48 protein-coding genes (2 of these 48 cut by a window edge) are annotated in these 56843 nt (G+C 72.5%); 17 read left to right on the top strand and 31 right to left on the bottom strand.

The window, feature by feature from the left end:
* Window positions 1–1583, top strand: the 3' portion of a protein-coding gene (locus tag ACIGJO_RS02075) for an ATP-binding protein (protein WP_399950675.1). Its footprint begins 448 nt before the window's first position; 1583 of the gene's 2031 nt are visible here — the last part of the coding sequence; its start codon lies beyond the left edge, outside the window; the stop codon is at window positions 1581–1583.
* 132 nt (window positions 1584–1715) lie between these two features.
* The gene (locus ACIGJO_RS02070) at window positions 1716–2066 is read left to right on the top strand and encodes a 5-carboxymethyl-2-hydroxymuconate Delta-isomerase (RefSeq protein ID WP_399950672.1); all 351 of its coding nucleotides are present in this window, start codon (window positions 1716–1718) and stop codon (window positions 2064–2066) included.
* Window positions 2067–2109: 43 nt separating this feature from the next.
* Here the strand turns inward: ACIGJO_RS02070 and ACIGJO_RS02065 are convergent, their stop codons facing one another.
* The 3 genes from ACIGJO_RS02065 to ACIGJO_RS02055 form a co-directional block, all read right to left on the bottom strand.
* Complete coding sequence (locus ACIGJO_RS02065) at window positions 2110–2832, bottom strand: TetR/AcrR family transcriptional regulator (RefSeq protein ID WP_399950669.1); 723 nt, start codon at window positions 2830–2832, stop codon at window positions 2110–2112.
* Window positions 2833–2927: 95 nt separating this feature from the next.
* Complete coding sequence (locus ACIGJO_RS02060) at window positions 2928–4004, bottom strand: PDR/VanB family oxidoreductase (protein WP_399950666.1); 1077 nt, start codon at window positions 4002–4004, stop codon at window positions 2928–2930.
* Between the two features lie 3 nt (window positions 4005–4007).
* Window positions 4008–4913 (bottom strand): metal-dependent hydrolase, encoded by a 906-nt coding sequence (locus ACIGJO_RS02055; RefSeq protein ID WP_399950663.1) that lies wholly within the window; start codon window positions 4911–4913, stop codon window positions 4008–4010.
* A 171-nt stretch (window positions 4914–5084) separates the two neighbouring features.
* Here ACIGJO_RS02055 and ACIGJO_RS02050 point away from each other — a divergent pair, with 171 nt between their 5' ends.
* Window positions 5085–5834 carry a class I SAM-dependent methyltransferase gene (locus ACIGJO_RS02050; RefSeq protein WP_399950660.1) on the top strand — a complete coding sequence of 250 codons (750 nt, stop codon included), beginning with the start codon at window positions 5085–5087 and terminating at the stop codon, window positions 5832–5834.
* 43 nt (window positions 5835–5877) lie between these two features.
* On the opposite strand, the gene ACIGJO_RS02045 is transcribed toward ACIGJO_RS02050, so the two are convergent.
* Both ACIGJO_RS02045 and ACIGJO_RS02040 read right to left on the bottom strand, forming a co-directional pair.
* Window positions 5878–6531 (bottom strand): LuxR C-terminal-related transcriptional regulator, encoded by a 654-nt coding sequence (locus ACIGJO_RS02045; protein WP_399950657.1) that lies wholly within the window; start codon window positions 6529–6531, stop codon window positions 5878–5880.
* Window positions 6516–7784 (bottom strand): sensor histidine kinase, encoded by a 1269-nt coding sequence (locus ACIGJO_RS02040; protein WP_399950654.1) that lies wholly within the window; start codon window positions 7782–7784, stop codon window positions 6516–6518. The genes ACIGJO_RS02045 and ACIGJO_RS02040 overlap by 16 nt, the downstream gene beginning before the upstream one ends.
* A 231-nt stretch (window positions 7785–8015) precedes the next feature.
* Here ACIGJO_RS02040 and ACIGJO_RS02035 point away from each other — a divergent pair, with 231 nt between their 5' ends.
* Complete coding sequence (locus ACIGJO_RS02035; RefSeq protein ID WP_399950651.1) at window positions 8016–10160, top strand: MMPL family transporter; 2145 nt, start codon at window positions 8016–8018, stop codon at window positions 10158–10160.
* 187 nt (window positions 10161–10347) lie between these two features.
* Here the strand turns inward: ACIGJO_RS02035 and ACIGJO_RS02030 are convergent, their stop codons facing one another.
* The 5 genes from ACIGJO_RS02030 to ACIGJO_RS02010 form a co-directional block, all read right to left on the bottom strand.
* Window positions 10348–11010 (bottom strand): winged helix-turn-helix domain-containing protein, encoded by a 663-nt coding sequence (locus ACIGJO_RS02030; protein WP_399950648.1) that lies wholly within the window; start codon window positions 11008–11010, stop codon window positions 10348–10350.
* 329 nt (window positions 11011–11339) lie between these two features.
* On the bottom strand, window positions 11340–12248 hold the full coding sequence (locus tag ACIGJO_RS02025) for a DUF6891 domain-containing protein (RefSeq protein WP_399950645.1): 909 nt from the start codon (window positions 12246–12248) through the stop codon (window positions 11340–11342).
* A 56-nt stretch (window positions 12249–12304) separates the two neighbouring features.
* The gene (gene glnII, locus ACIGJO_RS02020) at window positions 12305–13339 is read right to left on the bottom strand and encodes a glutamine synthetase (protein ID WP_399950642.1); all 1035 of its coding nucleotides are present in this window, start codon (window positions 13337–13339) and stop codon (window positions 12305–12307) included.
* A gap of 126 nt (window positions 13340–13465) precedes the next feature.
* Window positions 13466–14584: an ARPP-2 domain-containing protein gene (locus ACIGJO_RS02015; RefSeq protein WP_399950639.1), complete on the bottom strand. Its 1119-nt coding sequence runs from the start codon at window positions 14582–14584 to the stop codon at window positions 13466–13468.
* A complete protein-coding gene (locus ACIGJO_RS02010; protein WP_399950636.1) occupies window positions 14581–16116 on the bottom strand; it encodes a hypothetical protein in 1536 nt (511 codons plus the stop codon). Before ACIGJO_RS02010 ends, ACIGJO_RS02015 begins: the two co-directional genes overlap by 4 nt.
* A gap of 199 nt (window positions 16117–16315) precedes the next feature.
* Between ACIGJO_RS02010 and ACIGJO_RS02005 the strand changes: the two genes are divergently transcribed.
* Window positions 16316–17242: a Gfo/Idh/MocA family protein gene (locus ACIGJO_RS02005; protein WP_399950633.1), complete on the top strand. Its 927-nt coding sequence runs from the start codon at window positions 16316–16318 to the stop codon at window positions 17240–17242.
* Window positions 17243–17264: 22 nt separating this feature from the next.
* Here ACIGJO_RS02005 and ACIGJO_RS02000 read toward each other — a convergent pair whose 3' ends face one another.
* A complete protein-coding gene (locus ACIGJO_RS02000) occupies window positions 17265–18740 on the bottom strand; it encodes a PLP-dependent aminotransferase family protein (RefSeq protein ID WP_399950630.1) in 1476 nt (491 codons plus the stop codon).
* 47 nt (window positions 18741–18787) lie between these two features.
* Between ACIGJO_RS02000 and ACIGJO_RS01995 the strand changes: the two genes are divergently transcribed.
* A complete protein-coding gene (locus ACIGJO_RS01995; protein WP_399950627.1) occupies window positions 18788–19285 on the top strand; it encodes a carboxymuconolactone decarboxylase family protein in 498 nt (165 codons plus the stop codon).
* A 166-nt stretch (window positions 19286–19451) separates the two neighbouring features.
* Here ACIGJO_RS01995 and ACIGJO_RS01990 read toward each other — a convergent pair whose 3' ends face one another.
* Window positions 19452–19811, bottom strand: coding sequence for an arsenate reductase family protein (locus ACIGJO_RS01990; RefSeq protein ID WP_399950624.1), 360 nt, complete (start codon window positions 19809–19811; stop codon window positions 19452–19454).
* Between the two features lie 119 nt (window positions 19812–19930).
* Here ACIGJO_RS01990 and ACIGJO_RS01985 point away from each other — a divergent pair, with 119 nt between their 5' ends.
* Both ACIGJO_RS01985 and ACIGJO_RS01980 read left to right on the top strand, forming a co-directional pair.
* Window positions 19931–20236, top strand: coding sequence for a hypothetical protein (locus tag ACIGJO_RS01985; protein WP_266930078.1), 306 nt, complete (start codon window positions 19931–19933; stop codon window positions 20234–20236).
* A 123-nt stretch (window positions 20237–20359) separates the two neighbouring features.
* Window positions 20360–20854, top strand: coding sequence for a hypothetical protein (locus ACIGJO_RS01980; RefSeq protein WP_399950621.1), 495 nt, complete (start codon window positions 20360–20362; stop codon window positions 20852–20854).
* A gap of 88 nt (window positions 20855–20942) precedes the next feature.
* Here ACIGJO_RS01980 and ACIGJO_RS01975 read toward each other — a convergent pair whose 3' ends face one another.
* The 3 genes from ACIGJO_RS01975 to ACIGJO_RS01965 all read right to left on the bottom strand — a co-directional run bounded on the left by ACIGJO_RS01975 (window position 20943) and on the right by ACIGJO_RS01965 (window position 22431).
* A complete protein-coding gene (locus ACIGJO_RS01975; protein WP_399950618.1) occupies window positions 20943–21239 on the bottom strand; it encodes a helix-turn-helix domain-containing protein in 297 nt (98 codons plus the stop codon).
* Window positions 21236–21997, bottom strand: coding sequence for a hypothetical protein (locus ACIGJO_RS01970; protein WP_399950615.1), 762 nt, complete (start codon window positions 21995–21997; stop codon window positions 21236–21238). The genes ACIGJO_RS01975 and ACIGJO_RS01970 overlap by 4 nt, the downstream gene beginning before the upstream one ends.
* A 281-nt stretch (window positions 21998–22278) precedes the next feature.
* Window positions 22279–22431 (bottom strand): hypothetical protein, encoded by a 153-nt coding sequence (locus tag ACIGJO_RS01965; protein ID WP_399950612.1) that lies wholly within the window; start codon window positions 22429–22431, stop codon window positions 22279–22281.
* A 553-nt stretch (window positions 22432–22984) separates the two neighbouring features.
* Here ACIGJO_RS01965 and ACIGJO_RS01960 point away from each other — a divergent pair.
* On the top strand, window positions 22985–25477 hold the full coding sequence (locus ACIGJO_RS01960; RefSeq protein WP_399950609.1) for an ATP-binding protein: 2493 nt from the start codon (window positions 22985–22987) through the stop codon (window positions 25475–25477).
* 30 nt (window positions 25478–25507) lie between these two features.
* Here the strand turns inward: ACIGJO_RS01960 and ACIGJO_RS01955 are convergent, their stop codons facing one another.
* The gene (locus ACIGJO_RS01955) at window positions 25508–26425 is read right to left on the bottom strand and encodes a serine/threonine protein kinase (RefSeq protein WP_399950606.1); all 918 of its coding nucleotides are present in this window, start codon (window positions 26423–26425) and stop codon (window positions 25508–25510) included.
* Window positions 26426–26490: 65 nt separating this feature from the next.
* Between ACIGJO_RS01955 and ACIGJO_RS01950 the strand changes: the two genes are divergently transcribed.
* From ACIGJO_RS01950 to ACIGJO_RS01935, 4 genes are read left to right on the top strand one after another with little or no spacing between them, the layout of a single operon-like run.
* The gene (locus ACIGJO_RS01950) at window positions 26491–28092 is read left to right on the top strand and encodes a PD-(D/E)XK nuclease family protein (protein ID WP_399950605.1); all 1602 of its coding nucleotides are present in this window, start codon (window positions 26491–26493) and stop codon (window positions 28090–28092) included.
* Window positions 28089–29228 carry a hypothetical protein gene (locus ACIGJO_RS01945; RefSeq protein WP_399950602.1) on the top strand — a complete coding sequence of 380 codons (1140 nt, stop codon included), beginning with the start codon at window positions 28089–28091 and terminating at the stop codon, window positions 29226–29228. The genes ACIGJO_RS01950 and ACIGJO_RS01945 overlap by 4 nt, the downstream gene beginning before the upstream one ends.
* Window positions 29221–32754: a hypothetical protein gene (locus tag ACIGJO_RS01940; RefSeq protein WP_399950599.1), complete on the top strand. Its 3534-nt coding sequence runs from the start codon at window positions 29221–29223 to the stop codon at window positions 32752–32754. The genes ACIGJO_RS01945 and ACIGJO_RS01940 overlap by 8 nt, the downstream gene beginning before the upstream one ends.
* The gene (locus ACIGJO_RS01935; RefSeq protein ID WP_399950596.1) at window positions 32742–35492 is read left to right on the top strand and encodes a pPIWI_RE module domain-containing protein; all 2751 of its coding nucleotides are present in this window, start codon (window positions 32742–32744) and stop codon (window positions 35490–35492) included. The genes ACIGJO_RS01940 and ACIGJO_RS01935 overlap by 13 nt, the downstream gene beginning before the upstream one ends.
* A gap of 97 nt (window positions 35493–35589) precedes the next feature.
* On the opposite strand, the gene glnA is transcribed toward ACIGJO_RS01935, so the two are convergent.
* Window positions 35590–36999: a type I glutamate--ammonia ligase gene (gene glnA / locus ACIGJO_RS01930; protein WP_399950593.1), complete on the bottom strand. Its 1410-nt coding sequence runs from the start codon at window positions 36997–36999 to the stop codon at window positions 35590–35592.
* Between the two features lie 223 nt (window positions 37000–37222).
* Between glnA and ACIGJO_RS01925 the strand changes: the two genes are divergently transcribed.
* A complete protein-coding gene (locus tag ACIGJO_RS01925) occupies window positions 37223–37690 on the top strand; it encodes an RDD family protein (RefSeq protein WP_399950590.1) in 468 nt (155 codons plus the stop codon).
* Between the two features lie 110 nt (window positions 37691–37800).
* On the opposite strand, the gene ACIGJO_RS01920 is transcribed toward ACIGJO_RS01925, so the two are convergent.
* The 4 genes from ACIGJO_RS01920 to lipB all read right to left on the bottom strand — a co-directional run bounded on the left by ACIGJO_RS01920 (window position 37801) and on the right by lipB (window position 40914).
* The gene (locus tag ACIGJO_RS01920; RefSeq protein ID WP_266930060.1) at window positions 37801–38508 is read right to left on the bottom strand and encodes a DUF4191 domain-containing protein; all 708 of its coding nucleotides are present in this window, start codon (window positions 38506–38508) and stop codon (window positions 37801–37803) included.
* Window positions 38509–38518: 10 nt separating this feature from the next.
* Window positions 38519–38728: a hypothetical protein gene (locus ACIGJO_RS01915; RefSeq protein WP_399950586.1), complete on the bottom strand. Its 210-nt coding sequence runs from the start codon at window positions 38726–38728 to the stop codon at window positions 38519–38521.
* A gap of 273 nt (window positions 38729–39001) precedes the next feature.
* Window positions 39002–39982 (bottom strand): lipoyl synthase, encoded by a 981-nt coding sequence (lipA, locus tag ACIGJO_RS01910; protein ID WP_399950583.1) that lies wholly within the window; start codon window positions 39980–39982, stop codon window positions 39002–39004.
* Between the two features lie 122 nt (window positions 39983–40104).
* The gene (gene lipB, locus ACIGJO_RS01905) at window positions 40105–40914 is read right to left on the bottom strand and encodes a lipoyl(octanoyl) transferase LipB (RefSeq protein WP_399950580.1); all 810 of its coding nucleotides are present in this window, start codon (window positions 40912–40914) and stop codon (window positions 40105–40107) included.
* A 268-nt stretch (window positions 40915–41182) separates the two neighbouring features.
* On the opposite strand from lipB, the gene ACIGJO_RS01900 reads away from it, so the two are divergent.
* Complete coding sequence (locus tag ACIGJO_RS01900; protein WP_399950577.1) at window positions 41183–42826, top strand: regulator; 1644 nt, start codon at window positions 41183–41185, stop codon at window positions 42824–42826.
* 24 nt (window positions 42827–42850) lie between these two features.
* Here the strand turns inward: ACIGJO_RS01900 and ACIGJO_RS01895 are convergent, their stop codons facing one another.
* Both ACIGJO_RS01895 and ACIGJO_RS01890 read right to left on the bottom strand, forming a co-directional pair.
* Complete coding sequence (locus tag ACIGJO_RS01895; RefSeq protein WP_399950574.1) at window positions 42851–44206, bottom strand: NAD(P)/FAD-dependent oxidoreductase; 1356 nt, start codon at window positions 44204–44206, stop codon at window positions 42851–42853.
* Window positions 44207–44384: 178 nt separating this feature from the next.
* Window positions 44385–45284: a TIGR01777 family oxidoreductase gene (locus tag ACIGJO_RS01890; protein ID WP_399950571.1), complete on the bottom strand. Its 900-nt coding sequence runs from the start codon at window positions 45282–45284 to the stop codon at window positions 44385–44387.
* Between the two features lie 93 nt (window positions 45285–45377).
* On the opposite strand from ACIGJO_RS01890, the gene ACIGJO_RS01885 reads away from it, so the two are divergent.
* Window positions 45378–45899, top strand: a complete 522-nt coding sequence (locus tag ACIGJO_RS01885; RefSeq protein ID WP_399951672.1) for a GNAT family N-acetyltransferase — start codon at window positions 45378–45380, stop codon at window positions 45897–45899.
* A gap of 63 nt (window positions 45900–45962) precedes the next feature.
* Here the strand turns inward: ACIGJO_RS01885 and ACIGJO_RS01880 are convergent, their stop codons facing one another.
* Window positions 45963–46592 (bottom strand): TetR/AcrR family transcriptional regulator, encoded by a 630-nt coding sequence (locus ACIGJO_RS01880; RefSeq protein ID WP_399950568.1) that lies wholly within the window; start codon window positions 46590–46592, stop codon window positions 45963–45965.
* Between the two features lie 185 nt (window positions 46593–46777).
* On the opposite strand from ACIGJO_RS01880, the gene ACIGJO_RS01875 reads away from it, so the two are divergent.
* A complete protein-coding gene (locus ACIGJO_RS01875) occupies window positions 46778–47548 on the top strand; it encodes an SDR family NAD(P)-dependent oxidoreductase (RefSeq protein WP_399950565.1) in 771 nt (256 codons plus the stop codon).
* A 39-nt stretch (window positions 47549–47587) separates the two neighbouring features.
* Here the strand turns inward: ACIGJO_RS01875 and ACIGJO_RS01870 are convergent, their stop codons facing one another.
* From ACIGJO_RS01870 to ACIGJO_RS01840, 7 genes are all read right to left on the bottom strand, one after another.
* Window positions 47588–48109 (bottom strand): DUF4240 domain-containing protein, encoded by a 522-nt coding sequence (locus tag ACIGJO_RS01870; protein ID WP_399950562.1) that lies wholly within the window; start codon window positions 48107–48109, stop codon window positions 47588–47590.
* A gap of 62 nt (window positions 48110–48171) precedes the next feature.
* Entirely contained in the window at window positions 48172–49146 is a 975-nt protein-coding gene (locus tag ACIGJO_RS01865) for a helix-turn-helix transcriptional regulator (RefSeq protein ID WP_399950559.1), read from the bottom strand.
* Between the two features lie 106 nt (window positions 49147–49252).
* On the bottom strand, window positions 49253–51922 hold the full coding sequence (gene aceE, locus ACIGJO_RS01860; protein ID WP_399950556.1) for a pyruvate dehydrogenase (acetyl-transferring), homodimeric type: 2670 nt from the start codon (window positions 51920–51922) through the stop codon (window positions 49253–49255).
* A gap of 259 nt (window positions 51923–52181) precedes the next feature.
* Window positions 52182–52805: a GntR family transcriptional regulator gene (locus ACIGJO_RS01855; RefSeq protein WP_266930044.1), complete on the bottom strand. Its 624-nt coding sequence runs from the start codon at window positions 52803–52805 to the stop codon at window positions 52182–52184.
* A 226-nt stretch (window positions 52806–53031) separates the two neighbouring features.
* A complete protein-coding gene (gene sucB / locus ACIGJO_RS01850; RefSeq protein WP_399950552.1) occupies window positions 53032–54855 on the bottom strand; it encodes a 2-oxoglutarate dehydrogenase, E2 component, dihydrolipoamide succinyltransferase in 1824 nt (607 codons plus the stop codon).
* A 61-nt stretch (window positions 54856–54916) separates the two neighbouring features.
* Complete coding sequence (lpdA, locus tag ACIGJO_RS01845) at window positions 54917–56305, bottom strand: dihydrolipoyl dehydrogenase (RefSeq protein WP_399950549.1); 1389 nt, start codon at window positions 56303–56305, stop codon at window positions 54917–54919.
* Window positions 56306–56630: 325 nt separating this feature from the next.
* On the bottom strand, window positions 56631–56843 hold the 3' portion of the coding sequence (locus ACIGJO_RS01840) for a leucyl aminopeptidase (protein ID WP_399950546.1). Its footprint extends 1329 nt past the window's final position; only the last 213 of its 1542 coding nucleotides appear in the window; its start codon lies beyond the right edge, outside the window; the stop codon is at window positions 56631–56633.

Below are 56843 nucleotides of genomic sequence, written 5' to 3'. Positions count from 1 at the left end.
ACGTGCTGGAGGTTCCGCCGCTGCCGGTCGACGGAGCCCCCGACGCGTTACGCCTCTTCCGGGACCGGGCGCGCACCGCCGACCCGGGAGCCACGCTGGAGGCACCGGGCGAGGCGGCGGCCGCCGCCGAGATCTGCCGCCGGCTCGAAGGCATCCCGCTCGCCATCGAACTGGCCGCCGCGGGCCTGCGGGCGCACACCGTCGAACAGATCGCCCAGCGGCTCGGCTCCCGCCTGGACACCCTCAACGACGACTCGTTCTCGCCGCGCCGCCACCGCGCCCTGCGCACCACCATCGGCTGGAGCCACGAACTCTGCACCCCGCTGGAACGCCTCCTGTGGGCACGTCTGACCCCCCTGCGCACGGACTTCGACGAGAACATCGCCCGCGAGGTCTGCGCGGCGGGCCCGCTCACCCCGGACGGCGTCGGGGAGGCGCTGCGGGGGCTGGTCGCCAAGTCCGTCGTGAAGCGGGAGGGGGACCGGCACCGGATGCTCGACACCCTGCGCGAGTACGGCCGGATGTGGCTCGCCGAACTCGGCGAGGAACGGGCCGCCGCCGACCGGCACGCCGCCTGCTTCCTCGCTCTCGCCCGCAGCGCCCACGCCGGCTGGACCGGCCGAGAGCAGGTCTCCTGGTACCACAGGATCGCCGACGCCCACCGGGACCTGTGTGCCGCGCTCGACCATCTGCTGGCCCACGACGTCCCGGCGGCCCAGGAGATGACGGGCCGGGTCGGCTTCTTCTGGACCTGCTGCGGGCATCTGTCCGAGGCCCGCGGTTACGCCCGGCGGGCCCTGGAGGCGGCTCCGGCGGGCGGACCCGACCGGACGAGGCTCCAGTGGGTGCACGGGGTCGCGGCCCTGCTCCAGGGCGACTTCGTGACCGCCGAGCGGCTCGGCGCCCTCTGCGCCGCCGTGGCCGTGGCGGAGGGCGACGACGAGGGTGTCCTGAGCGCCGGTTATCTGTCCGGCCTCACCCATCTCATGACCGGGCGGCCCGGGGCGGCCCTCGACGCGGTCGGGGAGGTGCTCCGGGACACCTCCGCGTCCCCCGTGGAATCGGCCTACCGGCTGCGCTGCCACCTCGTCGCCCTGTTCGCCCTGACCGCGACGGGCAGGCTGGAGGAGGCCGGTGAGGCCGCCGCGTTCCTGCGGGCCGCCTGCGAGGCGCGCGAGGAGTACTGGACCCGGTCCTACGTCGACTACCAGCTCGCCCTGATCGCCCTGTTCCAGGACCGTCCGCGGGAGTCCGCCGCGCACGCCCGCTCGATGCTCGTGGGCAAACACCGGCTCCGCGACAGCTTCGGCATCGCCCTGGGGCTGGACATCCTCGCCGCCGCCATCGCCGCCCAGGGCGCGGGCGCCCGCGCGGCCAGGGTGTACGGCACCGGGCAGGCGTACTGGCGGATGGTCGGCCACCCGCAGCGCGGCACCCCGGAGCTCGGCCCGGTCCGCGAGGCCTGCGAACGGCAGGCGCGGGCCGCTGTCGGTGACGCCGCCTACCAGCGCGCCTTCGAGCGGGGGCAGGCGGACAACGCGGAGGTCGGGCTCGCGTCGGCCCTGCGGAGCGAGCCCGACTGACGGCCGGACGCCACTTGTGCGGGTCCGGCGATCGAGCGAGGGTGGGGGCGGGCGGCGGGGCCGGTACGCCGGACGGACCCGGCCCCCGCACGCCCCGTACCGCACTCACCACACCGCACTCAGGAGCACTTGATGCCGCAGATCACCGTCGACTACTCCGCCGGGCTCGACGACACCTTCGACCGGCGTGGCTTCGCCCTCGCCCTGCATCCGCTGATCGCGGAGACGGTCAGCACGAAAGTGCCCAACTGCAAGACCAGATTCCGCCGGGTCGAGGAGTCCGTGGTGGGCGACGCCCCCACCGGCGATGTGATCGTGCACATCGGCATCGCGATGCTGGCGGGCCGCAGCCCGGAGCTCAAGGGCCGACTGGCCGAGTCCGTGCTCGAACTGCTGCACCACTACGTGCGGCCCGCCGAGGGGCAGGACCTGCATGTCACGGCGGAGACGCGCGACCTGGACCCCTCGTACCGCAAGAGCTGACGCCCTAGGGCCGCGGGGGCTCCCGGGGACCGTCGGACGGTCCTCAGGGCTGTCGCTGCGGGGGGACGGGCGGCACGGCGGGCGCCAGGGCGGAGAGCCGCGTCAGCAGCTCCGCGAACGGGCTGTCCGCCGGCTCCTGGGAGAAGACCCGCAGCACGATGCCGGCCATCTCCCCGTCGTACGCGGCGCTGACGGAGGCCAGGGCCGCGAAGTCGTGCACCAGCTGTCTCTCCAGCTCCGCGCGCGGGACCCGCCGGCCGTCCAGCCAGATCAGCGCCGTCGACTCGGCCAGCGACACCCAGGACCGAACGACCAACTCCAGCCGGGCGGGCGGCACTTCCACCCCGAGATGGGTGATGATCTGCTCGTACGCGGCCTGCCGCACCCCGTCGATCATGGCGTTCGCCGTCGAGGAGCCGACCGCGGGCCCGCCGCGCATCAGGGCCCAGAAGCCCGGACCGTGCTCGTCGACGAAGTCGAAGAACCGTCCCATGACCCTCAACAGGCGTGCTCCCAGGGGGCCTTCGAGCGGTTCCAGGAAGCGGGCCGACAGCTCGTCCGCGGCCCGCCGCAGCGCCGCCTCGTACAGGCTCTGCTTGCCGGGGAAGTAGTGGTACACCAGCGGCCGCGAGATACCCGCGGCGGCGGCGATCTCGTCGATCGACACCTTGTCGGGGGAGCGGTGGCTGAAAAGCTCCAGTGCGACACCGATCAGCTGCTGTCTGCGCTCCTCGACGCCCATCCTGCGCCGTACCCCGGTCGTCATGCCAACAGCCTATCCGGGGCCGGTCGCAGAGATCGCGGGGGTCCCTCCGCGGCCTGGCGGGGAGGGACTTCGGGCACGGCCCCACGGGGCAGCCCCTACAGGTCCAGCACCAGCCGTTCACCGCGGCAGCGCGAGACGCAGATCAGCATCGAGTCCTCCCGCTCCCCGTCCGTGAGCAGTTCGTCGCGGTGGTCGATCTCGCCCTCCAGGACCGGCTGCCGGCAGGTGCCGCAGAAGCCCTGCTCGCAGGAGTACGGGACATGGGGCAGCTCCTCGCGCACGGCGGCCAGCACGGACTGTCCCGCCCCGACCTTCACCGTACGGCCCGAGCGGTGCAGCTCCACCTCGAAGGAGCCGGTGCCCGCCGCGCCGGACGCCGCCGGGGCGAAGCGCTCCAGGTGCAGGGTGCAGCCGTCCGGGAGCGCGGCGGCGACCGCGTCCATCAGGGGGCCGGGGCCGCAGCAGTGGACCGCCGTGCCGGGTGCCGAGTCGGCCAGGAACGCGGCGGCGTCCGGGTGGCCCGCCTCGTCCTGCGCGACGACGCTCACCCGGCCGCCGTCCGCGCCGAGCCGTTCGATCTCGGCCAGGAACGGCATCGAGGCCCGTGAACGGCCCCCGTACAGCAGCCGCCAGGGGGCACCGGAGGCGGCCACGGCACGCAGCATGGGCAGGATCGGGGTGATCCCGATGCCGCCCGCGACGAACACGTACGCGGGGGCGTCGGCGAGCGGGAAGCGGTTGCGGGGACCCCGGACCTCGACCTCCTCGCCCTCGTGGAGCCGGGTGTGCACCTCGCGGGACCCGCCCCGGCCGTCCTCGGCCAGCCGGGTCGCCACGGTGTACGCGCCGGGGTCGGCGGGGTCGCCGCAGAGGGAGTACTGCCGTACCAGTCCGGACGGCAGCAGCAGGTCCAGATGGGCGCCGGGCTCCCAGGACGGCAGCCCGGCACCCTCCAGCCGGAGCTGGACCACCCCGTCGGCGACCGGGGTGCGTTCGGTGATCAGCAGCCGCCGGGTGGTGGTGGAGCGCCGGCCGGAGTGGCCCGAAGTGGGTTCGGCCAGGGCGGGCATGGGCCACAGCGGGGACTTCGCGATGCGCCGGCGCACGGCCCGCCGGGCGAGCAGCGCGGCACCGGTGACCAGGACGACGGTACGCGGACGGGGCAGGGCCATGGTTCAGCGGGTTCCCGTCGTACGGGCCTCGGCGGCCAGGGCCGCGGGCGATGTGGCGAGATAGTCGACGGCCTGGGCCGTGCTGCCCTCCTGGGAGGGGTGGTACGACCGGCTGAGATAGCTGGGGACGGACCGCAGGATGGCCCCGGTGCTGGGCAGCGTGCCCCGCTTGCCGCTCTCGTGGAACGCCCTGAACGAGGCCTTGCCGTCGAGCAGGCTCGGGTCGTTCTCCATGAAGAAGCGGACGCCGCGCTGCCACAGGAAGACCAGCGCGGAGAACGCCGTCGCCCAGGTCCGCAGCCGCCGCCGGTAGCCGCCGTCGACATGCATGAACACCTCGAAGGCGACGGACCGGTGCTCGACCTCCTCGGCGCCGTGCCAGCGCAGCAGGTCCAGCATCGTCGGGTCGGCGCCCCGCCGGTCCAGGGCCTCGGCGTTGAGGACCCAGTCGCCGAGGAACGCGGTGTAGTGCTCGATCGCCGCGATGGTCGCGACCCGCTCCATCAGCCACCACCTGGACGCCCGGCCGGGCGGCAGCGTCCGGTCCCCGAGCAGCTTCTCGAAGAACCAGTCGACCTGCGCGGTGTACGGGGTGGGGTCGAGGCCCAGCTTCTTCAGATGCGGCAGCACATCGTCGTGGGCCTGCGAGTGCACGGCCTCCTGGCCGATGAACCCGATGACGTCCTGGCGCAGTTGCTCGTCATGGATGTAGGGAAGGATCTGCCGGTACACATGGATGAACCAGCGTTCCCCGGCCGGGAGCAGCAGATGGAGCACATTGATGGTGTGCGTGGTGAACGGGTCGCCCGGCACCCAGTGCAGGGGAGTCTTCTCCCAGGCGAAGGAGACCTGGCGGGCCTTGAGCGGCGTCCGCTCCGCCGCGACCGCCGCTGGCTGCGTGTTAGACATGTTGTCAATGTACTGACGGGTAAGCGGGGGGAACAGAGGCGTGCGGGGATTTTCCCGTACGCCGGTCGCGCCGGGCCCTGTCGCGAACCCCCGCAGCGGCCGTGGGCGCCGGGGCGCGCGCCGGTCCGAGAACCTTCGATGGGGCCGTGGGCGCCGGGTCATGATGGCCGTATGACGAACACTTCGCAGGCGCGCTCCTTCGATGCCGCTGCCGCCGCCTACGGCGCGAACAGGCCCTCCTACCCGCCCGCACTCCTGGGCACCGTCGAGGAGTTGGCCGGCTTCGGCCTGGACGGCGCGCGGGTAGCGGACATCGGCGCGGGCACCGGGCTCGGCACCGCGCTGCTCCACGCGCACGGCGCCCGCGTCACGGCGGTGGAACCCGGTGACGGGATGGCCGGGGAGTTCCGCCGGAGGCTGCCCGGAGTGCCCCTCGTCCGGGGCGACGGCAACCATCTGCCGCTGCGGTCGCACTCCATGGACCTGCTCACCTACGCCCAGGCCTGGCACTGGACCGACACCGGCCGCTCGGTCCCCGAGGCCCGCCGGGTCCTGCGGCCCGGCGGGGCGCTCGCCCTGTGGTGGAACGACTCCGACCCGACGGTGGGGTGGATCGGCGAACAGGACGCCCGTATGCGGACGTTCTTCGGCGCCGCCGAGGCCCGCCACGACGCGGCCGTCCGGTTCCGGGCGTCCCTGCCGGACGGTCTCTCCTTCGAGACGCGTCTGCTGCCCTGGAGCCGGCGTGTGCCGCTCGATGTGCACCTGGGCAACATCGGCAGTTACTCCGACTTCCTGGTCGCGGACCCGGAGGCGGTCGGTGGCTTTCTCGCCCGGGAGCGCGAGCTGCTGTCGGAGATCTTCCCGGACGGTGTGGTGGAGGAGACCTACGTGGTCAGCCTGGCCGTGGCCCACCCCTGAGACTCCCGGGGCGGGCCCTGGGAAAGGCTTCCGGGCCCGCCCCTCAGGAACCGCCCCGGTCGAGGTAGGCGAGCACCGCGAGAACGCGGCGGTTGTCGTCGTCCGACGGCGGCAGGCCGAGCTTCCCGAAGATGTTCGAGGTGTGCTTGGCCACCGCCCGCTCCGTGATCACCATGTGCGCGGCGATCGCCGCGTTCGAACGGCCCTGCGCCATCTGTTCCATCACCTCGCGCTCGCGCGGGGTCAGGCCGCCGATCGGCCGGTCCTGCGAACGCCGGGACAGCAGCTGCGAGATGACCTGCGGATCCATCGCCGTACCGCCTGCCGCGACCCGCCGGACCGCGTCGATGAACTGGTCCGCGTCGAACACCCGGTCCTTGAGCAGATAGCCGATACCGCCGTTGCCGTCCGCCAGCAGCTCCCGGGCGTACAGCTGCTCCACATGCTGGGAGAGCACCAGCACCGGCAGTCCGGGCCGCGCCCGCCGGGCGGCCAGCGCGCACTGGAGGCCCTCGTCCGTGTGGGACGGCGGGAGCCGGACGTCCACGACGGCGACGTCCGGCTCCGACTCGGCCAGGGCCCGGGTCAGTTCGGGCCCGGTCTCCACAGCCGCGGCGATCTCGAAGTCATAGGCCTCCAGCATGCGCACCAGACCGTCGCGCAGCAGGAAGAGATCTTCGGCTAGGACAACTCGCAAGGAATCTCCATGGTCACCATGGTGGGACCGCCCGCGGGGCTGCTGACGGCCAGTACGCCGTCGAATGTACTCAGTCGCCGTTCGATTCCGCTCAGCCCCGAGCCGGAACCGATCGCCGCACCGCCCCGGCCGTTGTCCGTGACGGTGATGCGCAGCATCCCCCCGGCGTGATCCAGGTCCACCCAGAGCCGGTCCGCCCCCGAGTGCTTCACCGTGTTCGTCAGGGCCTCGCTGACCGCGAAGTACGCCGCCGACTCCACGGGAGCCCCGGCGCGCCCCGCCAGTTCCACGTTCACCTCGGACTCGACCGGCAGCCGCAGGGCCAGCGCCCGCACCGCGTCGCCGAGCCCCCGCTCGGCCAGCACCGGTGGATGGATGCCCCGTACGAGATCGCGCAGCTCGGTGAGGGCCTCCGCGGAGGACTCGCGGGCCATGGCCAGCATCTCCTTCGCCCGGTCCGGGTCCTTCTCGATGAGGGCCTCGATGGTGCCCAGGTTCATCCCCATGGCGACCAGCCGGGCCTGGGCGCCGTCGTGCAGATCCCGCTCGATGCGCCGCAGTTCGGACGCGGCCGTGTCCACCGCCTCGTGCCGGGTCTCGGTGAGCCGGTCGATACGCCGCTCCAGCTCCTGGTCATGGGTGGGGGCGAGGACCGAGCGGGCGAGCACGAAGTGCAGACGCAGCAGCGGTTCGCTCGCCCTCAGCCCGATGGCGAAGAGCACCAGCCCGAGGGCGACGGCGGCGAGCGCGGACGCCTGGCTGTCCACCGGCACGAATCCGTACCAGTACGCGTCGTCCCGGAACACCCGCCACAGGCCCGCCGCGAGGACCAGCGACTCCACCGGGTAGATCATCAGGCCCGCGGACAGGCAGGCCACGACGGTGCCGGCCGTCATGTCGACCAGCAGCCACAGGAGGTCCCGCCAGGTCGCCGGGTCCTTGAGCATCAGCGTCGTGCGCTCCACCTGTCCGGTGAATCCGGTGCGCAGGTCCGGCGGGAAGGGCCGGTAGGGCACCGGAATGCGGACCTGCGACCAGGTGACCGCCCACAGCCGGCGCTGGTTGGCGTGCCTGCGCACCGCTTCGAGCACCGCCGGGGTGGTGACGAGACCGATGCCCAGCACGATGAAGGCGATGGAGAGCACCGACAGGACGAACAGGGTGATCGACCCCACCGGACCGGCGACGGCGAGAAACAGCCCGCGCCCCGCCGCCAGCACCGGCGGCCGTATCCGCCGCGACATCGCCTTCATGGTGTTCTCTCCCCTCGCCGGACCCCAGCGGGTCCCGGTCACAGGACAGTCTCACCCCGGGGGCGCCCCGGGCGTCAGCCGTCGGGCCACCCGCCGCGGGGTGTACCTGGCACCACCCTCCGGCCTCGCCCTACGGCTCCGTGACCGGGGGCTTCGACGGCTGGGGCGGACGGCCCGCCGTTCCTAGATTCGGAGCTCCTGTCCGACGTTACTTCTGGGGGCGACATCCGCATGAGGCGCAACCTCGCGGCACGCATCGGTGTGTGGAGCGCACACCACCGAAAGACGGCCATCCTCGGCTGGCTGCTCTTCGTCGTGCTCGCCACGGCCATCGGCGGGGCATCCGGCATGGTCGAGATGTCCGACGCGGAGAACGGCGCGGGCGACTCGGCCCGTGCGGAGCAGATCCTCTCCGACGCCGGACTCGGCAAGCCCGCGGGCGAGCTGGTCATGGTCTCCGCCGGTGCGGCCGGTGACTGGAGGGAGGCGGCCCGGGACCTCACCGAGGCCGTACGGAGGACCGGCGAGGTGCGGAACCTCGCTCCTCCCGTTCCCTCGGAGGACGGCAGGGAGGCCCTGATCACCTTCGAGATGAAGGGCGACGCGGCGACCTCGGCCGAGCGGGTGCAGCCGGTGCTGGACGCCGTCTCCTCGGTCCGGGAGAGCCATGGGAACGTCGAGATCCACCAGTTCGGCGAGGCCAGCGCGGGCAAGTGGCTCGGTGACCTGCTCGCCGAGGACTTCAAGAAGGCCGAGTTCACCGCCGTACCGCTGGCGCTGGGCATCCTGCTGGTGGCCTTCGGCGCCGCGGTGGCGGCCCTGCTCCCGGTCGGGCTCGCGCTGACCGCGTGCCTGGCCGCCTTCGGTCTGCTCTCGCTCGCCAGCCACCAGCTGCACCTGTTCCAGACCACATACTCCGTGATGTTCCTGATGGGCTTCGCCGTCGGCGTCGACTACTGCCTCTTCTACCTGCGCCGCGAACGGGACGAACGGGCCGCGGGGCGCGACGCGGAGACGGCGCTGCGCATCGCGGCGGCGACCAGCGGCCGCGCGGTGCTCGTCTCCGGAGTGACCGTGATGGTCGCCATGGGCGGCATGTTCCTGTCCGGACTGCTGCTGTTCAAGGGCTTCGCGCTCGCCACGATCATCGTCGTGTTCATCGCGATGCTGGGCTCCGTGACCGTTCTGCCGGCCCTGCTGTCCTGGCTCGGCGACCGGATCGACGCGGGCCGCGTCCCGCTGCTGAACCGTCGCGGCAAGCGCGGCGTACGCCCCAGCGGCGGCATCGCGGGCGCGGTGCTCAAGCCCGTCCTGGCCCGGCCCGCGGTCTTCGCCGTCGGCTCCGTCGTCGTCCTGCTCGCCCTGGCCGCGCCCGCCGTCGGGATGAGGACCGAGGCGCTCGGGCTGGAGAAGCAGTTCGGCTCGGACTCGGAACTCTCCGTCGCCCACCGCCTCATCACCGAGAGCTTCCCGGGCGGCCCCGATCCCGCCCTCGTCGTCGTCCGGGCCGACGACATCGCCGCACCGGAGCTCCGCGGGGCGCTCGGCTCCTTCGACAGGGTGACCGTCCACACCGCCCGGAACGTCGCGGAGATCGAGGTGCCGCTGCCGGGCGGCACGGCGGATCTGGCCGAGCTGCGCGAGAACCGGCTGCCGCGGGCCTTCGACGGCACGGGAGCCGAGGCGTATGTGACCGGCGAGGTCGCCGGTTCCGTCGACTTCAACGATCAGCTCAGGCGCGGCATGGTCCCGGTCTTCGCGTTCATCACGGTGGTGACCTTCCTGCTGATGCTGTTCTGCTTCCGCTCGTACGTCATCGCCGTGACCTCGATCCTGCTCAACCTGCTCTCCGTGGGCGCCGCCTACGGGGTGATGGTCGCCGTCTTCCAGCACGGCTGGGGCGCCTCGCTGATCGGTTCCGAGGGGGTCGGCGCGATCGAGTCCTGGATGCCGCTGTTCGTCCTGGTGGTCCTGTTCGGACTGTCCATGGACTACCACGTGTTCGTGGTCTCCCGGATCCGTGAGGCCCGCGCCGGCGGCCTGGACAACCGGGCGGCGATCGACACGGGCATCCGGCGCACGGCCGGTGCGGTGACCGGCGCCGCGGCGATCATGGTGGCGGTGTTCGCGGTCTTCGGCACCCTGTCGATGCAGGACATGCAGCAGATGGGCGTCGGCCTCGCCGTCGCGGTGCTGCTGGACGCCACGATCGTACGGATGGTCCTGCTGCCCTCCGTCATGCTGCTGCTCGGCGAGCGGAACTGGCGCACCCCGCGCGGGCTGTCCCGGCTGCCCGGCGCGGAGCACGGCGGCCCGGGAACGGACCGGGGCCCGGAGACGGCCGGCGTCCCGGCGGGGGCGGGGTCACCCGGCTGACCAACACCCGCACCCGCGTCACCAAAGCGCCGCCACCGCACCACCAAAGCGCCGCCACCGCACCACCAAAGCGCCGCCACCGCACCACCACAGCGCCGCCATCGCACCGCGACGCGGCCCCGGGCCCGGTACGTACCGGGCCCGGGGCCGCGTCGGCCGCTTCGGGAGCGTCGCCCGGACCGGGACCTCAGGGGGCGTACTTGTATCCCACCCGCCGGACCGTCTGGATCGAACGGCGGTGCTCGGCGCCCAGCTTGCGGCGCAGCCGGGCCACATGGACATCGACGGTGCGCCCGTCGCCCACGTGCCCGTAACCCCAGACCGTCGTCACCAGCTGATCACGGGTGTGCACCCGGTGCGGATGCGCCACCAGATGGGCCAGCAGCTCGAACTCCAGATACGTCAGATCCAGCGTGCTGCCGTCCACCGAGGCGGTGCGCCGGACGGAGTCGATCCGGACCGGCCCGGCCGCGGGGCTCTCGTCGACCGCCTCCGGGACGAACTGCCGGCCGGCCGGTCCCGGCCGGCCGAACTGCGGGTGGCCCGTGCGGTGCTGGGACGCGGCGACCGCTCCGGCGATGACCGGCTGCTGATCGGCCGGTACGAGCACCAGATAGCCGATCATCGGCGGCTGACCGGGCAGCGCCGGAAGGGTGTGCTGGGGCGCGGGCAGCCAGGTGGCACCCGGCGGCAGGAAGTCGGCCACATCGGAGAGCCGGACGACCTCGTCACGGTCGACGGCACGCAGCCGGTGGCGGTTGGGGGACAGGGGGCGGGCGGAGGTGGTGGCGGACGCCGCGGCTGCCGCGGTGGCGGCCGGAGCGGCGGAGAAAGTACGGGTGTTCGCCATGGAGGGTCAGCTCTTTCGCGCGAGGAGTCGTCAGGGACGGACTTGCGTCGTGCGCGCGGACCGAAGGCCGGGTGAGCGGCTTTAGAGGGCCTGCGCGTTCCACGCGCGGCAACACACCCGGTCGAAGTCATGATGCTGACGGGACGGCCAGAACGGCTCAAGGTCGCTGCGACCCGACGCGATGTACTGGAGGCTGGCCATGTCTCCATTGAAGCAGACAACGCGGCACGGCAGGAGGGTCCTCTCACCCGTCGATACGCACCCTTGGTGTTACCTGCCTCACCGCGTCGGCCGCCCCCGTCCCCGGCGCTCAGCCGGTCACCCGCCGCTCAACCGATCAGCCGCTTGCGCCAGTCGAGGCCCTCCACCTCGACCGCCTGGTCCGGCGAACCGTCCCACGCCACCGTCAGCCCCTCCTCGCGCAGGGCCGCCACGACCTCGTGCCCCACGGCCGCGGTCGTCCGCTCCGACTCGTCGAACCCGCCGAAATACAGCGTGAGCCCGTGCCCCGAGGCGGCGCTCTCGCTGCTCTGCACCGAGAAGAAGACGAAGCCGCGCGCCTGTTCGTTCTCCGCGTGGATCTCGCTCAGCCCGCAGGAGCGGCAGCAGGTGAAATGCTCACGGGCCGTGATCCCGCGCCCCTCCAGCGCGGCGAACGCCCGCTCCAGCCGGTCCGCGTCGGTGACGTCCGTCCACGTGGACTGCTCCTCGACCCGCTCCAGCCACAGCCGCTCCACGAGCCCGTAGGCCTGGGCCCGCGAGACGGGGCGGACACCGTCCTTGACGAGGTACTCCTCGGCCGCCTCGGTCAGCGAGGTCACCGTGCCGTAGCCGCCGAGCAGCCACAGCCGTATCCGCTCGGCCAGCTCCCGCCGGATCTCCGGCGCGAGCTCCGGCACCGGCTCGGCGGCGGGTATCCCGGCGGACGCCCAGTCGATGCCCGTGTCCCACGCGGGCTCCTGCCGCGCCCACCGCACCATGGCGTCCACCACCGGCGCGGGGGAGCCGAGCCGCGCCTGGAAGTGGTCCCCGGGGCCGCCCGCGCGGTACTCCAGCTGGTAGTCCTCGCCCTCCTCGTGCCAGACCTGCACGAAGAATCCGGGGCGGTCCGGAACGCGCTGCACCACCAGGAAACGGTCCTTGCGGCCACCGACGCGGTGCACCAGAGCGCTCAGCGCCTCCGGAGAAATCCGTGTGTGGGTCTCGGAGTTCTCGGTCTCCACCTTGATATCGAGCATGCCCCAACCCTGACACGCGCCACTGACAGCGGACCCGTCCCTCCCGCCGGCGGGGATCAGGCCTGGCCGGCCTTCTCCAGCGCGGAGCAGCAGGTGTCGACGATCAGCCGCGTGACGACGTACGGGTCGACGTTGGCGTTCGGGCGGCGGTCCTCGATGTAGCCCTTGCCGTCCTGCTCGACCTGCCACGGGATACGGACCGAGGCGCCGCGGTCGGAGACGCCGTAGCTGTACTCGTTCCACGGGGCGGTCTCGTGCAGCCCGGTCAGCCGGTCGTCGATGCCCGCACCGTAGTTCTTGACGTGGTCCATGGGCTTCGAGCCCTCGCCGAGCGACTCGCACGCGGTGATGATCGCGTCGTAGCCCTCGCGCATGGCCCTGGTGGAGAAGTTGGTGTGCGCGCCCGCGCCGTTCCAGTCGCCCTTGACCGGCTTCGGGTCCAGGGTCGCGGAGACGTCGAAGTCCTCGGCGGTGCGGTACAGCAGCCAGCGGGCGATCCACAGCTGGTCGGAGACCTCCAGCGGGGACAGCGGGCCCACCTGGAACTCCCACTGGCCGGGCATGACCTCGGCGTTGATGCCGGAGATGCCAAGGCCCGCCTTCAGGCAGTTGTCCAGGTGCTTCTCGACGATGTCACGGCCGAAGATCTCGTCGGCGCCGACGCCGCAGTAGTAGCCGCCCTGCGCGGCCGGGAAGCCGCCCTCGGGGAAGCCGAGCGGCCGGTGGCCGTCGAAGAAGGTGTACTCCTGCTCGATGCCGAAGATCGGCTCCTGGCCCGCGAACCGCTCGGCGAACGGGCGCAGCGCGGCCCGGGTGTTGGACGCGTGCGGCGTCATGTCGATGTCGAAGACCTCGCACAGGACGAGGATGCCGTCGCCGCCGCGGATCGGGTCCGGACAGGTGAAGACCGGCTTCAGCACCCGGTCGGAGGCGTGGCCCACGGCCTGGCTGGTGCTCGAACCGTCGAAGCCCCAGACGGGCAGCTCCGCGGCGTCCGCCGAGGGGGACCCGGCCATGATCTTCGTCTTGGAACGGAGCTTGGCGGTCGGCTCGGTGCCGTCGATCCAGATGTACTCAGCCTTGAACGTCACGGTCGCCATCCTTTGCGGGTGCTGCGGTCTCTGCCTCGCAGCTTGGCAAGGCGCGATTTCCCGTCCGTTGCCCGGATGTGAACCCCGTGTTACCGAGGTTTCCGCGTGACGCCCGGTCCCCGGGAGCTACACATGGCCCTTGAGCAGCGCGGCGAACCCGGCGGCCCGCACCCGCCGCGCCAGCTCCTGCTCGCTGGTCCCCAGCGCGACGGCGGCCGACGACAGCGACCACTGGGCGTCGGACAGGGTGTGCAGCAGATGCCCCCGCCGGATCTGGGCGTCGGAGAGCCGGAACGTCTTCAGATAGGCGACCCGGCCCCGGTGATCGGTGATCGTCTCCCCGATGTGCCGGCCGCTCCCGTCGCGCACGAACGGCGGCAGGAACCGCCACAGGGTGAAGGAACCCATCCGGTACACCCGCTCGAAGCCGTACGAGGAGTCCAGCAGCTCCCGCGCGAACAGCGAGCCGTGCGCCTCGGCCCACGCCCTCTCCTGCGCGACCGCCGCCGCCCGCAGGTCGCCCAGGGTCCGCAGACCGGCCCCGTCCCGGATGCGCGCCGCGAACTCCGCCACCGGGGCCCCGTACATCGCGTACTGGTGCACCAGCTCCCCGTACAGGTCCTCCACCAGCGTGGCGTGCAGCAGCCGGTAGTCCGCCGGATGCGGCACCACGAACGCGCCGGCGAGCGCGTCGGAGACGTACACCATGACCCCGCACTGGCCGGGGTGGATCTCGAAGACCCGCAGCGCGTCCCCCAGGCCGCGCACCGACCAGCCGAGAAAGGCGTCCTCCGCACGCGGCGACAGCCCCTCGCGCAGCGCCTGGCGCGACCACTCCTCCCAGGCGACCGACGGCCCGCCGAAGTGCAGGGAGAGATAGCCCTCCAGCGCCAGGTGCAGCGGCAGGAAGCGCAGCCGGTCGCCGGGCTGCCGCTTGGCCATCCGGTGGTGGCGGTGCCTGGGCAGCCGGACCGTGCGCGGCGGGCCGCCGTCGTCGAGCTGCGTACCGTACGCCGCCGACCGCGTGCCCCCGCCCGACCAGTCGGCGACGAAACCGTGCGGGATGTACGAGGTGTAGTGCGTACGGGGGCCGGCCTCGACGAGCCCCGTGCCGAAGCCCCCGTACACCTCCCGGTGCAGCCGCAGGCCCTCGACCGGCTCCTCGCGCACCAGGGGCACCAGCCGGACGCCGCCCCACACCTGCGCGGGCCGGACCGAGAGACCGGTCAGCTCCAGCCTGTTCACCGCGCCACCTCTTCCTCGTCCTGGTCCCGCCGCGTTCCGCCGTCCACGAAGTGCGCCACCCGCCGGTCCAGATACCGGTACAGCTCGGCCGGTCCCGTTCGCCCCTCCGCGAACTGCGCGATCTCCACCAGCGCGGGCAGATCCTCCGCGTCGCGGATACCGGCCGTCGGCACACTCGGTGCCAGCCTGCGGACATCGAAGCCGTCCGCGTCGTATACAGGGTTCATGTGCAGGGCCGCCGTCCGCCGTCCGGGATCCAGCCGGGTCCGCCACACCCGCAGCACCTCGCCCGCGAGACCGGGCGGCGCGTTGTCCCAGCCGTCCGACACGATGATCAGCCGGTCGGGAGCGCCCCCGGACCCCGGCTCCAGCGCGTCCAGGACGCACAGCCCGAGCGGGGTGGGCCCCCAGGGGCGCACGAGCAGCGGATCGGTGCCGCCCGACGTCCACCGCGGGCGGTACGCCCCGGGCGCGGCCAGCGCCTCCAGCAGGAAGTGGCAGGCCAGCGCGACCGCGAGCGGGCGGCGCCGCTTCTGGCCCGACCCGGACGAGGAGTAGCTGTCGTCGAGCACGGCGGCGACCCGCCCCCAGCTCCCGGCGTCCGGGCCCGCCGCACGGCGCGCCGCGGCACGCAGCGCGCCGGTCAGCTCAGCACGGTGGGCCGCGCGGACGTCGAAGCCGAGCGAGAGCACGTACAGGGCGAGCCGGGTCAGCGGCATCACGGTCAGATCGACGTCCGCGGGCAGCCGCGGCGCCGTGCCCGTGGACCGCCGGCCCTGGGTGCGCAGCCGCTCCAGCCGCGTCATCCGGGGCACCATCCGCTCCAGGAACGCCTCACGCTTCATCCCGTGCCGGGCGGCGAACCCCTCGGCGACGGTGAACGGCAGTTCATGGACGGCGCCCTGCTCGTAGTGGGCCCGGCGCCAGGCGTCCAGCAGCCCGTGCCGGTAGCGCGGCAGCCGGCCGGGCCGGAACAGGAACGCGCCCACCTCGTCCGCGGCGCCCCCGTCCTCCGGGCACCGCAGATGGATGTGGCGGGCGGCCGTCTTCAGCCCGCCGCGGTACTTCACCGCGTCATGGACCAGGTCCGGCCGGGCGGCCAGCCAGTCGCGCATGATGGCCCGGGTCCGCCGGTTGTTGACCTCGGCCCGGCGCAGCGCGCCGAACAGCCGGTAGACGCGCTGCGGCGGCAGCATCGCCAGCCGGGCCGCGATCAGCCGCCCCTCGGTGCGCCGCTCCTCGGCACTCACCCCGGAGGCGTTCTCCAGCAGACCCCGCACGATGAGCACGGCATTGTGGTCGTTGATGTCCAGGGCCAGCGAAGCGGCGTACACCCGGCGGTAGTTGACCCGCACATACTCGTGCAGGAAATCCAGCGACAGCCGCTGCTGGTACGCCCCCGAGCGGAACTCGCGCTGCCCGGTCGCGGTGATCGCCGCGTTGACGAAGAGCAGCACGTCCTCGGCGGCGACAGGACCGGCCGTGCCGCCCGCGTCCGCTCCGGTCCCGGGAACGGCGTCTGCTGTGGGCATGGTCCCCCCGTGCTGCTTCCTCCCGCCCGCGCGGGAACGTGAAGAAGCCGGCCGGGGAATGGAGGCGCGAACAGCGAAATCAGTGCTTCAGAGGCAAGTCCCGGAAGTCGCAGCCGGAGTCCCGCGGCCGACCGGAGAAACGTATCCGCCGACCACCCTCCGCCGCCACTCCATTGGCGGACCGGGCACACTGGCCCGTATGACGACACCCACCGCCCCCCTGCGCATCGGCCTGCTCGGCACGGGTCCCTGGGCCCGTGACACCCAGGCCCCCGCCCTCGCCACCCATCCCGGTGTCGAGCTGAGCGGCGTCTGGGGGCGCCGTCCCGAAGCGGCCGAGAAGCTCGCCGCCGCCCACGGGACCCGGGCCTACACGGACGACACGGGCGTCGACGCGCTGTTCGCCGTGAGCGACGCCGTCGCCTTCGCCCTGCCGCCGGACGTGCAGGCCCCGCTGGCCGCACGGGCGGCGGCGGCCGGCTGCCATCTGCTGATGGACAAACCCGTCGCGACCACCGTGGAGGCGGCGCGCGCCGTCGCCGTGGCGGCGGAGGAGGCACGGGTGGCCTCCGTGGTCTTCTGCACCCTGCGCTTCGCCGCCGCCACCTCCGCCTGGATCGCCGAACAGGCGGCGGCCGACGGCTGGTTCACCGCCCGCGCCCAGTGGCTGGGCGCGCTCCACGCCCCGGACTCCACCAGCGAGTACGCCGCGTCCCCGTGGCGCAGGGAGAAGGGCGGGCTCTGGGACGTCGGCCCGCACGTCCTCTCGGTCCTGGTCCCGGTCCTGGGCGAGGTGACCGCGGTGACCTCGGCCCGCGGCCCCGCCGACACCACGCACCTGGTGCTCCGCCACACCTCCGGCGCGTCCAGCACCGTGACCCTCGGACTGAGCGCGCCGCGGGGCGCGGCCGGTACCGACATCGAGCTGAGGGGCGAGCACGGGACGGCCGTCCTGCCGAGGTGGGAGGACCCGGTGGGCTCCTTCCGGGCCGCGGTGGACGCGCTGGCGGACGCGATACGCACCGGAGTGCCGCACCCCTGCGACGTCCGGTTCGGACTGCGGCTCACCGAGGTGCTCGCGCAGGCCGAGGCGGGACTGGGGGCACAGGTACAGGCACAGGCATAGGCACGGGCGTACGGCGGGAGGCTCACGCGGGCGCGGGATGCGGCGCGGGCGGGGACGCGGGCGCCGATGGGGGACCGGGCTCGGGGGGCAGGGCGCGGCACAGCGCCTCCAGGGCCTCCGGGTAGGCGTGCTCGGCCGGTGTCGCGTACCCCACGACGAGCCCGTCCCGCCCGGCCCGACCCCCGTCCCGGGGCCCCGGGACGGCCGGGTGCAGATAGTCGCCGAGGCCCTCCACGGCCAGTCCCTGCCAGGCGGCGGCCCGGACCACCGAGTGCTCGGTGCCGGGCGGCAGTTCCAGCACCGCGTGCAGACCGGCCGAGATCCCGGTGACCCGGACCTGTGGCGCCCGCAGCTCCAGCGCCGCCACGAGCTGGTCGCGGCGGCGCCGGTGGCGCTGGCGCATCCGGCGCACCTGCCGGTCGTACGCCCCCGACTCGATGAAGTCCGCGAGCGTGAGCTGTTCCGTGGCGCTGGACCACTGCTCGCGCTCGCCCTTGGCCGCGAGTACCGGCTCCACCAGGCGTTCGGGCAGCACGAGCCAGCCGATCCGCAGCGTGGTGGAGAGGCTCTTGCTCACCGAACCCAGCAGCACCACATGCTCGGGGTCCAGTCCTTGAACGGCACCCACCGGCTGCCGGTCGTAGCGGAACTCGCCGTCGTAGTCGTCCTCCACGACCAGGGAGCCCGTCGTCCGCGCCCAGTCGACCACGGCGGCACGCCGGTCGGCACGCAGCGGTCCGCCGGTCGGGAACTGATGGGCCGGAGTGAGCAGTACGGCCCTGTCCGTCCGTCCCAGCTCGGCCACCCGGGCGCCGTGTTCGTCGACGGTCAGCGGCCGGGTGCCGACGCCGTGCGCGGCGAGGAGCCCCCGGTGGAACGGCAGACCGTACTCCTCCACCGCCCACGGCCCGCCGAGCACGTCCGCCAGCAGGCGCAGCCCGTGGGCGGCTCCGGAGCACAGGACGATCTGCCCGGGGGAGGCCCGGACCCCGCGCACCCTGGCCAGATAGCCGGTCAGCGCCTCCCGCAGTTCGGGCCGGCCGTGCGGATCGCCGGGCCCGAAGGCGTCGTGCGGCGCCCGGGTGAGCGCGCGGCGTGCCGAGGCCAGCCACGCGGTGCGGGGGAAGACCGACGGGTCCGGCTTGCCCTGGACCAGATCCAGGAGCGGCCGGGGGGCGCGGCGGGGGGTGCGCGGGCGCTGCGGCGGAGTGCGCGGCACGGCCCGCTCGGCGACCCGGGTGCCCGAGCCCTGCCGGGCGGCCAGCCACCCCTCGGCGACCAGCTCCGCGTACGCGTCGGCGACCGTGTTGCGGGCCAGCCCCAGATCGGCGGCGAGCGAACGGTAGGGCGGCAGCCGGGTGCCCGGGGGGAGGCGCCCGGCGCGGATCGCCTCGCGCAGCGCCCGCATCAGGACGGCCCGCCGGTTGCCCGTGCCGGACAGCTCCAGCGGCAGATCGCTGCCGAGGACCTCAGCGGAATTGACCCATGAACCCACCATTGAAATGCACCCCGTATCCGGTCGCCCGTCCTCATAGATTCGTACCCATGACGACGACGGAGATCAAGACGAACGACCGCACCGCCGCCCCCGCCACCACCGTCCGGCTCAATTTCGCGAAGGCCGCACCCAAGGTCTTCCGGGCCGTGATCGGGCTGGACGCGGCGGCCCGTGAGGGTCTGGACCCCACGCTGGTGGAGCTGGTCCAGATCCGCTCCTCGCACCTCAACCGGTGTGCGTACTGCCTCCACATGCACACCACCGATGCCCGCGGGGCGGGGGAGAGCGAGGAGCGGCTGCACATGGTGGCCGTGTGGCGGGAGGCGGACCACTTCTTCACGGAGAAGGAGCGGGCGGCCCTCGCCCTCACCGACGCGGTGACCCGGGTCGCGGACGCGGGGGTGCCCGACGAGGTGTACGAGCGGGCCGCGGCGCACTTCGGGGAGCAGGAGCTGGCCCAGCTGCTCGCCCTGATCCTCACCATCAACACCTGGAACCGGATCGCCCTGGCCACGGGCAAGCGCGCGGGCACGGACGAGCGCTGACCCGGGCAGGGGGCCGGTGCATCCCCGGGGCCGGTACACCCGGGGTCGGCACACCCGGGGCCGGTACACCGCCGGGGGCCGGCACACCCGGGGGCCGGTGCCCCCCGGGGCCGGTACACCCCGGGGTCGGCACACCCCGGGCGGGCTCCGTACCGCCGCGCCGGGCTCAGCGGCCCAGCGCCTCCCGGACCGCCTCGTCCGTGCGTGCCACGACCGCGCTGCCGTCGTCGGCGGTGATGATCGGCCGCTGGATCAGCTTCGGGTGCTCGGCGAGGGCCGCGATCCACCGTTCCCGCGAGCCGTCCTCGCGCGGCCACTGCTTGACGCCCAGTTCCACGGCCGCCGCCTCCTGCGTCCGCGTGATGTCCCACGGCTCCAGCCCGAGCCGCTCCAGCACGGCCCGGATCTCCTCGGGCGAGGGCACGTCCTCCAGATAGCGCCGGACGGTGTAGTCGGCGCCTTCGGCGTCGAGCAGGCTCACCGCGCTGCGGCACTTGGAACAGGCGGGATTGATCCAGATCTCCATGGGGCCAAGGTTACGGGAGGGGCTGCCGAAATCCCCTCTGGCCAGGGGCGATTGTCAGTGGTGGGCAGTAAAATGGAGGTAGTTCGTGAGGGTTCCACCACCGTGCCAGGAGGTTGCCGATGGCCGTTGCCGCAGTCACGACCAAGCCGCTCGACACCCAGCTCGCCATGCCCTTCCACCCGCCGCTGCCGAAGCCTCTCCAGAAGAAGCGACTCCCCGCGGGCCGCCCCCGCGAGTGGTACGTCTCCCACAACCGCCGGCTCAAGGCGATGCGTCTGGCGATCGCCCTGCTCGACACGGGCGTGTACCAGCCGTCGAGTGCCAGCAACCACAAGATACGCACCACCGCCGAGCACCTCGGCATCCATCCGCCGTCCGACACCACCTGCCGTATGGTCCGCACCCTGATCCGCTACGGCCGCTGATCCGGAGCGACCTGTGCCCCCGGGTGACCGGGGGCACAGCCGTACCCCCGGTCGGCGTACCCCGCATGCGGCCCCGCCGCCCCGCGCCTTGACTGGGACCATCACGAGAGCCGGGAGGCACACATGACCCTGCGGGGTGTACGAGGCGTGAGGGGTGTACGGGCCGTGGCCCTGGCGGCGGCCCTGGCCGCGGCCGTCGCGGGCTGCTCGGACGACGGGGGCACCCCGTCCGACGCGGTGTCCCAGGCCGCTTCGGCCGCCTCCTCGCTGGCGTCGAAGGGCTCCGACGCGGTCGCCTCCGCCACGGCCGCCGCACAGGACAAGCTGAACGAGTTCAAGGACGGCGTGAACGCCAAGGGCGATGTCGACCTGGGCACCGTCGCCAAGGACGACGACGGCCATGCCACGGCGAAGTTCACCGTGACCAACAGCACCGACTCGGCCAAGTCCTACGCGGTCCAGATCAACTTCCGCGACAAGGGCGGCAATCTGCTCGACACCACCGTCGTCACGGTCGACGACGCCCCGCCCGGCACGCCCAAGGACGCCACGGCCCGCAGCAACCGCACGCTCGACGGAGACGTCGGGGCAGAGGTGGCCACGGCCCTGCGGCACTGAGCACGCGGGGCCGGTGAGCCGCGGCTCGTCGCCCGACGGCCGAGGGCCCTCACCCCGGACAGCCGGGGTGAGGGCCCTCGATCCCGTGTCAGCGGCCGTACGGTGCGGAGGTACCGGTGCCGTCGTCGGATTCCTCGTCGCCCTCCAGGTCGACCGCGTACAACGGCCGCTCCTCGATGCCGAGCACGCGCATCAGGGGTGTGGTGGGAACCCGGTAGACACCGCCGATCCGCAGGACCGGGCAGGGGAACGCGCCCCGGCGGACCAGCTGGTAGGCGGTCCCGGTGCAGATGCCCAGGGCCCTGGCCGCCGTGCGCATGTCCACCGCCACCGGGAGTTCGAACACCTCGGTGAAGGACAGCGGGGTGCGTGGGGGCATGCTCATCGCCGCCGCCCGTCGGGCCGCAGCGAAACACGGCCGATGCAGCGCCTGCGCCTGGTTCCCCGCGTCCGCAGGACGGCGTCGGGGAGACCGAAGCGGTGGGCCAGAGCCCCGAGACGTGCCTGTTCCACCTGTGCCGCCGTGACGGTGATACGCCAGGGGGCGCTGAATCCGTCGGGCCCGTCCGGGGGCGAGACCTCCAGCTCCCAGTCGAACGGGGCACAGTCCTCCGCCCCGTCCTCGTCGGCCGATCCCGGGTGGCCGTCCTCCCGGGCGATGCTCTCGATATGGCCGACCGGGACGGCGCGGCGAGCCGAGCGCGCGTACCGCCACGCGCTGCCCCGGGCCGACGAGGCCAAGGCGTCCGCCGCGCCCGGGAATTCGGGGTCCTGCTCCTCCAGGGCTTCCAGCAGCGCGAGCACCATCTCCGACTCCAGGTCGGCCCGGTTCGCCCGCAGCCGTACGGAGACCCGGTACACCGTGCCGCCGAGACGGGGCAGGAGCAGCCAGATCAGCAGGAGTTGCCACTTACCACGTGGATCCGCACCGCCCTGCGCGGCGCGGATCACTTCCCGCCAGATCGCCGCACTCAGCACCGGGTCGGCGTCGGGCCCGTGCAGCGCGTCGTGCGCCTCCGAGGGCGAGAGCGGCAGTGGCGCCCGCTCCGGGCCGATGGTCAGACGAACGTCTTCGGCGTTCCGAGGATCGGCGAAGTGGGAAGTGACGGCGGCGAACACTCCGCCCGGGTGGAGCAATGTCATGACATGTCCTCCCTCGGCGCCATGGGCGCCGGGAATCCGGATCGTTGAGGGTGTGCTCTCTGGGACAGCTCAGCCGCGGACGGCGACTGGATAAATCGGGCACCAGCCCCACGCGTCACAGATTTGTTGGCGTGGAGTGCTGAAGCGGCGCGCTGCGGTGCGCGGGCGGATGGGAGGACCCCAGGGATCCTGCCGACCCGGTGGGCAGATTGGCGCGGAAGGTGCGGGTGCCCGCCCCTCGGCGGGCACCCTGATGCGTCGGCGGGCGGAAGGGGGAGCGGTTACGCCTGCTCGGTCTCCGGGGTGGTGGGGGCGGCGGCCGGCGGAGCCTCCGGGCTCTGCGGCTTGGCCTTGTCGGTCAGCCGCCTGGTCGACGGGATCGACGAGGAACGCAGGGCGCGGGTTCCGCGGCGGGGGCGGCGGCGGTTGGTCATCGGTCTCTCCTCGGCTGGTGCGGTCGTGTCGTGATCACCCGGTCCGCGGCGGCGTCCGCGTGGGGCGGTGGGCGCAGGCGTCGCTCCGGTCCGGGCCGCTCGGCCGAGCGGCGCGCCGGGTGATGACGGCATCGTGCCCGGGTTCCCCCGACGGAAGGGCGGCGTGTTCTGAGGTGAATCTGAGGGCGATGCGGAAGGGGCGCAGGGGACGGGTGCGTGAGGAGTCGGGGTGCTGAGGGGGCAGAACATGCTGCTCGGGACGACGGACGGTGCGGCCGGGACGCACGGGGGGAAGGAGGTACGCGCACGTGTGCTCGGCGAGGTCGAAGTCCTTGTCGCTGGTGAGCGCGTTGTGCGGGGCGCGGACAGGATGTCCGCCCTGTTCGCTCTCCTGGCCACCGCGGACGGATGCCGGGCCACGGTCGAAGAGGTCAAACACGCCCTCCGGTCGGACAGGGCCGTCACTGACAACGCCGTCAGCCAGTGGCTGAGGCTCCTCCGCGATGCGGTTCCAGGTGTGCCACGTATGAGGCTGCGCGAATGTTCGATTGATTTGCCCCGTGACAGCCTGGATCTCTTCCGCTTCCGTGACGGGGTGCTGCACGCGGCCACCCTGCGCGGGCAGCAGTGCTTCGACGCGCTGGGCCCGGTCATGGCCGGGTGGCCGCACGGGGAGGCGCTGGTGGGGCTCCCGGGCACGTTCGAGGCGCGGCGGTCCGAACTGCGGATGGAATGGCTGACGGCGGCGATCATGCGCCTGGACGCCGCGCACGGCGCCGGGCTGCACGACTGGCTCCGAAAAGAGGCCGCCACCCTGTTCCAGCGCTTTCCGCGGAGCGAGCGGATCTTCCGGTACCACCTGATCGGGCAGAGCCCGACGCTCTCACGGGCAGCCCTGACGAAGCTGCTCAAGCAGCGCCGGGAACGGCACGGAGAACCGAAGGACCCGGAGCTGATCGAGACGATCAGGGAGCTGCGCGCGAGCCCGTCCGGCAGGCGGGCGCGTCGGGCCGGTGCCCCGCGCCCCGCTCCCGCCCAGCTGCCCGCGTCCGGCCGGCCGGTGCTCGGCCGGGACGGCCATCTCACCCCGCTGCGTGAATTCCTCGACGGGCGACGGGAGCAGGTCAGCGGCGCGCTGATCACGCTGACCGGTATGCCGGGGGTGGGGAAGACCGCCCTCGCGCTCCGTCTGGGCGAACTCGTCGAACGGGACTACCCGGACGGCGCGCTCTTCGCCGAACTGCACGGCGTCGCCGACAGCAGGATGGCCCCGGCCGACCCGGAACAGGTTCTGGACCAGTTCCTGGAGGCCCTGAGGGTGCGTACGGGGGCGGCCGGACTCGGACCGAAGAGCGCGGCCTACCGCACGGCGCTGGCCACCCGGTCCGTGCTCATCGTCCTGGACGACGCGGCCGACGCGGAACAGGTCCTCCCCCTCCTGCCGGGCGGGGGAGCCTGCGCCGTGATCGTCACCAGCCGGGACAGCCTGGCGGGTCTGCGGGCCCGGAAGGAGGTGTACATGAGACCGATCGAACCGCTGGACAGTGAGGCCGCGGAAAGCATTCTCAATGAGGTGATCCCCCAGCGGAGCCGGCTCAGGGCCGGGCATCTGATCAGTGAACTGGTGGAACTCTGCGGGCGTCTGCCCCTGGCGCTCACGGTGGTGTCCAAGCGCATCGAAGGGCGTACCTCGGACGGGATCCGCGCGCTCGTCATGGAACTCCGGGAAGAGCGGCGGAAGCTGGACGCGCTCCACCGGTCCGGCCACGACCTCTCCGTGCGGCTGGCCCTGGACTGCTCGGTGCGGGCTCTGTCCCCGGAGGCGCAGTGCCTCCTGTGGCAGCTCGCCGTCCATCCGGGGCCGGGCATCAGCTGGTCCGCCGCCGTCGACCTCGGGAGCGTGGGCGCGGGCGGCGATGTGGACCGGGCCATCGAGGAGCTGGTCGGGGCCAACCTCGTACAGCTGTCGTCCGACCGCTACCGCCTGCACGATCTGGTGCGGGCCTATGCCCGGCACGAGTGGGAACCGTCGGCCGGGGGGCCGCGCGGGCGACTGGAGGAAGCGACGGTGCGCCGGGTGCTGGAGTACCAGCTCCAGTACGCGGGGGTCTGCGACCAGGTGCTCGATTCGGGCAGGACGCTGCCCATCGAACTGTCCGACGCCATGAGGGCGATCGTCGACCCCCGTGATGAGGAGGAGGCGATGTCCTGTCTGGAGGACGAGTACGAGGCGGTCGTGCGGGGCATCGAGCTGGCCGTCCGGAAGGGGCTGAACCGCTACATCTGGCTGCTTCCCATGGCTCTGGTCACCTATCAGTGGCGGCGCAACCACCACGCGGCCGCGTACCGCAACCTCCTGCCCGCGGTGGAGGCGTCCCGGGAGGACGCCTCGCCCGGTGACCAGGCCATGGTCCACCGGATGCTGGCCGGCAGCGAGATGAGGATGGGCTCGGACCGGCAGGTGGTGTCGCACCTGGGCCAGGCCATCCGGCTCAGCGGGCTGGAAGCCGGTGACACCGGACGCCTGAGCCTCGCCCGGTCCCTGCACATGCGGGCCATCGCCCTGCGCCGCCGGGGCGACCCGGTGGCCGCGCGGGAGGACTACCGGAAGGCGCTGGAGGTGTTCCGGGACCTGCGCGACCCCGTGGGCGAGGCGGCGGCGCTGAACGGGCTCGGCACCCTGCGTCACGACCACGGCGAGTACGAGGCCGCGCTGCGCGACTGCGGTGACGCGCTGCGGATCTTCGAGACGACAGCCGACCTGAACGGAACGGCCAACGCGCTGGCCACGCTCGGAAAGATCCATCTGTCCCGGTCCGAGCGGGACCGGGCACTGCTCGTGTACCAGCGGTCCATCGGCATATACCGCGACCTGGGCTACTGGCCCAACGAGGCCCGCACGCTGCGCCGTTACGCCGAGGTGCTGACGGCGGCGGGACGGGTGACCGAGGCCGTGGAGGCGCTGGAGCGCGTCGTCGAGCTGCTGGAGTCGATGGGCGGCGAGGGGCTGCGCGAAGTACAGGACCAGCTGAGGAATCTGGGGTGACCGGGGCGACCGGGGCGGACCGGGCGACCGTCACCGGACCGGGTCGCGGGGCGACCACAGCGCCGAACGTCCGGTCCGGTAGAACTCGGTCGGGTCGGGGTCCAGCGGCTTGCCCGGGGGTTTCGAGCCGGGGGAGTGGAGGAGCGGGCGCAGGAGGCGGAAGACCTCCAGCACGTCCGCCGGGCGGTTCGCGGGCTCGCGGTCCACCATCCGCAGCGCGAGGGACCGGATCTGTTCCGGCACCAGCCGCAGACGGTCGGGCGGCAGGACCGGGCAATCGGGCGCGGGCCGTTCCTCCGTACCGGCATAGGGCAGCCGCATGACCGTCATCTCCAGCAGCAGGCAGCCGAGGGCGAAGACATCCGCCCGTGGGGTCACGCCGTCGGGATTCTCGTCGTACTGCTCCGGGGGCGCGTAACCGACCGTTCCGCAGCCCCGTTCGGTGGGTTCGCCGATCTCGATGGCCAGCCCCATGTCGATCAGCCGCACCCGCCCGTCCGGCTCCAGGATGATGTTCTCCGGCTTCACATCGCGGTGGACGAGCCGACGCGCGTGCACCTGATGAAGGATCTCGCACAGCTGGCCGATGACCGCGGCCGCCGTGGACACCTTCAACGGCCTGGCGGAGATCATCGTGTCGTACAGGGCCGCCCCGTCCACGAATTCCAGGACGATGCAGTACCGGTTCTGATAGTGGCCGCTCGCGAGAAACCCGGGAATTCCCTCGATTCCCGCGAGGTGTTCGGTGCGGCCGCCCTCGCCGGCGAGTTCCTGGGCGATCTCGCCGTAATGCCGCACCGATTCGAACTCGCGCGGTTTCTGCAGCTTGATGGCGACTTTCCGGTCCGTTTCGACGTCCCAGCCCGCGAAGAGTTCCCCCTGGCCCCCGCTGCCCACCATGTCCCACAACTCATAGCGCCCCAGAACCATGTTCTTCACTGTCGTCATCGAGCTACCTCCGAATTCTGCCGCACTCTGCGTACGGCCGGAATCGACTGAGAAAGGGAGTCACCATGGCGGAATCCTGGACACCCCCCGACGGGTTGTACCGGAAGTCCGATGTCATCAACGTGTCCCTGGGCATGTTCAGGAGCAGCACGTACCGCTGTCCGGCCGCCGACGCGCTGAAAGCACGAGGCTATCGCCCCCAGCGCTCCTCACCGCGGGGCCGGGAACTGCTGGAGCAGTTCGCCTTCGGCCCCCTGATGGCCGCGCTCGACCGGGGTGCGGCGGATGACGGAGCGTTACGGGGCGCGGCCCCGGACAGCGCGGAGGACCCCGGCGCCGCGGGCCGGACGGCCACCGTCCACGAAGGCCTGCGGCAGTGGACCGCGCACGCCGTGTCCATGTACCGGGCCGCGTTCCCGCCGGATCCGGCCGCTCCCCTCGCCGAGGCCCCGGAACCCTGGGCCTACCGGCACCAGTTGTCCGTCCCGGACGGCCGGGGCGCACGCCAGTACCGCATCACCGCCTGGGGCCGCTGCCTGCGGTCGGCGGACGGGACCCGGCGCGAACTGCGCCTTCCGGTCAACCGGTTGAGCGATGCGGCGCCGGACGAGGCGCATGCCGCCGCGGCCGCGCTGGTGCTGGCCGAGGGCACTCCGGGACCGCCGCCCGAACACGTACGCGTCGTGGAGTTCGCGCTCCTCGACGGCGCGGTGCGCACGCTGTTCGACGGCACCCGGGCGGAGGCCGTCGAGCGCTACCGGACCCACGGTGCCGCCGCCCTGGCCCGGCTGCTGGACAACCACGAGTACCGGCCCGGCTCCGCGTGCGGAGGCTGCGCGTACCTCGCCGTCTGCCCCGCCCTGCGCAGGGCGCCGGGTCTCCTGGGCGTCGGCACCCCCGGCCGGCCGCGCCGCACCTGGTCGGTCACCAACGGACGCAACTACCGGGAGTGCCCGGCCCGCGATCATCTGCGCCGGCTGAACCTGCCCGCCCTGGACGCGGTGGAGCGGGGCCCCGCCGCCGAACGCGGCCGCGCCGTGCACGCCTACCTCGCGGAGCGCCACGGCCGCGGCTCCCTCCGGCCGTGCACCGTGAATGTGCCCGCCCAGTGGGTTCCCGAAGGCTTCACGCTGCCGGACGAGGAACGCGAACTGGGGTTGCTCCTGCTCCGCCGGCACGCGGCGGTCTGCCCGCTGCTGTGCGTGCGGGACCGAAGCGGCCTGCGCGCCGAGCCGCGGGTGGTGCGGTACGACGCGACGGGCAACGCCGTCGTGATCGCCGCACCCGATCTGCTCTACCGGGACGGTGACTCCTGGGTGTGGCGCGAGACCAAGACATCGGCCGGTGAGCGCCGGAGGCCCGGCCGGCTTCTCGACAGGTATCCGCAGCTGGCGCTGGCCGTTCCGCTCGTCGCCGACGGCACCATGGGCGGCTCGCCGTCGCGCTCACGGATCGAGATCGAGGTACTGCGACCCGGCGGAGCGGATCTGGAGATCATCGACCCCTTCGACCGCGCCGTCCGGGCCGCCGCCGAGGATGTGCTGAGCGGTCTGGCGGCCGACTGGCACCGGGACGACACGCATACCGCCAGGCCCGGCCCCCAGTGTGCCCGGTGCGAGGTGGCGCGCTGGTGCCCCTCGGGCGCCGCCGAAGGCGTGGCGGCATGAGGCCCCGGGTACCGGCGCCGCGGACGGGCCCGCCGGCCGGAAGCAACCAGGGGGCGGAACTCTTCGCCGAGCTGGCACGCGTCGTGGCCGCGACCGCAGGCCAGGAGCGGCTGCGGTCCTTCTCGCTGCCCTATCCGCGTGATGCCCAGCTCGCGCTCGACCGCATGGTGCTGCACTGTCTCGGCCAGGGGCGCACACCGCCCAGGAGCGTTCCGGAGCTGCTCTCCTGGTGCCGGCGGACCACCGCGGGCGACCCGTTGTTCCGGGTCCCGCCGGATCAGGTGTCCCCGCACGCCACGCTGGTCCACGAGGTCGGGGCGATGCCCACCAGGACCTGCATGGAGCTGGCCTCCGCCGGCCCGCAGGGGCGGATCGAGCAGGAGGCACTCGGTCTCATGGCGGGGCTGGCGGCGCGATGCGGTTCGACCGTGGAGTACCGCCGCTGCCGGAGTTTCCTGATGGACCGGCCCCTGGTCAGCCAGGCGGAGCGGATGCAGCACGGGCGCGGACGCTGGAACAAGGCGGTCTGGGACCGGGTCAAGGGTCTGTACGGGCCTGTGCCGGAGCATCTGCGGTGCGGGCGGACGCTCTTCCTGTGCGGGACCTGCGGACTTCCCGCGCGCAAGGGCGATGAGCGGGCGGGCCGGCCGGGGGCCTGGTGCGAGAAGGAGGACTGCCCGCCGCGGGTCCCGCTTCGGCTCGTCCGCGACCCCGGCCACTGCCTTCTGCTGCGGCGGAGCCTGCGGGTCTTCCTCGCCCTGCCCGGCCCGACCGAGCGGGCGGCGCTGGCCGAACTCACCCGCGCGAAGGTCGGCCACGAGTTCAGCCCGTCCGGCCTCGGCTCCTACCGGATCCGCCGGGCGGACGCCCCGGACCGGCTGATGCGCGTGTACGACCGGCAGCAGCCCGCGCTGCTCGCCGCCCGGGTCGGCGAATCCGCCGACGGCCCGGCCCCGGTGACGTTCGTCGTGGTGCCCCGGAGACAGGCGGACGACCCCGTCTACCGGGCGGCGTTCGAGAAGGCGGTGGACACCGCTCGTGGCGGGCGGCCGGTGCTCACGGCCCCGGAGGACCTGGTCCGCGACGTACAGGCCTGCCGCACCGTCGCGAAGGAAACGGAGAGGGACCATGCGTAGCCTGAACCAGCCGCTCGGCGAGATCGTCGAGGAGCTCAAGGCGTATGCCGGACCGGCCGTGCGCGGCCCGGCGCTGGAAGCCCTGTGCCAGGTCGAGCTCGGACTGCACCTTCAGCGGAGGCTGATGCCCGGCAGTCCCGCGGCGCACGCGTGGGTGCTGTTCAGCGGGTACCCGTTCGCCACCGCGTGGGGTGCGCCGATGCCGGCGGAAGCCGAGAAGATGCTCCACGTCGGACGCTATTCCCTGTGGACCCTGCGCCGGCGCCGGGCCTGGCGCGAGGCGCTGGAGCGGTACCAGCGGGCGGACCGCCCGCTGCGCTTCTTCGACGTCCCCGACCCCGACCTGCCCGCCGAGGCGTGCGGGACATCCGTCGCGCACGGGCGCGGGCAGGTCTACGACGAACTGCTCAGGCTCGCACCGCCGCTGACGGGCACACGGCTCCGGCGGGCCGGGCCCGGCCGGCACGCGTTCCCGGTCGGCCGCAACATGGCGCTGGTCGACCTGCCGTCCGTACCCGGCACACCCCTGGTCGCCCACGACGTGGACATGCTGCCGCCGGGCGGGGGCGAGCCGCTGACCTTCACCCTCGCCGAACTGGAACGGACCGCGGCCCGGATGGACGCCCGGCAGCCCGGACAGGACTGGGCCGGCAGGCTGCGGGCCTTCAGCCTCTCGACCAGACAGGGCGACGGCTTCGTACCGTCCACCACCTTCACGGTCAGCCGGATCCAGCACCTCCTCGGCATCGTCGGGGCGGGCAAGAGCACCCTGCGCGACATCATCGCCGTTCACCTGGCCACCCTGCCCGTCCCCGGGCGCGTCACCGTCGTGGTCGGCGATGTCACCGAAGTGCTCAAGCTCGTCAAGCTCTACAACGTCCACACCGACGGCGCGGCCGCTCCCGTCCTCGGGGCGTCGGGCAGGGAGCGCCATGCCCAGCGGCTGCACCGGCGACTGGCCGGGCGGGGCGAGCACCGGCTGCTCGCCCATGACGACTCCTCCTTCGACTACCTCGGCACCTCCTGCGCGTTGAACGTCCTGCGCCGCGGCACGCCGGGCGAGGGGCCGCTCGGCTTCGGGGAGGCGCCCTGCAGCCGTCTCCAGCCCAGGTCCCGTCATTCCGAATCCCCGGAGGGGCCACCGCAGTGGCAGAAGCGGACGGTCAGCTGCCCGTACTGGTCGGTCTGCCCCCGCCATCACGCGGCCCGCGAACTCGTGGACGCCGACATCTGGGTGACCACGCAGGCCGGTCTCATCGACGCCCGTCCGCCGCGCCCGCAGAACGGCGAACGCATCCGCTATCTGGAGCTGGCCTGCCGGCGCAGCGACCTCGTGATCGTCGATGAGGCCGACCGGGTCCAGATGCAGTGGGACCAGTCGTTCGCCCCGGCCGTCCTGCTCGCGGGCGGTGACAAGGACGGCTTCATCGACAGGCTCAGCGGGCACAAGACACGTGAGTTCTCCGTCGGCGGCAGGACCCAGCTCTCCGACCGGGAAGTGGAGAACTTCTCGGCGGCGCTGAACACGGCGGGGGCGGCGACCGACCGCCTGTACGCCATGCTGGTGGGCAGCCACGCACTGCGTACCTGGGTCAGGACCGGATACTTCAGCGCCTGGACTCTTCAGCTCGGACTGCTCGACGAGCGCTATCCGCTCCCGGAGGACGACGGCCGGAGTGGACCGGCCGGTTCGGACACCGCCGCCCGGGAGGCACTGGGCACCAGGCTGGACGCCTTCCGGGACAACCCGTTCGGCGACCGCTTCCGGTTGACCACGGAGGACTTCGCCGAACTCACCGGCCTGCTGAACGAAGTGCTGCACACCAGCAACCCCGACCATACGAGGCGGCGCCTCGTGACGGTGATGGAGAAGGTCTTCCAGCTGGACGAACCCTTCATGGCCGCACGGAACGCCCGGTACGGGATGGAGCTGGCCCTCTGGCGGGCGGCGCTGAAGAAGTGGGAGGACGGGCCGCGCCGGAGGAAGGAGCCCCGGCCGCCGCAGAGCCCGGACAGCTGGAAGTCGGAGTTCGCCCGGCACTTCGAGTTCACCCTTCTGCTGTGTGCCCTCGAACCGAAACTCGCGCTGATCAACGCGATGTGGCCCCGGGTCGAGGGGGCGCTCAGACTGGACTACAACTCCATGTACCGCCGCCCGGCCGACTACGGACCGATGGTCCCCGAAGCGCCGATGGGCAATGTCCTGGGCTTCCAGTTCCACGTCAGAGGACGGGACGAGGGAGGAGTCCGCAGCGGGGAGCTGAAGTTCTTCCGGTGCAGCGGCGTCGGCCGCGAACTGCTCCGGGCGATGCCCGATCTGGCGGCCGTGGACGGCAGGCCGGGTGCCCATGTCCTTCTCATGTCCGGCAGCAGCTGGGCCGGCCGGTCCAGCCGCTATCACATCCCGGTGGACGTGGGAGTGGTCATCGAGCCACCGCCGGACGTGACCCGTCGCATCGCCGGGGAGAGCGAGATGCGGTTCGAGTTCATCACCGAGGACGGGGCCGCCCTGCGGATCTCGGGAACCGCCCAGGAGGACCGGCCGGAGATGCTGCGCCGCATCGCGACCCGGCTGGGAGCGAGCGTCGAGGAGGACAAGGAGGACGGCGGCCCCCTGGAAATGGAGCTGCTGTCGCTCCCGGAGGGACGTGACCACATCCTGCTCCTGGTGGGCAGTTACGAAGAGGCGCGGGTGGTGGCGGACACCCTGCACACCCTCAACTCCCGCTGGAAGAACAAGGTCCTGCGGCTGGTCTCGGACGACGAGGACATCGAGGACGACAGCGAGGGCGACGGCGACCACCACGCCCGGGTGCTGCGCCGGGGCGATGTGGAACAGCTCAAGGACTGCCGGGCCGACATCCTCGTGGCCCCGCTCCTGGCAGTCGAGCGGGGGCACAACATCCTCAACGACGAAGCCGTGGCGGCCATCGGCACGGTCTACTTCCTCGCCCGCCCGAATCCGCACCCCGACGACCTCGGGCTCGCCGTCCACGCCATCAACGACTGGATCGTCCGGGCGAGGGACAGCGGCGATTTCGCCGCCTGGGTCCGCAGCGGCGCGCATGTGGAGGAAGGCGCCGAAGAGGTCCGGCGGCAGGCGCGCTCGCGCTGGTACCAGGTGCTCCAGCGCAGCATGGCCTGGAGCCGGCTCGGGAACGACCGCGAACAGGTCACCTGGGACCTGCTCGTGCTGATGTGGCAGGTCATCGGACGGCTCGTGCGTGGTGGTGTGCCCGCCCGTGTGGTCTTCGTGGACGCCGCCTTCGCGCCGTACGCGTCCGCCAACCCCCCGGGGCCTGACACACCGGAATCCAGCCTTCTGCACAGTGTGCTGGACGTGCTGCGGCCCTACTTCGCCGGCACAGACGAGACGTCGGAGCACGACCGGTTCATCACCGAGGCCCTGTACGGGCCGCTGTGGCAGATGCTGAACCGCTGTCTGCACCCGGCCCCGCACACCGGCCGGCCGGAAGAGCCCGGCCCCGTCACCGACGAATCAGGGAGCACCCCGTGTACCACGTGATCAGGACGGCGGCCTACGAACCCGACCCCGCGTACGGGCCGTGGACCGAGTCCCCGTACGTGATGCCGTTCAGCGAGGAACTGCGGGCGGAGCTCACCTCCCTGTACGCCCGCACGCGCCGCTGCGGGGACGACCCCGTACAGCTGCCGGTCCGCCGGCTCAACTCCCTGCTGCGGGCCATGGCCCCCGGGGTCGTCGCCACCGCGCGCAACGCGGGTGCGGACCCCGGGCTGCCTTGGCTGTACGGGCGTGAGCCCGTTCCGCGGGAGGTGATCGCGCCACTGATCAGCACCTGGGCGGCCGGTCTTGCACAGACGCGGGCACCGGAGGACGAGGAGGAGGCCGTCGACCGGGCGGACGGGGAGGACGAACTGTTCCGGGGCCTCGACGCGGTCCTGGAAGACCTGCCCCCCTGGCAGTCCGTACCCGTCGACCTCACCGAGACGACCCTCTCGGCGGGCGGTACGGCCGAGCCCGCCCGGCGGCTGTACAGCCTGCTCCCCGAGTGGATCGCCTTCCGTCTGGCCGCCCACCCGTTCCGCACCGGAGGGGCCGAGCTCCGCTTCCGCGTGGTGAGCCGCGAGAACGGCGCGGAGCTGGTCTCCTGGCCGCCCCAGCGGTACGAGCACCGCCAACGGACCTGGTACTACTCGGCCCTGGTCGGTGTCAGCGTCCAGACCGTGCCGTTCGCCTCCCGGTTCCGGGTCCATGTCTCGGCCGGCGTCCGCCGGTGGGCCACCCGGCCGGAGGCCCGGTCCCAGGACCTGCGGGGGGTCACCGTACTGCTGGACGCGCCCCTGCCGTGGCCGGACGTTCCCGACCCGAGGGAGCGGCTGATCGAGAACTCGTTCACCTTCGACCGCGGCCGCGGACGCCTGGCGTGGCGCGGCCGGAGCCCCGCCCTGATCCTGCCCGACCTGGACATCGTGCACAGCTTTCCGGAACCGGGGGATCTGCTCACCGACCCGGAGAGGTGGATCAATGGACGCCAGGACATCGCCGCGGGAATCGTCTACCGGCCGGGCCTCGGCCCCCACGGCGTCGGCCCCGGACTGATGCCCAAGGAGCGCGCGGAGCTGGACGCCTGGGCCGAGGAAGGGCTGCGGCCCATGCTCCGGCGCGTCCCGGACCTGACCAGGGTCACCCGGCACAACACTCCCTCGCTCCTGCCCCGGTCCGGCCCCGCGGGCGACGCCGCCTCACGCGACGCACGCCGGGCGGCGGCGCGCCGCGAGGCGCTGGTGAGTGCCCTGGACGGCAGCCCGCTGGAGATCGACATCCTCTGGCAGTCGCCCGGGACCCGGTCGGAACTGATCGCCGCACTCCCGGAGCTGATCGGACTGCCGCCCGGCCGCAAGGACAGCGACCGGACCACGGGCGAGCGGACGGCCGGCGACCCGGCGGAGGAGACCTGGCACTGGCAGGCCGACGGCCTGGACATCCGGGTCCGGACCGGCCACGCCGGAGCACTGGCCGCACCGCTGGACGTCCCGGGCGACCGCGGAGGCCGGCGTGCCGTCCGCCTCGCGGAGGCCATCGACGCCCGCGGCGCACTCGTCGCCGACCGTGTCCAGCGGCCCAGGGACGTACGGGGCCTGGCGATCATCGAGCTCGGCGGGAAGGACCACTTCCGGGCCACGGACTCCGATCCCAAGCACGCGCTGCGCCGCGGCTTCGCGGGCCGGGGGCGGCTCAGCCAGTTCATCGGTCTGCCCGGGGACGCCGGTGACACGCTCGCGCACCGGGCCCGCTGGGCGTGGCTCGACGCCTTCCGCCAGCTCGGGGCGACCGTACCTCCCGCGCACCGGGTGGGGGCGGGCATCCCGCGGGACGTGCAGTACGCAGCCCTGTGGCTGGTGCGTTACACGAGGAAGGGCCCCACGCGCTGTCCCGCGCGCCGTCTTGTCGCCGTACGGGTCCGCCCCGGCGAGGGACCCGGCGGTATCCACGGCTGGGACGGCGAACGCGCGGCCTGGGTCCCCTACCCGGACCTTCTGCTCTCCCTGTCCGGGGACGCCGCGCTCACCGCGTCTGTTCCCGCGCGGGGCGCGACGGTCACCGGCGACGGGCAGCAGGAGGCCGAACGGCAGATCCGGGCACTGCTCTTCCAGCTCCGCGACCGCCCCACCCTGCTGATGGCGAGCAGCGGAAACCTGCGTCAGTGCTGGCCCCGTCTCCGTAACGGAGCTCTGGCGCGGGACATGCTGGGCTTCGGCGAGTCCGGCGCCCAACGGCTCGCGGTCTACGGCCCCGACCTGCGGGTGGTCCTCGCCCGGGACGCCAACGGCCGGGAGGAGGTCCCCGAGTGGTACGCGCATGACGGCGCGGGCCGGGCGGGCTTCGCGAAGGGGGTGTGGGGCACGTCCGACCCCGGGAACCGTGTCTTCGCCAGCACGGCCGACGTACCGCACACGGCGACGCTGCCCAAGGGCCTGATGAAGCTGGTCCCCACCGCCGCGGGCCGTACGGCTCCCGGCAGGAGCGCGTGGAATCCGGTCCATCTGGAGCTGACCGTGCTCGGCTGCCTGTCGGAGCAGGCCCTGGCCGACGCCGGAAGGACGGACCGCCCGGCCGACCGGCCCGCCGAGTGGGCCACCCTCGCGCACCAGCTCCGCTTCCACGACGACTACCCGCCCCTGGCCCGCCCGCTGCCCCTGCACCTGGCACGGATGGCGAGCGAGTACGTCCTGCCCCTGGCCACCGCCCCGCTCGGCGCCCAGGTGCCGGAGGACGGGTAGCGGAGCCCCGACGCCTGAGGGCCGTCACCCCCGGAACAGCGGGTGACGGCCCTCAGGCGATGATTCCGGCGGCCTCACCGGCCGGCGGGGACGTGCTCTAGAGGTCGAAGTACAGCTCGAACTCGTGCGGGTGCGGGCGCAGCTGGATCGGGGCGATCTCGTGCGTGCGCTTGTAGTCGATCCACGTCTCGATCAGGTCGGGCGTGAAGACGCCGCCGGCCTGGAGGTACTCGTTGTCCGCCTCCAGCGCTTCCAGCACGGCCGGGAGCGAGGTCGGGACCTGCTGGACGTTGGCGTGCTCCTCGGGAGCCAGCTCGTAGAGGTCCTTGTCGATCGGCTCGGCCGGCTCGATCTTGTTCTTCACACCGTCGAGGCCCGCCATCAGCAGCGCGGCGAAGGCCAGGTACGGGTTCGAGGACGGGTCCGGGGCGCGGAACTCGACGCGCTTGGCCTTCGGGTTCGAGCCCGTGATCGGGATGCGCATCGCGGCGGAGCGGTTGCGCTGGGAGTACACCATGTTGACCGGGGCCTCGAAGCCGGGGACCAGGCGGTGGTACGAGTTCACCGTCGGGTTGGTGAAGGCCAGCAGCGACGGGGCGTGCTTGAGGATGCCGCCGATGTAGTAGCGGGCCATGTCCGACAGGCCCGCGTAACCCTGCTCGTCGTAGAACAGCGGGTCGCCGCCGGCCCACAGGGACTGGTGGACGTGCATGCCCGAGCCGTTGTCGCCGAAGATCGGCTTCGGCATGAAGGTCGCGGTCTTGCCGTTGCGCCAGGCGACGTTCTTCACGATGTACTTGAAGAGCATCAGGTCGTCGGCCGCGGCCAGCAGCGTGTTGAACTTGTAGTTGATCTCGGCCTGGCCGGCGGTGCCGACCTCGTGGTGCTGGCGCTCGACCTGGAGGCCGTTCTTGTCCAGCTCCAGGGAGATCTCGGCACGCAGGTCGGCGAAGTGGTCGACCGGCGGGACCGGGAAGTAGCCGCCCTTGTAACGGACCTTGTAACCGCGGTTGTTCTCGGTCGCACCGGTGTTCCAGGCGCCTGCCTCGGAATCGATGTGGTAGAAGCTCTCGTTCGCCGACGTCTGGAAGCGGACGTTGTCGAAGACGTAGAACTCGGCCTCGGGACCGAAGTACGCGGTGTCGGCGATGCCGGTGGAGGCGAGGTACGCCTCGGCCTTCCTGGCCACGTTGCGCGGGTCACGGCTGTACTGCTCGCCGGTGATCGGGTCGTGGATGAAGAAGTTGATGTTGACCGTCTTGTCGCGGCGGAACGGGTCCACCCGAGCCGTCGACAGGTCGGCGCGGAGCGCCATGTCGGACTCGTGGATGGCCTGGAAGCCGCGGATCGACGAACCGTCGAAGGCGAGTTCCTCCGCCGGGTCGAAGGTCGCTGCCGGGATCGTGAAGTGCTGCATCACCCCGGGCAGGTCGCAGAACCGGACGTCGATGAACTTGACGTCGTTGTCCGCGACGTACTTCTGCACTTCGTCGGCGTTCTGGAACATCCAACTCCTCCTACTCCCGGCCCGGGAGGGACGGGGTTGCAGCTCGTTGTGCGGCCAGTGCGGTGGCACACGCTGGACCCGACCATAGGCAGGCGGGATTTCTCAAGCATGACCCATTTGTTTCGCCCAAGTTAACCGGGGCGGGTGTGAGCGGCGCCTCAGCGACGCGGGTACCGGTGCCCCGCCCGGCCGGACGCGGACCCCCGCGCAGTACCGTGGACGGGTGGACAACAGGCAAGCAATCGGATCGTGGCTCTCCGGACCGCGTGCGGCCGCCGAGGAGATGGGCGCCGACTTCGGCTACCGGGGCAAGAGGCTCGGGCTGCCCGAGAAAGGACCGGGGTCCGTGGCCCCGCTCGGCCGCCGCTTCGGAGCACTCTTCATCGACTGGTCGCTCTGCATGGTGATCGCATACGGGCTGCTCGCTCGCGGTGACCAGCAGGCGGCGGGCAACTGGGCACTCGGGATCTTCCTCGTGATGAGCGTGCTCACCGTCGGAACCGTCGGCTCCACGCCCGGCAAGCGCATCCTGGGGCTGCGCGTCGTCGCCGAGAACGGCGGCCGGGCCGGTACGGGCCGCGTGATCCTGCGGAGCGTGCTGCTCGTTCTGGTCATCCCCGCCCTGGTCTGGGACCGCGACGGGCGCGGTCTGCACGACCGGCTGGCCCGCGCCGTCCAGGTCCGTATCTGAGCCGGATCCCCGTAGGGGCCCAGGCCACCGGGCAGCGAGCGGAACGAAAAGAGGCGGCCCCGGTACCGATCGGTACCGGGGCCGCCTCTTCTGCGAGTGGGTGGGGGCGCTCAGCGCATCTTTCCGCCGCGCGGCATCCGCATGCCCTTGGGCATCGGGCCCTTCGGCAGCGGCATGTTGCTCATCAGGTCGCCCATCGCCCGCAGCCGGTCGTTGGCCGCGGTGACCTGCGGGCCGGTCAGGACGCGCGGGAGCTTCAGCATCTTGGTGCGCACCTTCTTCAGCGGCACCTGGCCCTCGCCGTCACCGACGATGATGTCGTGCACCGGTACGTCGATCACGATGCGGGCCATCTTCTTCTTCTCGGCCGCCAGGAGGCTCTTCACCCGGTTCGGGTTGCCCTCGGCCACCAGCACGATGCCGGCCTTGCCGACGGCCCGGTGGACGACGTCCTGGCTGCGGTTCATCGCGACCGCGGGCGTCGTGGTCCAGCCACGGCCCACCCGGTCCAGTACCGCCGCCGCCGCGCCGGGCTGTCCCTCCATCTGCCCGAAGGCCGCCCGCTCGGCACGCCGCCCGAAGACGATCGCCATCGCGAGGAGGGCCAGGACGAAGCCCAGGATGCCCAGATAGACCGGATGCCCGACCACGAAGCCGATGGCGAGAAGGACACCGAAGGTGACGATTCCCACACCAGCGACGACAAGACCGATCTTGGAGTCGGTCCGCCTGGTCATCTTGTAGGTCAGGGCGATCTGCTTGAGCCGCCCCGCGTTCTCGGCGCTGTCCGCGCCTTCAGTGTTTGCCTTCCTCGCCATGTACAGAAGTTTACGTGGCCCGGGAACGGCGGTCGGCCACGGCCTCCAGTACGTGCAGGGCCTCGACGCGGTCCTTGGCCCGGCGGCGGTCCTCCAGGACCGCCGTCCAGGCATTGTGGCGGGCCGTGCGCTGGCCACTGCTCAGCAGCAGCGACTCGACGGCGCGGAGGGCATCGGTGACGGACGGGATGGTGTGGGCACGGACCGGCGCGGCCTGCATCGTGGTGGTTCCCCTCGGAGCGGATGCGCGGAATGGGGGCGGAGCGGCGTACGGCAAGCGGTGACGGCAGCGGCTGCGGGAGCCATTGCTGCGGGTGTACCTAGGGTCACTGCTCGGTGTTACCAGTGCGTGACCGGTCGGTCAAACACCAATGAAACCTTGATTCCGGCGGCGCGCACGTCGAAGCGGCCCATACGCGTCCCCCACCTGCGGGGGAGCGTACGGGCCGCGCCGAACGGGTCATTACCGACCGGTAGTCGCTTGTGCTCGGATTCACACAGTGGGGGCGGCCGCCGCGGGGACTCCGGCGGCGGCGCCGCGGGCCTCCATCGCCTGCTGGAAGAGACGCCCGGCACGGTACGAGGAACGCACCAGCGGCCCCGACATCACACCGGAGTAGCCGATCGCGTCGGCCTCGTCCTTCAGCTCCACGAACTCGTGCGGCTTCACCCAGCGCTCGACCGGGTGGTGCCGTACGGACGGCCGCAGGTACTGCGTGATCGTGATCAGCTCGCAGCCCGCGTCGTACAGGTCCTGGAGCGCCTCGCTGACCTCCTCACGGGTCTCGCCCATGCCGAGGATCAGGTTGGACTTGGTCACCAGGCCGGCCTCGCGGGCCCGCGTGATGACTTCCAGGGAACGCTCGTAGCGGAAGCCGGGGCGGATCCGCTTGAAGATCCGCGGCACCGTCTCCACGTTGTGCGCGAGCACCTCGGGGCGCGAGGAGAAGACCTCGGCGAGCTGCTCGGGCTCCGCGTTGAAGTCGGGGATCAGCAGCTCGACCTTGGTCGCTCCGGCCTCCCGCTCCGCCGTCAGCGCGTGGATCTGGCGCACGGTCTCGGCGTACAGCCAGGCGCCGCCGTCCTCCAGGTCGTCGCGGGCGACGCCGGTGATGGTGGCGTAGTTCAGGTCCATCGTGACGACCGACTCGCCGACGCGGCGGGGCTCGTCCAGGTCCAGCGCCTGAGGCTTGCCCGTGTCGATCTGGCAGAAGTCACAGCGCCGGGTGCACTGGTCGCCACCGATGAGGAAGGTGGCTTCGCGGTCCTCCCAGCATTCGAAGATGTTGGGACAGCCCGCCTCCTGGCAGACCGTGTGCAGCCCCTCGCTCTTGACGAGCTTCTGCAACTGGTTGTACTCGGGGCCCATCTTCGCCCGGGTCTTGATCCACTCGGGCTTGCGCTCGATGGGGGTCTGGCTGTTCCGGACCTCCAGGCGCAGCATCTTGCGCCCGTCGGGTGCGACAGCGGACACTCCGGCACTCCCTTTGCTCTCGCTGCATTCGATTCTTCGGCGAACACCAGGGTACGCCCGTAGTTCAAACGGTCTTACGCCTGGCCAACCTGTGGCCATCGGGGCCTATTCCCCGAACGGCCCTAAGCGGGGGGCGCGGCCCGCGGGGGCTCGACCACCCTGGGCGCGAGTTCCGCGTTCTCCAGGACCTCCCGCAGGTGCTTCTCGGCGACCGGGAGGACGTCCGCGATGGTGATCTCGCGGCCCAGCTCGTAACTGAGCGAGGTGACCCCGGCGTCCCGGATGCCGCAGGGCACGATCCGGTCGAACCAGGTGTTGTCCGGGTTCACGTTCAGGGCGAAACCGTGCATGGTCACACCCTTGGCGACCCGGATCCCGATCGCGGCGAGCTTGCGGTCCTCCCGGCGCTGGCCCGCGTTGGAAGGGGCGTATTCGGGGCCGTTCAGCCGGGGGTCGAACTCGTCGTCCCGGAGTCTCGGGTCGAAGTCGAGCGAGAGCCCGCCGGGGGCGCGGCGCTCCTCGACCGGGTCGCCCAGCACCCAGACACCGCTGCGGCCCTCGACCCGGGAGGTCTCCAGGCCGAAGTCGGCGGCCGTACGGATCAGCGCGTCCTCCAGCCGGCGGACGTGGGCGACGACGTCGACCGGACGCGGCAGCTTCTGGATGGGGTAGCCCACGAGCTGCCCCGGGCCGTGCCAGGTGATCTTGCCGCCGCGGTCCACGTCGATGACCGGAGTGCCGTCCAGCGGGCGCTCGCTGTCCGCCGTGCGGCGCCCCGCCGTGTAGACCGGCGGGTGTTCCACGAGCAGGCAGGTGTCGGGGACGGTGTCCTCGAACCGGGCCGCGTGCACCTCGCGCTGCTTCTGCCAGGCCTCCTGGTACTCGACCGCTTCCTCGCCGAACCCCAGACGGACGAACCGCAGCTCACTCACGGGGATGCCCTTCCTACTCGTGGTGCCGGGAGCCCGGAGGGGTGTCCCCGGAGCCACGTCGCCCTGCGCCGATCGCGCCCCGGGCCACTGTACGACCGCTCCCGAACGGGTGATCCGGCAGGTCATTCCCGTCAGCTCCGTCAGCAATCCTCACACGATCGGATGAAAGTGGAGCAAAGGTGGCTGTGACCGCCCGAAGGGCCGCTAAATTCGCGCCGTTCCATTAGGGCTGCCCGCCCGGCCCCGAAGGCAGGAGACCGTACAGCTGATGTCGGAACGACCCCCGCAGCGCACCCCTAACCGCCGACTCGCCTCACTCATCGCGGAAGCCGGTTTCTCCCATGCCGGCCTGGCCCGCCGGGTCGATCAACTCGGACTCGAACACGGCCTCGATCTGCGGTACGACAAGACCTCGGTGACCCGTTGGCTGCGGGGACAGCAGCCGCGGGGAACCACGCCCGCGCTGATCGCCGAGGTCTTCACCCGGCGGCTGGGACGCCGGCTCTCCGCCCAGGACCTGGGCCTCGACGCCTGCGCGCCCGTCTACGCGGGGCTGGAGTTCGCGGCCACCCCGGCCGAGGCGGTCGACATCGTCAGCGGCCTGTGGCGCAAGGACTCCGGCAGCCACGCGGAGCTGCGCAAGATCGCCTTCACCCCGGCCGGACTGGTCGTCCCCAGCCGGGACTGGCTGATCGGACGGGCCGACGAGTGGGTGGGCAACGGTGACGCGGCACCCCGGGCCGCGGCGGCGCAGTCCACCGCACCGCCGGGCGCGCCCCGCGGAACGGCGGGGGCCGGGGCACCCGGGGGAGCCGGGTCGGCCGGACCCGGCGGGGCCCCCGGACCGATGGGCGGCGGGCCGGGCTCCGGCCCCCACCGCTCCTCCGTGGTGGGGGGACAGCGAGGCCGCGGCGGCGCCGGCACCACCGGCCCCGGACCCGTGCGTCCCCCCATGCCGCCGGCGCCGCCCGTCGTGCCGAGGCAGCGCACCACCGACCGCGGGCCGGGGCAGCGGGTGGGCAGCGGGGACGTCGCCGCGCTCCGCTCGGTCGGTGAGCTCTTCCGCACCCTCGACAACGCCTACGGCGGCGGACACGCCCGGCAGGCCCTGGTGCGGTACCTGGAGCACGAGGCCGAGCCGATGCTCCGGGGGAGCTACGGCGAGACCACCGGCAGGCGGCTGTTCTCGGCGGCCGCCGACCTGACCCGGCTGGCGGGCTGGACCTCGTACGACATCGCCGCGCACGGTCTGGCCCAGCGCTACTTCGTCCAGGCCCTGCGGCTCGCCCAGGCCGCCGGAGACCGGGGTTACGGCGCCTACGTGCTGATCACCATGAGCCGCCAGGCGGTCTACCTCGGACACGGCAGGGAGGCCGTCCAGCTGGCCCGGGTCGCCCAGCAGGGCATCGGCTCGGCCGCGCCCCCCGTCGCCCAGGCGCTGCTGCACTCGGTGGAGGCACGCGGGCACGGGGTGCTCGGCGAGGCGCGGGCGTGCGTCGCCTCGCTGGCCCGCGCGGAGCGCGCCCTGGAGTCCGCGCGCCCCGGCGACGAGATGCCGCACTGGGCCCGGTACTTCGACGAGGCCCAGCTCGCGGACGAGTTCGGCCACTGCCACCGGGACCTCCAGCAGTACCGGGCCGCCGCGCAGCACGCGGAGCGCTCGCTCCAGCTGCGCGCCCCGGCCTACGCCCGCAGCAGGCTGTTCTGCCGGGTGGTGCTCGCCACGGCGCGGCTCGGCCTCGGCGAACTGGACCAGGCCTGCCTGCTGGCCGCCGAGGCGGCGCAGCAGGCGTCCGAGATGCGCTCGGCCCGCGCCACGGAGTACGTGCGGGAGTTCGAGCGCCGGCTGGAGCCGTACCGGGACGCGGCCGCCGTACGCGGATACCGCGACCGGGTCGCCGCCCTCGGCTGACCCCGGCCGGCGGCGCCCCGGCGCCTACGCCGCCTCGGTGAGCGTGGAGCCGTCCCCGTACCCCTTCCGTACCCCCAGGTCGGCCAGGATCGCCGCGGCGGCGCGGCGCCCCGAGTACAGCGCGCCCTGGACCGTGCTCGTGTCGCGGTGGTCACCGCACACGTACAGCCCGGCGAGCAGCCGGACCGGGCGGCGCGGATCGTGCGGCGGCTCCATCGCCGGGACCGCCTCCGGGTCGTGATGGGCCGCCAGCAGCTCCCAGTCGTCCGTCGGGGTGCCGTACAGCGCCGCGAGATGCCCGCGGACGGATCTGTCGAGGTCCGGGGGCGGGGTGCCGAGCACCGTCGAGGTGATGAGCGTGCGGCCCCGGGGCGCGCGCGAGGGGTCGACCTCGCTCATCACGGCGCTGTACGCGACCGGGCCCGAGCGGTCGGCGTCCAGGAGCAGCGAACTGCCCGTCGGCGGCGGGGCGGGCGCCGTGTGGTGAAGGACCGTCACCGGATGGAAGGCCGGAATCCGCAGCCCCGGCAGCAGCTCGGCGGCCGCGCCCGCTCCGGTGGCCAGCAGCAGGGAGCGGCAGGTCAGCTCGCCGTGCTCCTTGGTGCGCACCGAGGTGATGTCGGCGGCCGTGACATGGACTCCCGTCCGTACCGTGCCCGGCGGCAGCGCGGCCGCCAGCAGCGCGGGCAGGGCGGCCGAGCCGCCCTCCGGCACACAGAGCCCGCCGCGGGCGTAGCCGCGCAGGGCGAGATCGGCGCGCCGGCTCGATGTGGTGAGCTCCGGGTCGCTGAGCAGCGCGGAGAGCAGCGGGCGCAGAAAGCCGTTGACCGTACGGGCGGGGAGGCCGTGGGTCGGCAGGGCGGCCAGCGCCGTCCGTTCCGGCCGGTTCAGTATCCGGTCGGCCGGAACGGCGGCCAGCCGGGACAGGGCGGCTCCGAGCCGGGCCCGGTCGATGGCCTCCGCCACGGCGCCGCTCCGGGGGATGCCGCGGGCTCCGCCCCGGCTCGTGCTCTGCCGTGTGCGGGGGGCGCTCGACCGGGTGCGCACCGCTTTCAGTGCGCCCCTCGCGCTTCGTATGTCGCCGGTCCGGTGGCGGCGGCCCTCGCTGTGGACGAGGACCCCGGGGGCGAACTCCCGCAGGACCAGACCGTCGAGCCCGGGGGTGAGGCGCAGTTCGGGATACGAGGTGCTGAGCAGGGGGCCGAGGCGATCGAGCAGGAAGCCGTCCACCTCGTGGGTGACCAGGCGGCCGCCGACCCGAGGGGCGGCCTCCAGGACTGTGACGCTGACCCCCGCGCTGGTCAGCTGATGTGCCGCTGACAGACCGGCTGTTCCGGCCCCGATGATGACCACGTCCGCGTGGTGTGCCGTGCTGAGCACATGCCCCTCCCGAGTCGGCGCGACTGGTGGGGGGCTCTTGCCCCCAACAGGCCCCCGGAATGCCGGAGTTCGGGTCGAGGCTAGGAGGATGGCCGATACAGATACAGTCGCGCGCACCTGGGGACCGGTGCACGGGGTCGCACGCGGCGCGGCGGCGGCCCCGTCACCGGGTGCCGGCTCAGGGCAGGGCCGCGCGGACGGCCGCGTCGATTCCCGGGAAGGCGAACGTGAATCCGGAGTCGAGGAGCCGCCGCGGCAGTACCCGCTGGCTGCCCAGGACGTCCTCGGCGAAGTCCCCGAGGGCGATGCGCAGCGCGGGCGCGGGGGCGGTGAAGAGCGTCGGGCGGTGCAGCACACGGCCCATCGCGGCGGTCACCTCGGCGTTGGTGACGGGATCGGGTCCGGTCAGGTTCACCGGTCCGGACAGCGTCTCCGTTCCGAGGATGTGGCGCATGGCCGCGATGTGGTCGTGCAGCGCGATGAAGCTCCAGTACTGGCGGCCGTTGCCCATCCGTCCGCCGAGTCCGGCCTTGAACAGCGGGAAGAGCCGGCCCCAGGCCCCGCCCCGGCGGGCGACCACCAGTCCGGTGCGCGCGTGCACCGTCCGTACGCCGGCCTCCTCCGCGGCGGCGGTGGCCGCTTCCCACTCCTCGCACACGGAGGGCAGGAAGCCCTCGCCGGGCGGAGCGCTCTCGTCCACCGCGCGGTCCCCGGTGTCGCCGTAGAAACCGATGGCGGACCCGGACAGCAGGACCTTCGGGGGAGTGTCGAGCGAGGCGACAGCCTCGGCGATCGCGGCGGTGCCCAGCACCCTGCTGTCGCGGATCTCCCGCTTGTACGCCTCGGTCCAGCGGCGGTCGCCGACCCCGGCTCCGGCGAGATGGACGACGGCGTCGCAGCCGACCAGGCCGGCCACGTCCACGTACCCCCGTCGGGGATGCCACTCCACCTCGTCGCCCGCCCGTGCCGGGCGCCGGACCAGGCGGGTCACCTCGTGTCCGTCGGCCCGCAGCGAGCGCACCAGCGCCGCTCCGATGAGTCCGGTCGATCCGCTCACGGCGATACGGGTGCGCAGCATGGGCCCATCCTGCCCCATGGATCACACGGAACCCCGGTGGATCACCGGGAAACCCCGTGGATCGCCCGGATCGCGGCGTGGCACAGTGAGGCCATGGACTCGCTCACCCTCCGCCCCGTCCGCCACGCGGTGCTCGCCGACGACGACGCGCTGGGGGAGCTCGACCGGGCCACCTGGTCGACGCTGCACGCCGTGCAGCCGAAGCCGCAGCCGCCGTACGAGCCGTTCTTCGACGAGCGGCACCGGCCCGGGGACTTCCTCGTGGCCGAGGCGCACAGCGCTTCCGAGGGGCTCCGCATCGCCGGGTACATCCGGCTCGCGCTGCCCACCCCGCTGGCCTGCAACGCGCATGTGCGGCAGATACAGGGCCTGGCCGTCGCCGGCTGGGCGCGCGGCAACGGCGTCGCGCGGGCCCTGCTGCGGGCCGCCTGCGCCGAGGCGCGGCGCCAGGGCGCGAACCGTGTCACCCTGCGTGTGCTCGGCCACAACGCCCCGGCCCGTGCCCTGTACGCGTCGGAGGGCTTCGCCGTGGAGGGCGTGCTGAGCGGGGAGTTCTTCCTGCACGGACGCTATGTCGACGACGTTCTGATGGGGCGTTCGCTGACGGCTTCCTGACGGCCCTCCGGCGGCCCCGGCCGGCCGGGGCGTTCCGGCCGCGGTGGTCGGCGGGGTGCCGGCTCACCCCTTGAACAGCCGTGTTCCGCCCATGAGTTCATGCAGGCAGCGCACCGCGAGCGCGGCCGGTGAACCGTCGCCGGTCGCCGGTGCGTCCGTCCGGGCCCAGGCCTCCAGCGCCACCCGTACCGCGGCGGTGGCGGCCGCCGCCGCGAGCCGTACCTCCAGCGGGTCCGCACCCTCGCCCGCCAGCCGGGTCAGCACCGGGAGCAGCCGCTCCTCGGAGTCCTGATTCACCCGGTACCAGACCGCGCGCAGCGCCGGATCGTCGTCGGCGGCCCGGAGCAGACCGCGCGTCCAGGTGAGCTGCTCGACCGCGGCGGCGTCCGGCGCGGCCAGTGAGTCGTTGACGGCCCGCTCCAGGGCCTCGGCCGGCGGGGTCCCGGGCTCGGCCGCTTCGAGCAGGTCCCGCCAGCGTTCGGCGCCGCCGGACAGCAGGGGGCCCACCGCGTCCTGCTTGGACCGGAAGTACCGGTAGAAGGTGCGCAGCGCCACGCCCGCCCGGTGGGCGATGTCCTCGGCCGTGGTGCCGTCCGGCCCGCGCTCCGCGAAGAGCGCGGCGGCCGCCCGCGCGATGTCCAGCTGGGTCGCGGCCTTGCGGCGCTCGGTGAGGGACGGCTGCTGAGGGCTCATTCCCAGCAGATTACCCCGGTGGGCGGGGTGCGGACGGAATAGGGGTGCACGTAATGCCGTTATGGCAATACGTGCCACCTGGACGTACGGTGGACACGAAACGGGACGTCCAGTCGGATATCCCTCGGGAACGTCATCGGACATCCGGCGCACACGCCGGCGGATCCGGGATCGGGAGACACCACATGAACCGCTACGAAGGCCGCCGCGTCCTCATCACCGGCGGCGGCTCCGGCATCGGCCGGGCCACCGTCCACCGTGTCCTGGCCGAGGGCGGCCGTGTCGTCGCCGCCGACGTCAACACGGCCGGTCTGGAGGAGACCCACGGGACCGCCGTGGCCGACGGCACCGCCGAGCGCCTCACCACCCTGGCCCTGGACATCTCCGACGAGGCGTCGGTACGCGCCGGCGTCGCCTCCGCGCTCGACACCCTCGGCGGCCTGGACGTCCTGGTCAACGCGGCCGGGATCCTGCGCTCCGAGCACACGCACAGGACCACGCTGGAGTTCTTCAACAAGATCATCGCGGTCAACCTCACCGGTACGTTCCTGATGGTCCGCGAGGCGATTGGGGCCCTGCTGGAGGGCGACGGGCCGGTCGTCGTGAACTTCTCCTCCACCTCGGCAGCCTTCGCGCACCCGTACATGGCGGCCTACGCGGCCAGCAAGGGCGGCATCCAGTCGATGACCCACGCCCTGGCGAGCGAGTACAGCAAGCAGGGGGTGCGGTTCGTCGCCGTCGCGCCCGGCTCGATCTCGTCCGACATGACGAGCGGCAACGGCCCGGGGCTGCCCGCCGACGCCGACATGTCGCTCTTCGCGAAGCTCTCCCCGGCCCTCGGCGCGGGCTTCGCCAGCCCGGACACCGTGGCGGGTGTCGTCGCGATGCTCGGCTCCGAGGACGGGGCGTTCATCACCGGTACGGAGATCCGTATCGACGGCGGAACCCACTTCTGATCCCGGCCGGCACCCCGGCCCGGGGTGCCGGCCCCCGGGTCAGCCGGTGCCGAAGCGGTCCCACAGCAGGGGGAAACGTGCCGCCAGGGCCGCGTCGTCCTCGAAGCTCACCGGGGTGCCCTCGGGATCCGTGGCCTGCGGCGGAAGTCCCAGGTCCGGCGCGACCACTCCGGTGAGCTGCTCGTACGCCTCGTCGGCGGCGTAGCCCAGGTCCTCGGCATCACCGTCCAGCTCCTCGTCGAAGTCGTCGAGGAGTTCGGCGAGGCCGTCCGGGTCGTGCAGCGCGCCCTCGAAGACCTCCCGGCCCTGGCCGATCAGCCAGCACCGGAAGTAGTCGAACGCGTCGTCGCCCGCCCCGCCGAGCAGCACGGCGGCGGCGCCCCACAGGTCCCAGCGGTACGCGCGGTTGTAGCGCGCCTCGAAGTGCCGGGCGAAGTCCAGCACGGAATCGGGATCGAGCTGCACCAGCCGTTCCACCAGCAGGTCGGCGTGGTCCTCGGGGTCGCCCTCGGCGGCCTCGCGGGTGCTGTCGATGAGCTCCCAGAATTCCGTCTCGTCCATCACGGGTCCAGCATCGTACTTGGCGGCGGGTGACGCATGCGGAGACACCGAAATGAAGCCTTTCAACGATAGAGTTCGCGCAGCCGTTCGGCCGCCTCGGCGAAGCGTACGCGGAACCCGGGCGGATCCAGGACCTCCAACTCGGGCCCCAGCGTCAGCAGCTGGCCGTACGCCACGTCCAGCGACTCGACCGGCAGGGTGACCGTGCGCCACCCGTCCGCGTCCGGGGGCCCCGCGGCGTCCAGCGCCTCCCGGGCGGCGGCCCGGTCGCCCGTGTGCGCCAGTTGCCGGGCGCCCGCGCCGGACACCCGTACGGTCACCTCCGTACGCAGCAGGGAGCGGGCGAACTGCGCCGCCCGCTCGTCCCAGAACCCGGGCAGGTCGAAGCCCTCGTCGCGTGCGAAGTGCTCCTCGGCCGGTGTCACGGAGGTGAAGCGGTCGATCCGGTACACCCGGAAGTCCTCCGCCACCCGGGCGCACAGGTACCAGACCCCGGCCTTGAGGACGAGACCGTACGGGGCCATGTCCCGCTCCACCTCCGTGCCGTCCTCGCCGCCCTTGCGGTAGCGGGCCCGGAGGAGGCGGTCGTCCCAGACGGCCTCGGCCACGGCGGGCAGCAGTTCGGGGGTGGCCGGTTCGTGGTACCAGCGCGGGGCGTCCAGATGGAAACGCTGGGCGGCGGAGGCGGAGGCGTCCCGCAGCGAGGGGAGCAGGGCCGCCGACACCTTCAGCCGGGCGGCGGACGAGGCGTCCTCCAGGCCCATCTCGCGCAGCGCGGAGGGGAGCCCGGAGAGGAAGAGGGCCTCGGCCTCGTTGCGGGCGAGGCCGGTGAGGCGCGTGCGGTAGCCGCCGATGAGCCGGTAGCCGCCGGCCCGGCCCCGGTCCGCGTACACCGGGACACCCGCCTCGGAGAGCGCCTGCGCGTCCCGGGTGACCGTCCGCTCCGACACCTCCAGCTCCCTGGCCAGTTCGGCGGCGGTCATGGTGGGACGGGACTGGAGGAGCAGCACCATCTTGATCAGCCGGGCAGCGCGCATGGGCCCATTGTCGCCGCACCGCGAAGCCCCCGGCCGTCGGGCGTGCGCGACCGGCGCGCACACCCGATGACCGGGGGCTGTCGAGGACCCGGGGGGCCGTCGGGGCTCAGAGCCCGTACCGCTCCCGTGCCTCCTTGACCGCGGACGCGGTGACCTCGCCGCGGCGGGCCAGCTGGGCCAGGGCCGCGACCGTGATCGACTCGGCGTCGACACCGAAGTGGCGGCGGGCCGCGTCACGGGTGTCGGAGAGGCCGAAGCCGTCCGTGCCGAGCGAGGACCAGTCCTGCTCCACCCACTGGCTGATCTGGTCCGGGACCTGGCGCATCCAGTCGCTGACCGCGAGCACCGGGCCCGGCGCACCGGAGAGCGCCTGGGTCACGTACGGCACCTGCTGCTCGCCGCGGAGCAGCGCCTCGTCGGACGCCATCGCGTCGCGGCGCAGCTCGCCCCACGAGGTGGCGGACCAGACGTCGGCCGTGACACCCCAGTCGGCGGACAGCAGCTCCTGGGCCTTCAGGGCCCAGTGGATGGCCGTACCGGAGGCGAGCAGCTGGAGGCGCGGCGCGTCCGCCGTGACGGGCATGCCCTCCTTGAAGCGGTACAGGCCCTTGAGGATGCCCTCCTCGACGCCTTCCGGCATCGCGGGCTGGGCCTTCGGCTCGTTGTAGACCGTCAGGTAGTAGAAGACGTCCTCCGGCGCGGGGCCGAACATCCGGCGCAGACCGTCCTTGACGATCACCGCGATCTCGTACGCGAACGCCGGGTCGTAGTTGAGCGACGCCGGGTTCGTGGACGCGATCAGGTGCGAGTGGCCGTCCGCGTGCTGGAGACCCTCACCGGTGAGCGTCGTGCGGCCCGCGGTGGCGCCGACGATGAAGCCCTTGCCGAGCTGGTCGGCGAGCTGCCACATCTGGTCGCCGGTCCGCTGCCAGCCGAACATCGAGTAGAAGATGTAGAAGGGGATCATCGTCTCGCCGTGCGTCGCGTACGACGTGGAGGCGGCGATGAAGTCGGCCATGGCCCCGGCCTCGGTGATCCCCTCGTTGAGGATCTGGCCGTCCTTGGCTTCCTTGTAGTACATCAGCTGGTCGCGGTCGACCGGGTCGTACGTCTGGCCCAGCGGGGAGTAGATGCCGGCGGACGGGAACAGCGACTCCATACCGAAGGTACGGGCCTCGTCCGGGACGATCGGCACCCAGCGCCTGCCGGTCTCCTTGTCCCGCATCAGGTCCTTCACCAGGCGCACGAACGCCATGGTGGTGGCCATCTCCTGCTTGCCGGAACCCTTGTACAGCGCCTTGAAGGCGCGCTCCTCGGGCTGCGGCAGGGACACCGCGTGCGTCCGGCGGGCCGGGGCGGGGCCGCCGAGCCCGGCACGCCGCTCCTGGAGGTAACGGACCTCGGGGGAGTCGGCGCCGGGGTGGCCGTAGGGCACCAGGCCGTCCGCGAAGGCGCTGTCCGGGATCGGGAGTCCGAGCAGCTCGCGCATGTCCTTGAACTCGTCGACGGACAGCTTCTTCATCTGGTGGTTGGCGTTCTTGGACTCGAAGCCCTTGCCGAGCGTGTAGCCCTTCACCGTCTGCGCGAGGATCACGGTCGGCGCGCCCTTGTGCGCGAGAGCCGCGCGGTAGGCCGCGTACACCTTGCGGGCCTCGTGGCCACCGCGGGAGGTGTAGAAACACTCGGCGATCTTCGCGTCGGTCAGCAGCTTCGCCAGCTCGGCGAGCGCGGGCTCGGCGCCGAAGAAGTGCTCACGGATGTACGCGACGTCGCGGGTGGCGTACGTCTGGAACTGCGCGTCCGGGACCTCGCGGAGACGGCGGATCAGCGCACCCGTGGTGTCCAGCCGGAACAGCTCGTCCCACGCGTTGCCCCAGAGCGTCTTGACGACGTTCCAGCCGGCCCCGCGGAACGCGCCCTCCAGCTCCTGGACCACGCGGAAGTTGGCGCGGACCGGACCGTCGAGGCGCTGGAGGTTGCAGTTGATGACGAAGGTCAGGTTGTCCAGCTGCTCCCGCGCCGCGAGGGCGAGGGCCGCGGTCGCCTCGGGCTCGTCCATCTCGCCGTCGCCCAGGAAGGCCCAGACGTGCGAGTTCGACGTGTCCTTGATGCCGCGGTTGGCCAGGTAGCGGTTGAAGCGTGCCTGGTAGATGGCCGAGAGCGGGCCGAGGCCCATCGACACGGTGGGGAACTCCCACAGCCAGGGCAGCCGCCGCGGGTGCGGGTAGGACGGCAGGCCGTCGCCGCCCGTCTCCTGGCGGAAGTTGTCCAGCTGCGCCTCGCTGAGCCGGCCGTCGAGGAAGGCGCGGGCGTAGATGCCGGGGGAGGCGTGGCCCTGGATGTAGAGCTGGTCGCCGGAGCCGTCCCCCTCCTTGCCGCGGAAGAAGTGGTTGAAGCCGGTCTCGTACAGCCAGGCCGCCGAGGCGAAGGTGGCGATATGGCCGCCGACGCCGAAGCGGGCGCCCCGGGTGACCATCGCGGCCGCGTTCCAGCGGTTCCAGGCGGTGATCCGGGATTCCATCTCCAGGTCGCCGTCGAACGCGGGCTCGGCGGCGGTCGGGATGGTGTTGACGTAATCGGTCTCCAGCAGCTTGGGCAGCGCGAGACCGGCGCCCTCGGCGTGCTGGAGCGAACGGCGCATCAGGTATGCGGCGCGGTGCGGGCCCGCGGCCTTGGTGACGGCGTCCAGGGAGGCCGCCCATTCGGCGGTCTCCTCGGGGTCACGGTCCGGGAGCTGGTCGAGCTCGCTCGGAAGCTTTCCTACGGGGTCGGTCATGATCGCCGCCTTCCGGAGAGGAGGGGGGTGGAGAAAAGGCCCTGGCTGGCAGGACAGGGCGAATGGGGCCGGTGGGCCCGCGCAGTGAACTCTAAGTCGTTGATCGATGATCGATCAAAGGATTGAAGGCAAAACTTCTCGATCTGAAGAAAAGTGGCATGGGGTGCCGCGAAACAGGGCACGGAGTGACGGAGCAAAATGCGCATAAGGGGTGGTCGGCCGCACGGTCGAGCGCCCCTCGCCGCAGATGATCGGGGGCTCAGGCGCGCGGCGCGCAGCCCAGGACGTGCGCCTTCGCCAGCAGCCCGATCTGCGGGTCCTGCCGCAGGAACGCCTCGACGAGCGCCTCGTGCTCCTCCGCGTAGGACTTCTGCACCGTGCCCAGCCAGCGGATGGACAGGGCCGTGAACACCTCGATGCCCAGCCCCTCCCAGGTGTGCAGCAGCACGGCGTTCCCGGCGGCCCGCACCATCTCCCGGTGGAAGGCCACCGTGTGCCGCACCTGGGCCTCCCCGTCGGCCAGCCGGTCCGCCTCGTACAGGGCCGCCACATGGGGCGTCAGCGCCGAGCAGTCCTCGCCCAGCACCCCGGCCGCCAGCTCCGCCGCGATCTGCTCCAGCCCGGCCCGTACGGGGTAGCTCTCCTCCAGGTCGGCGGCGGTGAGATTGCGGACCCGGACGCCCTTGTTGGGCGCCGACTCGATCAGCCGCAGTGTCTCCAGTTCCCGCAGCGCCTCGCGCACGGGTGTCTGGCTGACCTCCAGCTCGGTGGCGATGCGCCGCTCCACGATCCGCTCTCCCGGCTTCCAGCGCCCGCTGACGATCCCGTCCACGATGTGCTCGCGGATCTGTTCGCGCAGCGAGTGGACGACTGGCGGGGTCATGGGGTGCTCCTTCTGGGCAAACCGGTGCTGCCTACACCAGCACGTCGGCAGGGGTGACCGGCGGTGGGGAGACCGGCGGCCGGTGGACGCCGTTCACCGGCGGGTCCTGGCCGGTGCCGGTCGGTCCCGGACAGTGCCGGTCGGTCTTAGACAATACGGCGGCGCCCCCGTCCGGAGGTGTTCCGGACAGGGGCGCCGCTGGTGAGGCTGGTTACAGGCGGGTCGTTCAGAGGCCGAGCTCGACCTCGAACTCACCGGCCTCCAGGATCGCCTTGACCGTGGTCAGGTAACGGGCGGCGTCCGCGCCGTCCACCAGACGGTGGTCGTAGGAGAGCGCGAGGTACGTCATGTCGCGCACCGCGATCGTCTCGCCGAGGTCCGGGTGGTCGATGACCACCGGACGGCGGACCGTGGCACCGATGCCCAGGATGGCTGCCTGGTTCGGGGGCACGATGACGGTGTCGAACAGCGCACCGCGCGAACCGGTGTTGCTGATCGTGAAGCTGGCACCGGACATGTCGTCCGGGGTCAGGCCGCCACCGCGGGCCTTGCCGGCCAGCTCGGCGGTCTTCTTCGAGATACCGGCGATGTTCAGGTCGCCCGCACCCTTGATGACCGGGGTCATCAGACCCTTCTCGGCGTCCACGGCGATGCCGATGTTCTCCGAGTCGAAGTACGTGATGGTGCCCTCGTCCTCGTTGATCCGGGCGTTGACGACCGGGTGGGCCTTCAGCGCCTGGGCCGCCGCCTTCACGAAGAACGGCATCGGGGACAGCTTGACGCCCTCACGGGCGGCGAAGGCGGCCTTCGCCTGGTTGCGCAGCCTCATCAGCTTCGTGATGTCGACCTCGACAACCGTGGTCAGCTGAGCCTGCGAGTGCAGCGCCTTCATCATGTTGTCGCCGATGACCTTGCGCATACGGGTCATCTTGACCGTCTGACCGCGCAGCGGGGAGGCCTCCAGCTTCGGCGCCTTGGCGGCGGCCGGAGCGGCGGGCGCCGGAGCGGCAGCGGCGGCCCTGGCGGCCTCCGCGGCGGCGACGACGTCCTGCTTGCGGATACGGCCACCGACGCCGGTGCCCTTGACCGCGCCCAGGTCGACACCGTTCTCGGAGGCGAGCTTGCGGACCAGCGGCGTGACGTACGCGCCGTCGTCACCCGAGGGTGCGGCCGGAGCCACCGGGGCCGGGGCGACGGGGGCGGGTGCCGGGACGGCAGCGGGCGCCGGAGCGGCGACCGGGGCCGGAGCGGCGGGAGCCACCGGGGCCGGAGCGGCCACGGGAGCCGGTGCCGGAGCGGCCGGTGCGGCCGGAGCCGGTGCCGGAGCGGCCGGTGCGGCCGGAGCCGGTGCCGGAGCGGCGGCCGGAGCCGGGGCGGCGGCGGGTGCCGGAGCGGCCGGAGCCGGGGCGGCGGCCGGAGCCGAACCCGCGGCACCGATGACGGCGAGCTTGGCGCCGACCTCGGCGGTCTCGTCCTCGGCGACCACGATCTCCAGCAGCACACCCGCGACGGGGGCCGGGATCTCGGTGTCGACCTTGTCCGTGGAGACCTCCAGGAGGGGCTCGTCCTCCGCGACCTCCTCGCCGACCTCCTTCAGCCAGCGGGTGACGGTGCCCTCTGTGACGCTCTCGCCGAGCGCGGGGAGGGTGACGTCGGTACCGGCGGCGCCACCGGCCGGGGCGGCGGCGGGTGCCTCGGCCGCGGGGGCCGGAGCGGCGGGTGCCTCGGCCGCGGGGGCCGGAGCCTCGGCGGCGGGGGCCGGAGCCGCGGGGGCCTCGGCTGCCGGAGCGGCGGCCGGGGCCGGGGCTCCGGTGCCGTCGTCGATGATGGCCAGCTCGGCGCCGACCTCGACGGTCTCGTCCTCGGCGACCTTGATGGCGGCGAGGATCCCGGACGCGGGCGCCGGGATCTCGGTGTCGACCTTGTCGGTCGAGACCTCGAGCAACGGCTCGTCGGCCTCGACGCGCTCGCCCTCGGCCTTCAGCCAGCGGGTGACAGTGCCCTCGGTGACGCTCTCGCCGAGCGCCGGAAGGGTTACGGAAACCGACATGGTTTCAGTTGCTCCTTACGAAAATGCGGAAGTGGTCGGTCGTCGCGCCCGGGACTGAGGATCAGTCGTGGGAGTGGAGAGGCTTGCCGGCCAGAGCCAGGTGGGCCTCGCCCATGGCCTCGTTCTGCGTCGGGTGGGCGTGGATGAGCTGCGCGACCTCGGCGGGCAGCGCCTCCCAGTTGTAGATCAGCTGCGCTTCGCCGACCTGCTCGCCCATACGGTCACCGACCATGTGGACGCCGACCACGGCACCGTCCTTGACCTGGACGAGCTTGATCTCGCCCGCGGTCTTCAGGATCTTGCTCTTGCCGTTGCCCGCGAGGTTGTACTTGAGGGCGACGACCTTGTCCGCACCGTAGATTTCCTTGGCCTTGGCCTCGGTGATACCGACGGAGGCGACCTCGGGGTGGCAGTACGTCACCTTCGGCACGCCGTCGTAGTCGATCGGGACGGTCTTGAGACCGGCCAGCCGCTCCGCCACCAGGATGCCCTCGGCGAAGCCGACGTGCGCGAGCTGGAGGGTCGGGGCCAGGTCGCCCACGGCCGAGATGGTCGGGACGTTGGTCTGCATGTACTCGTCGACGAGGACATAGCCGCGGTCCATCGCGACGCCGGCCTCCTCGTAGCCCAGGCCCTGCGAGACCGGGCCGCGGCCGATGGCGACCAGAAGCAGCTCGGCCTCGAAGGTCTTGCCGTCGGCCAGGGTCACGCGGACGCCGTCCTGCGTGTACTCGGCCTTCTCGAAGAACGTACCGAGGTTGAACTTGATGCCGCGCTTGCGGAACGCGCGCTCAAGAAGCTTCGAGCTGTTCTCGTCCTCGACCGGGACGAGGTGCTTCAGGCCCTCGACGATGGTGATCTCGGTGCCGAAGGACTTCCACGCGGAGGCGAACTCGACGCCGATGACGCCGCCTCCCAGCACGATCGCGGACTTCGGGACCCGGTCCAGCTTCAGCGCGTGGTCCGAGGAGATGATCCGGTTGCCGTCGATCTCCAGGCCCGGCAGCGACTTCGGCACGGAGCCGGTCGCCAGCAGCACGTGGCGGCCCTGGATGCGCTGGCCGTTCACGTCCACCGAGGTGGGCGACGAGAGCCGGCCCTCACCCTCGATGTAGTGGACCTTGCGCGAGGCGATGAGACCCTGCAGGCCCTTGTACAGGCCGGAGATCACCTCGTCCTTGTACGCGTGGACGGCCTCGATGTCGATGCCCTCGAAGGTCGCCTTGACGCCGAACTGGCCGGCCTCGCGTGCCTGGTCGGCGATCTCGCCGGCGTGCAGCAGCGCCTTCGTGGGAATGCAGCCGTTGTGCAGGCAGGTGCCGCCGACCTTGCCCTTCTCGATCAGGGCGACGTCCAGGCCCAGCTGCGCTCCGCGCAGGGCCGCGGCGTACCCGCCGCTGCCACCGCCGAGGATCACTAGGTCGAAAACGGTGCTGGCGTCGTTCGCCACGTCACGTCCTCCATGCATGTGCGCCGTACGCCGGGCCCCGTCGCTGGGGTGTGACCGGCCGGTCGGCTGGTGTTCGGCCGCTTTGTTGTTCGGCCCTGTGGTGGGGGCCCTGTCCTGCCGAGAACCCATCTTCGCACTTGTTGACGGTGGGCGGGACGCGGGGCCCGGGTCTGGGACGGATGATCGTCCGTCCCGGACGGTTACCGCTGCGTGGAGACGTACGGATTTCGTCGAGAGCGAAACCCGCCCGGACCGTGCGGCGATACCGACGGAAGAACACATACGGCCCCGGACATATGCCCGGGGCCGTACGACACCGGCTGACTCAGCCGAGGTCTCCGGCGGCGGTGCGCTCCGCCAGCCGCACCAGGGTGCGGACCGCGGAACCGGTGCCGCCCTTGGGCGTGTAACCGTACGGCGCGCCCTCGTGGAAGGCCGGGCCCGCGATGTCCAGGTGCGCCCAGGCGATGCCCTCGCCCACGAACTCCTGGAGGAACAGACCGGCCACCAGGCCGCCGCCCATCCGCTCGCCCATGTT

Source organism: Streptomyces sp. NPDC079020, assembly GCF_044542225.1.
Lineage (GTDB): Bacteria > Actinomycetota > Actinomycetes > Streptomycetales > Streptomycetaceae > Streptomyces.
Note: the sequence above shows the minus strand (reverse complement) of the source record. Positions and strands in the feature narration are given on the sequence as shown.

Coding starts and splice junctions, on each gene's coding strand:
- ACIGJO_RS01880 (WP_399950568.1), bottom strand. CDS start 46,592: ATGAGCCCTCAGCAGCCGTCCCTCACCGAGCGCCGCAAGGCCGCGACC.
- ACIGJO_RS02040 (WP_399950654.1), bottom strand. CDS start 7,784: ATGAAGGCGATGTCGCGGCGGATACGGCCGCCGGTGCTGGCGGCGGGG.
- ACIGJO_RS01855 (WP_266930044.1), bottom strand. CDS start 52,805: ATGACCCCGCCAGTCGTCCACTCGCTGCGCGAACAGATCCGCGAGCAC.
- glnA (WP_399950593.1), bottom strand. CDS start 36,999: ATGTTCCAGAACGCCGACGAAGTGCAGAAGTACGTCGCGGACAACGAC.
- ACIGJO_RS01915 (WP_399950586.1), bottom strand. CDS start 38,728: ATGCAGGCCGCGCCGGTCCGTGCCCACACCATCCCGTCCGTCACCGAT.
- ACIGJO_RS01945 (WP_399950602.1), top strand. CDS start 28,089: ATGAGGCCCCGGGTACCGGCGCCGCGGACGGGCCCGCCGGCCGGAAGC.
- ACIGJO_RS01985 (WP_266930078.1), top strand. CDS start 19,931: ATGGCCGTTGCCGCAGTCACGACCAAGCCGCTCGACACCCAGCTCGCC.
- ACIGJO_RS02070 (WP_399950672.1), top strand. CDS start 1,716: ATGCCGCAGATCACCGTCGACTACTCCGCCGGGCTCGACGACACCTTC.
- ACIGJO_RS02030 (WP_399950648.1), bottom strand. CDS start 11,010: ATGGCGAACACCCGTACTTTCTCCGCCGCTCCGGCCGCCACCGCGGCA.
- ACIGJO_RS01970 (WP_399950615.1), bottom strand. CDS start 21,997: ATGACATTGCTCCACCCGGGCGGAGTGTTCGCCGCCGTCACTTCCCAC.
- ACIGJO_RS01865 (WP_399950559.1), bottom strand. CDS start 49,146: ATGCGCGCTGCCCGGCTGATCAAGATGGTGCTGCTCCTCCAGTCCCGT.
- ACIGJO_RS01885 (WP_399951672.1), top strand. CDS start 45,378: ATGGACTCGCTCACCCTCCGCCCCGTCCGCCACGCGGTGCTCGCCGAC.
- aceE (WP_399950556.1), bottom strand. CDS start 51,922: ATGACCGACCCCGTAGGAAAGCTTCCGAGCGAGCTCGACCAGCTCCCG.
- ACIGJO_RS02000 (WP_399950630.1), bottom strand. CDS start 18,740: ATGGTGGGTTCATGGGTCAATTCCGCTGAGGTCCTCGGCAGCGATCTG.
- ACIGJO_RS01990 (WP_399950624.1), bottom strand. CDS start 19,811: ATGGAGATCTGGATCAATCCCGCCTGTTCCAAGTGCCGCAGCGCGGTG.
- ACIGJO_RS01890 (WP_399950571.1), bottom strand. CDS start 45,284: ATGCTGCGCACCCGTATCGCCGTGAGCGGATCGACCGGACTCATCGGA.
- ACIGJO_RS01920 (WP_266930060.1), bottom strand. CDS start 38,508: ATGGCGAGGAAGGCAAACACTGAAGGCGCGGACAGCGCCGAGAACGCG.
- ACIGJO_RS01940 (WP_399950599.1), top strand. CDS start 29,221: ATGCGTAGCCTGAACCAGCCGCTCGGCGAGATCGTCGAGGAGCTCAAG.
- ACIGJO_RS01980 (WP_399950621.1), top strand. CDS start 20,360: ATGACCCTGCGGGGTGTACGAGGCGTGAGGGGTGTACGGGCCGTGGCC.
- ACIGJO_RS02025 (WP_399950645.1), bottom strand. CDS start 12,248: ATGCTCGATATCAAGGTGGAGACCGAGAACTCCGAGACCCACACACGG.
- ACIGJO_RS01875 (WP_399950565.1), top strand. CDS start 46,778: ATGAACCGCTACGAAGGCCGCCGCGTCCTCATCACCGGCGGCGGCTCC.
- ACIGJO_RS01870 (WP_399950562.1), bottom strand. CDS start 48,109: ATGGACGAGACGGAATTCTGGGAGCTCATCGACAGCACCCGCGAGGCC.
- ACIGJO_RS01965 (WP_399950612.1), bottom strand. CDS start 22,431: ATGACCAACCGCCGCCGCCCCCGCCGCGGAACCCGCGCCCTGCGTTCC.
- ACIGJO_RS01995 (WP_399950627.1), top strand. CDS start 18,788: ATGACGACGACGGAGATCAAGACGAACGACCGCACCGCCGCCCCCGCC.
- sucB (WP_399950552.1), bottom strand. CDS start 54,855: ATGTCGGTTTCCGTAACCCTTCCGGCGCTCGGCGAGAGCGTCACCGAG.
- ACIGJO_RS01975 (WP_399950618.1), bottom strand. CDS start 21,239: ATGAGCATGCCCCCACGCACCCCGCTGTCCTTCACCGAGGTGTTCGAA.
- ACIGJO_RS02010 (WP_399950636.1), bottom strand. CDS start 16,116: ATGCCCACAGCAGACGCCGTTCCCGGGACCGGAGCGGACGCGGGCGGC.
- ACIGJO_RS01900 (WP_399950577.1), top strand. CDS start 41,183: ATGTCGGAACGACCCCCGCAGCGCACCCCTAACCGCCGACTCGCCTCA.
- ACIGJO_RS02055 (WP_399950663.1), bottom strand. CDS start 4,913: ATGTCTAACACGCAGCCAGCGGCGGTCGCGGCGGAGCGGACGCCGCTC.
- ACIGJO_RS02065 (WP_399950669.1), bottom strand. CDS start 2,832: ATGACGACCGGGGTACGGCGCAGGATGGGCGTCGAGGAGCGCAGACAG.
- ACIGJO_RS02050 (WP_399950660.1), top strand. CDS start 5,085: ATGACGAACACTTCGCAGGCGCGCTCCTTCGATGCCGCTGCCGCCGCC.
- ACIGJO_RS02005 (WP_399950633.1), top strand. CDS start 16,316: ATGACGACACCCACCGCCCCCCTGCGCATCGGCCTGCTCGGCACGGGT.
- ACIGJO_RS02035 (WP_399950651.1), top strand. CDS start 8,016: ATGAGGCGCAACCTCGCGGCACGCATCGGTGTGTGGAGCGCACACCAC.
- ACIGJO_RS01950 (WP_399950605.1), top strand. CDS start 26,491: ATGGCGGAATCCTGGACACCCCCCGACGGGTTGTACCGGAAGTCCGAT.
- ACIGJO_RS01955 (WP_399950606.1), bottom strand. CDS start 26,425: ATGACGACAGTGAAGAACATGGTTCTGGGGCGCTATGAGTTGTGGGAC.
- ACIGJO_RS02060 (WP_399950666.1), bottom strand. CDS start 4,004: ATGGCCCTGCCCCGTCCGCGTACCGTCGTCCTGGTCACCGGTGCCGCG.